A 55,957-nucleotide genomic window follows, 5' to 3' on the forward strand; every position below is an offset into this window, starting at 1 on the left:
TGGGCCACGTGCAGGCCTTGCGGACCGAATTCGCGCGCCATGCTCTGGGAGATCATCCGCAGGCCCGCCTTCGCCGCGGCGAACTGCGCGAAGCCCGCCTTGCCGCGCAGGCTGGCCGAAGCGCCGGTGAAGAGCACCGTGCCCCGGCCCAGCGGCACCAGCCTCCGGGCCGCTTCGCGTCCGACGAGGAACCCGCCGAAGCAGCCCACCCGCCAGAACTCCTCGAACAGCGCGGCGTCCACGTCCAGGAAGGGGATGTGGCGGTTGTTGCCAGCGTTGAACACGACCAGGTCCGTGGGCGCGAAGCCGTTTCCCGGCACCATGGCCCGGTCGAGCAGCCGCACGACGTCCGCTTCCTTCGTCGCATCCGTGACGACCGCCTCGCCACTGCCGCCGGACGCGACGAGCGCGTCCACCACCCGCGACAGCTTCGCCTGCGTGCGTCCGGCGACGAGGACGTGGTGCCCCTGCGAGGCGAACTTCCGGCAGAGCGCGGCACCCAGGCCCTGTTCGGCGCCGACGCCCACGACGACCGCGGTGGGCTTGAGGGAGGAGGTCATGAGGAGCTTTTCCTTCGTGAAAGGTGAAGCGGCCCCGGCATCGTGCCCGGGACCGCGCCGTGAATCCCTGCACTGAGCTCCGCACTCCGCCGCGATGTCCGGGGCCTGACGGGCCCCTCGCGACGCGGGGCCCGGGCCCTATCGGGAAGCGCGAAGCAAGGGCAACCCCGCCGGTGCGCCGTTGATGCCACCATCGACGAAGATGTCTTGCCCGTGCACGTAGGACGCGTCGTCGGAGGCGAGGAACAGCACCGTCTTCGCGATCTCCTCCGGCTCACCCATGCGGCCCAGGGGAATGGTGGACGAGAGCGCCTTGTCCAACTGCGCGTACGCCTCCGGGTTGGGGGCCTGCGCGTCCCAGATGGGCGTGCGCGTCGCGCCCGGGGACACGACGTTGACCCGGATGCCCAGGGGCGCGAACTCCGACGCCCACACACTGGCCATCGCCTTCAGCGCGCCCTTGCTCGCCGCGTAGGCGGAGTAGCCCGGCATCCCCAGCTCGCTGTGCACGGAACTGGTGAGGATGACCGACGCGCCCGCCTTCAGGTGCGCCGCCGCGGCCTGCACCGTGAAGAAGACGCCGGTGACATTGGTCCCGAGGATGGACTCGAACGTCTCCTGCGACGTCTTGCCCACGGGCGTCATCCCCGCGATGCCCGCGTTCGCGAACACGATGTCCAGGCCACCGAACCGCTCCACCGTCGCCGCCACCGCGCGCTCCAGCGCCGCCGGATCCGTGGCATCCGCCTGGACCGCCAGCACGTTCGCCCCCAGCTCCTTCGCCACCGCGTCCAGCGTCTCCCGGTTGCGCCCGGTGATGGCCACGCGAGCCCCCTCCGCCACGAACAGTCGCGCCGTCGCCAGCCCGATGCCGCTGTTGCCGCCCGTGATCAGCGCCGTCTTTCCCTTGAGCCGCATCGTCGTGCCTCCGGTGTAATTGGTTTCATGATGAAACCGAACGAGGAATGACTAAACGCGGTGGTTTCGTTATGCAACCAGAAGCACGCTCCCCTCTGGGGAACGGGGCCCGGCCGGGGGCCGGAAGGAGGCGAGGATGAAGCGGACGAGCATGGAGGGGGTGGCCTGCCCCGTGGCCCGGTCGCTGGACGTCATCGGCGACTGGTGGTCGATGCTGATTGTTCGTGACGCGCAGTTGGGGCTGCGCCGGTTTGGCGAGTTCCAGAAGAGCCTGGGCGTGGCGAAGAACATCCTGTCGCAGCGCCTTCGCCACCTGGTGGCGCACGGCATCCTGGAGGTTCAGCCCGCGTCGGATGGCAGCGCCTGGCAGGAGTACGTGCTGACGGAAAAGGGCCAACGCCTCTTTCCCATTCTGGTCGCCCTGGGCGAGTGGGGCCGGGAGCACTGCTTCCAGGAGGGCGAGGTGCGCACGGAGCTGCGCGACAAGGCGCACGGCCTGCCGTTGAAACCGCTGGAGGTGCGTGCGGCGGATGGGCGGCTGCTGACCTCCCAGGACACGCGGGCGGAGCGGGTTCCGTCAGAACGCTAGCGCCAGGTGGGGCTCGGGCTGGTTAGGGTGTGTCCATGACGCGCCCTGCACCGGAATCGTGGACGCTGCCCTGGATGGGGCTGGGACTGAGCAGCAACCTGAGCGCTTCGGACGTGCCGCATCCGTACCGGTTGCTCGACACGGCCCCCGGGCTCTTCGACTTCGTGGAGTACAGCGCGCCCATCGCGCTGGAAGAGGCGAGGGCCCAGGCCACGCTCTTCCCGGAGATGTGGCGACGGCGCGCGGACGTGCCGGTGCTCTTCCACCCGGTTCACCTGAACCTCTACGGGCCGGAGCTGGAGCCCGCGTCCGCGCTCGCCCAATTGGACGCGCACGCGAAGGCCGTGGGCAGTCCGTGGGTGGGCAATGACGTCGGCTGGTGGCACGCGGGCGGCCAGCCCTTCCCGGGCTATCTCTATGTGACGCCGCCGTTCAACGAAGCGGGCCTGCGGGACTGCGCGGCGCACGCGCTCCACATCCAGGCGGGCTTGAGCGTCCCGCTGGTGGTGGAGAACCCCGCGGTGCTCGCCACGCGCGGAGGGATGCACGCGCTGGACTTCATGGCGAAGCTGCACGCGCGCACGGGCCTGCCGCTGCTCCTGGACCTGGGCCACCTCTTCAGCCACCAGCTCTCCGCGGGCCTGCCGCTGCGCGCGGGGCTGGAGGGCTTCCCGTTGGATCAGGTCGTGGAGATCCACCTGGCGGGCGGTGTGGTGACGCGTCGGGGGCCCCGGTCCTTCTACGTGGATGACCACACGCAGCCCGTGCGCGAGGAGCTGTTCGAACTCCTGGCCGAGGTGCTTCCCCGCTGCAAGCGCCTGCGCGCCGTCACCTTCGAGGGCGATGGTCATCCGCTGGAGGTGGCGCTCGCGTCGCTGCGCCGCCTGCGCGCCCTGGTGCCGAAGGAGTCCCGGTCGCCCCTCGACATCCCCGCCTCGCGCGAACCCGTGCCCGCGCTCACCGGGGAGAGCCGGCCGTGGGCGCTGTTCGACGCGGGCCACGGCGTCACGCCCGCCACGGAGGATGAGGATCCGGAGGGCACGCGCGCGGACCGGGACTTCCGGCTCGCGGTGGTGGCGGAGCAACTGGACAAGGACTGGCCCCTGACGCGCCTGTTGCTCGCGGCAACGCCGGAGGGGCTGGAGTCCTTCACGCGCTCACGTGAGTACCGGGCGCTCTTCGACGGGCTGGGCAAATCGTTGTCCCACGCGTTCGCGTCCTGGGCCCGCAAGCGCGCGATGGCCTCCCAGTCGGACGGCTTCGCCGCGGCGCTGTCGCTGGAGATGATGCTGCCGCACGCCTTCCTCCAGACGCCGCCAGCCCCGGCGCCCGGACAGGTGGCCCTGGCCGAGGACGTCCGCCTGGGCTCCTTCCCGGCGGACCTCACGGAGCTGGTGTTCGCCACACGCGCATTGCGGCGGCACCTCACCGGCCGTGCGTGGGCGTGTGGCGCGATGGAGCTGTCCGGCCTGGAAGCCCTGGCGCAGGTAGCAGCCCGGCCAGGCCCAGGGCCGTGGCGCTTCGCCATCCGCCGCAGGGCGCAGGGCTTCGAGGTCGTGACGCTGTCGCCAGGGGTGGTGGAGGGGCTGTGGGCGCTGGGAGACGGCCCGCTTCCAGTGGGGGACGTGCCTCCGGGGGCGTTCGCGGAAGGGCAGGCGCGCGGGCTCTTGCGGCGGGCATAAGGCGGGCGAGTTGTCGGAGGGTCAACGGATCCTTGCGCCCACCTGTCTGGTGGGGTACTGCCCGCCGCATGTCGTCACCCCTCGTCGTTGGCATCGCGGGCGGCACCGCATCCGGTAAGACAACGGTGGCTCGCAAGGTGCGTGAGGCCCTCGCCGACTGCCGGGTCGCCTTCATTGATCAGGACTCGTACTACCGGGACCTGAAGGACATGTCCCTGGCGGACCGGCGGGAGGTGAACTTCGACCATCCCGACGCGTTCGACATCGAGCTGCTGGTCAGCCACCTGCGCGCGCTGAAGGCGGGGCAGGCCATCCAGAAGCCCGTCTACGACTTCGTCACGTCCGGCCGCCAGCCGCACACGCACCGCGTGGACCCCGGGGACATCATCCTCATCGAGGGCATCCTCGTGCTGCACATGAAGGAGGTCCGCGACGAGATGGACGTGAAGATCTACGTCGACGCGGACGACGACCTGCGCATCCTTCGCCGCCTCACGCGCGACATCAAGGATCGCGGCCGCGACTTCGACCACGTGGTGGGCCAGTACCTGCGCCACGTGCGCCCCATGCACATGGGCTTCGTGGAGCCGTCCAAGCACCACGCGGACATCATCATCCCGCACGGCGGCAACAACGACATCGCCATCGGGATGCTCGTGGGAGCGCTCCGGGCCCGGCTCGTCGCCCCGCAGCACCTGGCGCGCTAGGCCCTCAGCGCCAGCGAAGGAAGTCCTGCACCGGCCCTCGCAGCCGGTGCGCATCCGACAGCAGGGTGCCGTGATCGCCCGGCCCCTGCAGCTCCACGAACCGCGCCTGCACGCCCGCCGCCGTCAGCTGGTGGTACGTGTCACGCACGCGGCCCGCCGGCGCCAGCGCGTCCGTGGAGCCGGTGAGCATCAGCACCCGCGCGCGGATCTGCGTGAACGTGTCCGTCAGGTCGCAGCCCGCGTACGCCGAGCACAGCAGCGACCACGCCGTCGGATCGAACGTCTCCGCGAACGACGCGGCCTCCGCCTCCAGGGCCGCCTGCGCCGTGGTGCTGTCCGGATACGCGGAGCCCAGGTGGTCGCGTCCGTACAGCAGCCGCAGGTAGTCCATCCGCAGCCGCGACAGCGTCTTGTTGGGAACGCGCTCGCGAAGGGGTGGGGTGTCCTCGTTGTCGGGTGCCATGCGCAACACCTGCGACGTGAGGCCCAGCTTCTCTCGCAGCCCCTCCGGCAGGGCTCGCGCGGCGCCCAGCACCACCACGCTGTCCACCAGCTCCGGGAACAGCGCCGCCAACCGCAGCGCGACGACGCCGCCCAGGCCCACGCCCACCAGGGCCCGGATGTGCGTCAGCTCCTGGGCCCGCAGGAACGCGGACACGCCGCGCGCCATGTCCAGCACGGTGAGCGGGGGCAGGGCCTTGCCCCAGAGCGCGCCGGAGTTCGGTTCCACCGTGATGGGCGACGTGGAGCCGAACGGGCTGCCCAGCAGGTTGGGCACGAGCACCGGCGTCACCTCCGGATCCAACGCCTTGCCGGGACCGATGAGCTCATGCCCCCAACCGAAGGGCTGATACGGAGCGTCCGGCCCGGTGCCCAGCGCTTGATGAGAATGAGACAGGTCGTGCAGCACCACCACCGCTTTGCCATCCGACGGTTTTCCGTAGGCCTGCCAGGCAATCTGGGGGTTTCCCAGCAGCTCCCCCTCCTCGAGTGGAAGGGGAACGGTGAACGATTGGATTCCCCCGGCGTGGAGCACGATGATGCAGGCTCATATCATTGCCTGCCCGAACGCACAGGAGCCTGACGCGTGAAGCGCTACTTCGGATTCATTGTTCTCATCGCCTTGGTGATTCTCGCCGCGGTGACGAGCTACCGCACTTCCGCCGCACGGACGAAGGAGGCGGAGCGGGATGCCGACTTCCGCCGGATCCAGTCCGTCTACCTGGAGCGCGTGGGCTGGATGCGCACCAACCCCGACGAGGCCTCCTACCGGGATGAGCTCAAGCCCTTCTTCAAGACGTACTTCGAGGACATCGACGCGCACCTGACTCGCTTCGAAGGCAACACGAAGTTCGACAACTACCTCCAGGAACTGGAGCAGCGGGAGTCGTCCGGCGGCGAGAAGAAGGACGCTCGCGCGGGGGACCGCAAGGCGTTCTACGAGTACGCGCGCAAGCAGTTCGACAGCCTGCGTGAGGGCAAATATCGCCCGGTGTGGACCGCGAGCGACAAGGGCATGCGCCTGGACATCGTGAGCTCCGACGTCGTGATGGTGATGGGCAAGCCGCAGATCCGCCTGCAACTGGCGCTCTGGGGCGCGCAGCGCGTGGAGAAGGACGAGGGCAAGGTGAAGAAGATGGTCACCAGCGCCTCGTTCGACACGATGTGGAAGCTCACCGACGCGAAGGGCAAGTTGCTGGGCGAGATGCGTGGCGCGGATCCGTCGATGAAGATCGACTACCCCGAGCGCCTCATCGCCGAGTTCCCCCCGCAGATGGTGCTGGGCCACTACGACCTGGACCTGCTGCCCTCGGACGTGTCGAAGCTGGAGATGACCATCCTCGTCGGCTCGCACGCGGCGTCCGGCGGCCAGGCCAACTCCACCTACGTGTGGAAGCTGGACGTGCCGTCGGAGTGGAAGCTGGGAGCCAACGAGACGTGGGAAGGCGCCACGCAGGAGGAGCGGCCGGAGGAGGAGATCGACCCGGCCAAGGCCTCCGCCAAGAAGGGCGGATAGCCCTTCGGTTCCGGAGTCGGGCGGGTAGCCCTTCGGCTCTGGAGTCGTGAGCCCTTCGCCGTCGTTACTCGACGACGGCGAAGTGGGACCCCAGCCGGTACGCGGACAGCGTGCCGGCGTCGTCCAGGAAGTACAGGTTGAGGCGCACGTCGGCCTGGAGCGCGACCAGCCCCACCCCCGCGCGCACCTCCGCGAGCACCTGACCGCCGCGAGGATCCACCGCGCGCACCACCTCGCCCGCCACCAGCGTCACGTCCCGTGCGGTGCGCGCCGGCAGCGCCGCGATGAGCGGTTCCCCCGCGGCCCCCACGCGCCAGTCCACCTGTCCGGACAGGGACACGCGGGCCGCGGCTCCGGACGCGCTCGTCACCACCACCGCACGCGGCAGCGGCGCCAGCGCATAGGGCCCCGGGCCCAGGTGCAGCGCGCGCTCCCAGACCTTGCGCCCGCGCGAATCCAGGCACACCAGCAGCCCGTCCTCGTCACGCATCCCCGCGAGGAACACGCGCTGGCCCATGGGCAGCGGTGGGGAGGGCAGGGTGAGGTCCGGCTCGTGCGTCCACAGCGCTTCGCCGGTGTGCGCATCCGACAGCAGCAGCGCCCAATGCGAGCCGCGTCCCAGCACGGCCAGGAACCGCTTGCCCCACGCCACCGGAGGGCCATGGAAGGGCATGGGCGAGCGCAGCCGGTAGCGCACCTGCCCATCCTCCAGGTCCAGTCCGTAGAGGTAGCCCGAGTCCGTGGACAGGAGCGCCCGGTGGCCCTGCGTGGCCAGCCATCCGCGCTGCGTGCGCGGCGGGGCCAGGCGCCACACCTCGCGGCCCGTGGCCTCCGCGAAGGCCACCGCGGTGCGGTCCTCCGACAAGGTCAGCAGCAGCCCGTCCTGACGCAGGAGGAGGGGCCCCAGCGGGATGCCGTCATGGTCATGCAGCCAGCGCGCGCCCGAGCCCCGGCCGGTGAATCCGAACACGCGCGCCCCATCCGCCGCCACCGCGTGGCCATCCGCGGACGCCGCCACGCCCAGGGACGCGGACCTCCGCCAAAGCTCCGCGCCGTCCTTGCGTGAGAACGCGCACGCCAGTCCCGGCGCGCAGTACACCGGACCATGCCGGCCCACGAGCAGCCGCGCCTCTTCCGGCTCCTCCAGCCCGCGCTGCTCCCACAGCTTCTCGAAGCGCAGGCGCCGAAGCCGCCCCGGGACCTTCAGCGGCCGGGACTCGCCGCGAGCAGGTGCGCTCTTGCGCTCGCGCGCCTCGCCCTGCGCTTCGGGGGGCTTTCGGGCGCCCCTCAGGTGCGACATGCCCTCGCGGCAGCGCTCCGTCAGCTCGACGAGGTAGGGGTTGGAGACCTGGACCCGGTGGGCCTCCGCGAAGGCCAGCCCCAGCGCCTCGCCCAATTGGAAGAGCGCGGACAGGAGCGCTCCGGGCTCCAGCGGGAACCAGGTGCCGGTGGGGCCTGACTTCGCCCGTTGCCCCTTCAGGTCCAGCGTCAGCGTGGGGCGCACGCCCGCGGGCTCGAACTCGAAGCGGGCCTCGCCCATCTCCACGGCGCGCGCCAGCTCCACCGCCTGCCGGGACAGCTCCAGCACGGTGAGGAAAGGCGGCCCCTGGGCACGCCACGCCTGCGGCCGCCCGGGCAGCGCGAGCCACACCTCGCCCGCGCCCAGCAGCGGCGCCAGCGCCCCGGAGGAACCCTTCGCGGGGCCTTCGCGGGAGGCCGGGGACACGTCCTTCAATTCGAAGCCGAACCCCGGCACGGAGACGGGCTCGATGCGCAGCGGGGTGGGGGGGAGGGGAGGGTCCTCCTTGTGGGGGGCGGGCTTGCCCAGGCCCTTGAGCGCCTCGCCCAGCTTCCGGGCGACCGTGGGGGAGAGGGCCTTGGGGGCGACCTTCGCCACGTCCTGGAGGAAGCGCTGGCCACTTTCCCGGGTCGCTTTTGTCAACTCCTCGGTGTCAACCTTGATAGGGGGACGCAGGAGGTGAGCGGGCCGGGCAAGGCTCGCGACAGAAAGTTCGATGTCCGGCCCGACGCGCCGGAGCACCAGTTCCAGATGCGCATCCGTCAACGAAACCTGGGCCATCCGGCGGGCGCCGACGTGCAGGGCCGCCACGGCCTCCACCAGAGCGGGAATCACCTCCGCCAGGGGCTCTTCCACGGCCCCGGACAACAGGTTCACCCCGTCCAGTTCCAGCGCGATGGAATCGAGCGGGGAGGCTGACGGTTCGCGCTTCCAACGCTGTCCGATGCGTATCCGGGTCATTTACGTTCGTTGACAAGCCAGTTTAGCGGTGGCTAGCATCCGCCGCCCATACGGACCTACATTTTTGTAACCGTTCGGAATTCTTGGGGATTACTCGATGACATTTTACGAGGCCGCGCTCCGAGTGCTGGAGAGCGAAGGTCGCCCCCTGCATTTCCTTGAGATCACGGAGAAGTCCATCCAGCTGAGCCTGCTGTCCCACATCGGCAAGACACCAGAAGTGACGATGCTGTCGCGTCTGGCTGCCATGGCGCGGCGGACGCGGGATCGCAAGGTGATTGTCACGGCGAAGGATACCTTCGCACTGACGGATTGGTCACTCTCCGAGGATGCCGAGGCACTTGCACAGACGGGCGTGATGGAGCCGCATCCGGAGGAAGAACTTCCTCCCCTGCGGCCCGTGGAACGCCACCCGGAGCCGCGCACGGACAACGTGCGCGCGTCGGGGCGTGGCACGGAACGCAAGCGCCGCCGGGACGAGGGCGACGAGGAGCGGGGTCGCAGGAAGCGCTTCCCGCCGCTGCCAGAGGTGGTGTTCGAAATCCTCAGCGAGGCCGAAGTCGGCCTGCGCACGGATCAGCTCATCGAGCGCGCTCGCTCCAAGGAGCTGTGCGCCGAGGAGACGACGGTGGAGGCGGTGCTCACCGCCCTGCTGGAGGACAACCAGCGCCGCATCGACGCGGGCCGCCGGCCCCAGTACTCCTTCAACCAGGAGACCGGGGAGGTGTCGCTGGAGCGCGCGGGTGCGCCGAGCGAGGCGCCGCCCCTGGAACTCCAGGCGGCGTTCGCGCAGGCCCTGGGCATCCCGCTGGAGGAAGGCCGCCCGGTGCTGGGCAAGCCTGTCGCGGGGGTGGAACCCCTGGTGGACGAAGCCCTCATCACCACCGCGCGCACGGCCCTCAAGGACGCGCGTCGGGCGGTGGCGCGCGGGCTGCGCAAGCGCCTGGGCGACGCGGACGTGGGCACCTTCGAGAAGTCCGTGGTGAAGATGATGCACGGGCTGGGCTTCCGCGAGCTGAAGGTCGCGAAGCGCTCCAAGGAAGGCCCCCTGCTCACCGCGCGCAAGCGCGAGGGCAGCGTGGAGTTGCGCTACGCGGTGCGCATGCTCAAGGGCACGCCGGGCGTGGACCGCAAGACGGTGCAGGAGCTGCGGCGCGACCTGGGCCACTACTCGGCGCAGGTCGGCCTTCTGGTGAGCGCGGGCGAAGTGCGCGGCGACGCGCGCTCCGAGGCGCAGGCCACGGGCTCGCTGGTGATGCTGTGGTGCGGCGATGCGCTGGGTGAGAAGTTCCTGGAGGCCAAGACGGCCGTCAACGTCACCCAGGTGGAGCTGTACGACATCGACGAGCGCTTCTTCGAGGCTGCGAAGCTGGACGCCGAGGAGGCCCAGCGTCGCCGCGAGGAGCGCAAGAGCGAGAAGCAGGCCCGCGAGGAGGGCGGCGAGGTAGAGGTGTCCGCCTCCGCTCCCGCCGCGGACCGCCCGGAGCGTGAGGAGCGTCCCGAGCGGGGCGACCGGCAGGAGCGTGCCGAGCGCCGTCGCGACCGTCAGCGTGCGCGCAACGAGGCCCGCGACGCGGCCGCAGCGCAGGGTGGAGCCGAAACGCCCGAGCCCAAGGCAGCACCGGTGGCCGCCGCGCCGCCGGCCGCCGACGGGTTCACGCCCACTTCGTCGGAGGAAGACGACTCCGACGAGGGGGATGACGAGGACGGGGACGACGACCTGGAGGCCGCCAGCGCCTTCGTGGGTGGAGCCAAGGAGGGCGCCGAGGGTGGTGCTTCCGCCGACGCTTCCGAGCGCAAGCGCCGCCGCCGTCGCCGCCGGGGTCGTCGCGGCCGTGGCACGCGCGGAGCGGAGGGCACGCCCGCGGGCGAGGCCGGCGCTCCCTCGACAGGCGAGACGGTCGCCGCCTCGGGTGAGATCGCCGCGCCTTCCGTGGGTGGAAGTGTCGGAGGCGAAGGGCTGGTCGCGCTCGCGGGTGAGGCACTGCCCGTCGCCGCCGACGCGGCCCCTGGCTCGTCCCACGGGGAAGCAGCCGTCAGCGCGCCGAGCGAAGGCAACGCGTGGCATGCGGGCGAAGCCGTGAAGGCCGAGCCGACGCCGGAGTCCGCCGATGCGGCGCGGTCCCGTGCGGAAGCCGCGCAGGCCGCGTCCGATGCCGTGACGCCGGGCGCGAGCCCCGCGTTGTCGCCCTCGGATGAGGCTTCCGACGAGACGTCCGCGACGCCTGCCGCCGAAGCGGCTGCATCCCCGAGCGAGCCCGTGGAGATCCGCGAGGCCCGCGAGGTGCACGAGGCACCGGTGTCGTCCGAACCGGAGACTCCGCCCGAGGGCAAAGAGGGCTGAAGTCCCTCACGGAATCGGGTGCGGTGGACGCGGGAGTGTTAGCGTAAGGGGGCCATGAAGCCGGCCCTGCTGCTCACCTCCTGCGTGCTGTTACTCGGGGCCTGCCGCTCGCAGGCCCCGCGCCATCCGGTGGCGCCGGTGGAGCTGTCCGGTGACACCGTGCGGGACAACGCGCTCCTGGGCTTCGGTCCGGATGGGGTGCGGGAGCTGTTCTCCGACGCGCTGGAGGGCTCCGGCCGCTTCGAACTGGTGGCGGACGAGGATCCGAAGAAGGCCCGTCCCTGGCGGATGTCGTTGGACCTGCCCTTCACCCGCGAGGTGCTGAAGGACGGCAATCCCCACAGCTTCGCGGAGGTGGGCGCCAACCTGTCCCTGGAGCGCTTCGGCGGCGCCGTGCCCCAGCACTACGAGGTTGTGGGGCTGGGCGAGGCGCAGGTGAAGGAGGACTCGGAGGAGGGCCGCCGGGTCGCCATGCGCGCCGCGCTGGAGAGCGTGCTGCGGCAGGTGACGGAGTCGGCGCTGATGCAGCTCTCCGCGCTGGAGCGCACGGACGAAACGCTGGTGACGGACCTGCGCGCCGCCGACGCGCGCATCCGCGAGTTCGCCCTGCGCACCCTGGCCGAACGCAAGCACCCGGCCGCCGCGCCCCTGTTGATTGAACGCCTGAAGGACACCAGCGACGCGGACGCGGTGCGCCGCACCATTGGCGCGCTGGCGGAGATGAAGGCGAAGAGCGCGGTGCCGGCCCTCATCGACCTGGCGCGCGGCCGCGACTCCGGCTTCCTGCAGGAGATCGTCTTCGCGGTGGGCGAGATTGGCGGCCCGGAGGCGGAGGCGTACCTGTACACGGTGGCCCAGGGCCACGACACGCCGTCGGTGCAGGCCGCGGCGCAGCAGGCGCTCGACACACTCTACGCATCACGAAACCACGCAACGGTGGAGGCGCGTGGCCAGGGCCACGCGGACCCTTGAGTATGAGGCAATCGCTGTCGACGGTGGGGGGCATCGCCCTCCTGGCCACCACGCTCGTGGGCTCCGGATGCGCGAAGCGCGTCGAGTCGGACACGCGCCCCGCACCCGAATCCATCGCCGAGTACTACCCCCTGGCGGTGGGCAACCAGTGGACGTACCGGCTGGACAAGCGGGACGACAAGCCCGTCACCGTGGAGATCGTCAAGGATCAGGACGGGTACTTCCTGGACAACCAGGGCGGGCAGCTCACGGTGGACGCCTACGGCCTGCGCGACCCCAAGCGCTACCTGTTGCGCGGCCCGCTGGAGGCCGGGCGCGGGTGGAACAACGTGGTGTCCGTGTCGTCCACGGAGCGCTACCAGCTCGTGCAGGTGGGCTTCGCGTGCCAGGCGCCCGCGGGGTCGTTCCCCAACTGCGTGAGCGTGGAGGGGCGCAACCGGGTGGACGCGAAGACGACGCTCGTGAACACGATGACCTTCGCCGCGGGCGTGGGCCTCGTGCGCGTGGATGTGGCCACGGAGCAGGACGGCAAGCGCGTGCCGCAGACGGAGCTGGAGCTGGTGTCCTTCAAGGTGGGGCCCGCTGGCGCCGCCGCGACCCCGCCGCCCGCCGCGAACTGAAGCGCCCGCGCATGGCCGTGGAGACGAACGAGCTTTCGCAGGACGCGCGCATCCTGGGCTTCCTCTCCGAGGGTGGCGAGGGCTTCATCTCCGGGGAGGCCCTGTCGAACCGGCTGGGCCTGTCGCGCACCGCGGTGTGGAAGCACGTGGAGGCCCTGCGGCTGAAGGGCTACCGCATTGAAGCGGTGCCCGCGAAGGGCTACCGGCTGGTGGGCCGCCCGGACCGGCTCTCCTCGCTGGAGGTCCACCCGTTGCTCACCACCCGCGTCATGGGCCGCGTGCTGCACCACCACGAAACCATCGGCTCCACCAACGCCACGGCCTTCCGGCTGGCCCAGGACGGCGCTCCGCACGGCACGGTGGTGGTGGCCGAACAGCAGACGGCGGGCAAGGGGCGCCGGGGCCGAGCCTGGGTGTCCCCGCCCGGCCTCAACCTGTACTTCTCCGCCATCCTCCGCCCGGCGCTGGCCCCGCAGCACGCGCCGGAGCTCACGCTGGTGGCCGCCGTGGCCCTGGCGGAGGCCCTGCGCGAGGCCGGCTCCGACGCGGCCATCAAGTGGCCCAACGACGTGCAGTTGGGGGGCCAGAAGGTGGCGGGCATCCTCACGGAGCTGTCCGCCGAACCGGAGCGCGTGCACTTCGTCATCGTGGGCGTGGGCGTCAACCTCAACGCCGGCCCGGAGCACTTTCCGGAGGAGCTTCGGGATACCGCCACGTCGCTGTCCCAGGTCCTGGGGCGCTCGGTGGCCCGCGCGGCCTTCACGGCGGCCCTGTGGGCGCGGCTGGAAGCCTGGCTGGACACGTACCTGGCCACCGGCTTCGACGCGGTGCGCACCCGCTGGAAGGCCCTGTCGAGCACCCTGGGGCAGCAGGTCCGGGTGCGGACGGACCGGGGGGACTGGGAGGGGTTCGCGGAGGACATCGATCCCACGGGGGCGCTGATGGTGCGCACGGCGGACGGCCGGGTGGAGCGGGTGCTCGCGGGCGACGTGGAGCAACTGCGTCCCCAGGGACAGACGCGCCCTCAAGGACGCGGCTGATTCTCGGGCTTCGCGGTAGACTGGCGCACGTGATGCTCCTGGCCATCGACGTCGGCAACACCAACACCGTGCTCGGCGTGTACGAGGGCAAGCGGCTGTTGGATCACTGGCGCCTGGAGACGAGCGCGCGGCGCAGCGCGGACGAGTACGGCATCCTCGTGCGCCAGCTCTTCACCTGGAGCGGCATCGACGCCGCGCGGGTGTCCGCCGTCGCCGTGTCCAGCGTGGTGCCGCCGCTCCAGTTCAGCCTGGAGAAGATGAGCGAGCGCTACTTCAAGACGCGCCCCATGTTCGTCGGCCCGGGCGTGAAGACGGGCATGCCCATCCTCTACGACAACCCGCGCGAAGTGGGCGCGGACCGCATCGTCAACGCGGTGGCCGCCTACGAGAAGCACCACAAGGGCCTCATCGTGGTGGACTTCGGCACCGCGACGACGCTGGACGCGGTGACGCCCCGGGGCGAATACCTGGGCGGCTCCATCTGCCCCGGCATCAACATCTCCATGGAGGCCCTGTTCCAGAACGCCTCCAAGCTGCCGCGCGTGGAGTTCGCGCGGCCGCCGCACGTGGTGGGCCGCAACACCGTGCACTCCATGCAGTCCGGGCTCGTCTACGGCTACGTGAGCATGGTGGACGGCCTCTGCGCGCGGATGGAGGCGGAGATGGGTTTCACCGCGAAAGTGGTGGCCACCGGGGGCCTTGCCCCGCTGGTGGCCAGCGAATCCAAGGCCATCCAGGAAGTGGATGAGTTCCTCACCCTGGAGGGGCTGCGCATCATCTACGGAAGGAATCACGCCTCATGAGCCTCGCTCCGGATCCCACCATCCCGCCCCCGCCGCCGGGCTGCCCCTTCAACGCTGAATTCCTGCCGCCCAACCTGCGCAAGCACGTGGACCCCAACGCCCCCGTGCCGCTGCGCATGATGGCCGCCAAGTCGCTCGTGCCGCTGAACCCGGCGGACATGCTGGGCGCGCTGTTCATGCTCACGTTCGATCCGGAAGCGAACGTGCGTGAGACGGCCGCCAAGACGTGCGCCACGCTGCCGGACCGCATCCTTGGCTCCGCGCTGCGCGACGAAGGCGTTCCGCCGCCCGTGCTGGGCTACTTCCTGGGCCTCTTGAAGGACAAGGAAGCCTACGCGGAGATGCTCGTCCTCAACTCGGAGACGCCGGACGACGCCGTCGCGGGCGTGGCCTCCACATGCAGCCCGAAGGTGGCGGAGATCATCTCGCAGAACCAGCTGCGCCTGCTGCGCCACGAGGACATCGTCCGCAACCTGTGCCTCAACCCGGGCGCCCCGGCGTCGCTCGTGGACAGCATTTGCGACTTCGCGGTGCGAAGCGGGCTCATCCTCGCGGACGTGCCGGCGATGCAGGCTGCCCGGGTGCGCATCTACGGCCCGCAGGCCGCCGCGGCGCCTCCGGATCCGGGCCCCACGGCGGCGGAGGTCCTCCAGGAGCTGGGGCCGGCGGCGGAGAAGGACGACGAAGCCCCGATGGAGGAGGGCAAGCGTCAGACGCTCGCGCAGCGCATCATGAAGATGTCCATCGCGGAGAAGATCAAGCTGGCGACGCTGGGCAACAAGGAAGCGCGCACGACCCTCATCCGCGACACGAACAAGCTCGTCTGCGTGGCCGTCATCCGCAGCCCCCGCATCACCGACGGCGAGGTGCTCGCGAGCGCCGCCAACCGCGCCGTCAACGAGGACGTGCTGCGCGCCATCTACGGCAATCGCGAGTGGACGAAGATGCAGAAGGTGAAGCTCGCGCTGGTGAAGAACCCCAAGGTGCCGCTCACCGTCACCATGAAGTTCCTCAACACGCTGCGCGACGCGGAGCTGAAGGATCTGGCGCGCGACAAGAACGTGCCCGCCGCCGTGCAGTCCTTCGCCAAGAAGCTGCATGAGAAGAAGACCGCACCCAAGAGGGATGGCGGCGGTCACTGAGAGGGCGCTCCGAGCGGTGCCGGGCTTCCGTGCCCGGCTTCGCTCCAGGAACCGCGGCAGGCGGGCCGGAAGGGGGAGGGCGGTCGTCCCGCGCCGTCCCCCGCTCACGGGGCCCGACTCCAACCGACGCTAGGCCGCGGCTTCCTCGTCGGCGTCGTCGCCCACGGAGGTGCCGGGCTCGTCCAGCAACTGCTGGGCGATGGCGAGCGCCTTCTTCGTCTTCTCGCGCAGCTTCTCGTCACCCTTGATGCGCGCGTAGAGCTTCGTCACGCGCTCCTCGTTGCGCACCGCCGCCTGCTCCAACTCGGTGATGCGGGCGCGCAGCCCGTCGGCATCCGCGGCCGCCTGGGCGCTCTGGGCGGACAGGTCCGCCTGGCTCTGGTCCAACTGCGAGCGCAGGCCTTCCGCCTCCTGCTGCGCGGCTTCCACCTGGGAGCGCAGGCCTTCCGCCTCCTCGCGCGCCGCCTGGAGGTCCGCGTCCTGCTGGGCCGCCTGGGCCCGCAGCCCTTCCACTTCACCCTGGAGCGCCTGCGCCTGGGCCTGGTGCTGATCCAGCTCCGCCTGGAGCGTGCCCAGCTTCGCGGTGGCGCCGCGGGCCTCTTCCTTGGAGGTGGCCAACTGCTGATCCACGCGCTTGCGCTCGGTGGTGAGCTGCTCGGTGCGGCTGGTGAGCGTCTTGATCTGCCCGTCGCGGCGCGACAGCTCCTCGTCGGAGGTGCTGGCCTTCTGCTCCAGCTCCAGGTGCTGATCCTTCAGCTCGATGATCTCCTGGTCCTTCTGGTTCAGCTCCGACTTGAGGCGCAGGATCTCCTTGTCGCGCTTGTTGACGGTGTCGCGCAGCGCGAAGGTGTCCTTGTCGTTCTTGCCGACGTTGGAGCGGGAGGTCTCCAGCTCCGTCGTCTTCGCCTGGAGCTCGGACTCCAGCGACTGCACGCGCTCCTCGGCCTGCGTCGCCTGTCCGCGCGAGTCCTCCAGCGCGCTCTGCAGCTCCGCCACCTTCGCGCGCAGGTTGCGCAGCTCCGCGACCTCCGCCGCGGACGGGCCGGTCGCCGCCGCCGCCGTGGCCACCGGGACCGCGACAGGGCGTGGCGCGGGAGGCGTGGGCACCGCGCGCAGCGGCGCGGGAGTAGGGGCGGCGCGCACGGGCACGGGCGTCGGCGCGGGCTCCGGATCCACCGGGGGCATGAAGCCGATGACGGTCTTCTCCTCCGGCTCGTCGCCCAGGTCGCTCAGCACGTCCAGCGAGTCGTCGTTGTCGGAGCCCAGCGAGTCGAGCGCGGAGATCTCCTCCTCGGCGGACGGAGACTCCAGCTCCGGCGGCGCGAGCACGTCCTCTTCCTCGGGCGTGCCCGTCACGGGCTCGGACATGTCTCCGAAGGCCTCGTCCAGCATGTCCAGGTCTTCGCCGGCCACCGCGGGCTCCTCGCCCGTGTCCACGGCGATCTCCTCGCCGAAGTCCGGCGCGGCGTCTTCCTTGCCGAAGTCGTCGCCCAGCGAGTCCAGCGTGAGGCTGTCGTCCACCACCTCGTCACTGGCCGGCAACTCCGGAAAGCCGATCAGGCCGCCCACGCGGTCCACCAGCGTGTCGGTGTCCACGGGCTTGGCGACGTATTCGTCCGCGCGCGCCTTGAGCTTGCTGTGCGCCGCGAAGCCGTCCGGGCTGCCGATGATGACGATGGGCAACGCCTTGAGGTCGTCGTCCTTCTTCAGCTTTCCGCAGATGAGGTAGCCGTTCTGTCCGGCGGAGAGATCCACCGCGAGCACCACCAGCTCCGGGCGCTCGCGCCGGATCAGCTCCACGCTGCCCTTGCCGTCCCCCGTCGTCTGCGCCGAGAACCCCCGGGCTTCCAGGGCCTGCTGCAGGGTGGCGGAGAGGGTGGCGTCGCTTTCGACGATCAGGATTCGCTTGGACATGAAGGAACGGCCGTCCTGGGGGTGCGGCGCGCAGGTGAAACACCACGAACGAGCGGCGGCGCGCGAGAAGAGAGACTCAGTCGAGGCTATCGGCCATGCCTGGGACCGTCAATCTTCACACCGGGCGCAACGCCCGGTATTCAGTCGAGCAGGCGACCACTCGGGCCCCGCGCCGTCAGCCGTGTATCAGGGCTGTAGCGACACGGGCTGGAGCGACACGTTCTGCACGCTCACCGACGGCTTCACCTGCGCGGGGCGCGGGATGCCGTTGGAGCGCAGCTCCTGATCACGCAGCATCTGCAGGATGGCGGCGTCGTCCAGATCCGTCACCAGCTCGTACGTGATGTCGTGATCCCGCCACGTCACCACGTTGTAGGCCTGGCTCGAATCCACGGCCACGTTCTCCACCGTGGGGGACTCCTCCACCGTCACCCGCCGGCCCGTCGCCGGATACACGAACACGCCGATGTTCCGCTTGGCCTCATTCGTGCGCCGGGGCTGGGTCTCGTAGCTGACGTAGACGACTTCCTGGCCGTTGAGCGTGGAGAAGCGAGCGCCCACCGGCTGCGCCTGCTGCAGGCGGGGCAGGGTGATGCGGTGCTCCACCTTGTCGTTGAACCACGCCTCAATCTGCTCCGGCGTGCCCGCGACGAACTCCAGGGGCCGCTGGCGCGTGTGCCGCTGCACCGCCTCCAGGATGGTGGCCCGCTGCGCTTGTCCCGACTGGTACGTCATCCAGGCGCCGCCCACCGTCACCACCACCAGGGCCACGGCCCCGGCGCGGATCCACTGGCTCACCTGGGCCCGGCGCTGCTCACGGTGCAGGCCGGACTGGATGCCCGCGCGCAGCGAAGCCGGCGCGCGCGAGCCCTGGGCGGACACGGAGTGCTTCGCCGCGCGCCGGAGCGTCTGGCGAAGCTGCATCTCCTCGTCCACCCGGGCGATACAGGCCGGGCAGTCTTCGAGATGCGACTCCACGTCGTGGCGTTCCTCGGGCTGAAACTCGCCGTCGAGGTACGGGTACAGCAATCGCTCGAGTTCCTGGCAGGTCATGGGCGCTCGATGAATCCAACCACGAACTAGCCTGCCTTCTTCCGTCGACGGAACTCTTCCAGGTCCGCGGGCGCGGGCGCCGGCACCGGATCGCCGTCATGACGGAAGACACCCTGACCCTGGGCGTACTCGCGCAGCGTCTTCTGCAGCAGCTTGCGACCGCGGAACAGGCGGCTCATCACCGTGCCCACGGGGCACTCCAGAATCTCCGCGATCTCCTTGTAGGAGAACTCCTGGAGGTCCGCGAGGATGACCACCAGCCGGAAGTCGATGGGCAGCGAGTCGATGGACCGCAGCACGTCGTCCGACAGGAGCCGGTCGAAGAAGTACTGCTCGGGGTTGGCCGCGAAGTCCGTCGCGTCCCGGCTCACGAAGCGCTCATGCACTGCCTCGCGCTCCACGCCCTCCACCACCGTGCGCTCCTTCACCTTGCGCCGGTACCGGTTGATGAACGTGTTGGTGAGGATCTTGAAGAGCCAGGCCTTGATGTTGGTGCCGCGCTCGAACTTGTCGAAGAAGCGGTAGGCCCGCATGCAGGTGTCCTGCACCAGGTCCTCGGCATCGCGCTCGTTCTTGGTCAGCCGGAGGGCCGCTGAATAGAGCGGATCCAGGTGCGCCAGCGCCAGCTCTTCGAATTCCTGCTTCGTCCGGTTGGGTTGCCTGAAGTCCAGCATCATGCTCCCGCCTTCCAGGGGCCCGAAATGATTTGGGGAATGCGTCGCCTGCCTAACGGTCAATCTATGCACCGGAGCAGACGGGTCAACAACGCTTTCCCCTGCCGCGTCGCCCGCATGCCCGCTTCTGATGTGCGGAGACGCCCGACGGGATCATTTATTCCACAGGGTGGGAACCAGAGGGGACACCCGGACGGATTTCCCCCCTGGCAACCCGGCCAGAACATGTCTGGCCGGCTGCTGGGCAGGCAGGCCTACTTCTTGCCGCCAATCGCGTCCATCAGGGGCACGTAGTCGTAGCCCATGTCCTTGGCGACGGCCTCGTAGGTGATGTGGCCGTTGTAGGTGTTGATGGCACGCTGGAGGGCGCGGTCGGCCTTGATGGCCTCCACCAGGCCCAGGTCCGCGATCCTCCGCGAGTACGGGCGCGTGGTGTTGGTGAGCGCGAACGTGGACGTCTGCGGCACGGCGCCGGGCATGTTGGCCACGCAGTAGTGGACGACGTCGCTCACGGTGAACGTGGGGTTGTCGTGCGTGGTGGGCTTGCAGGTTTCGATGCAGCCGCCCTGGTCCACCGCCACGTCGACGACGACGGATCCGGGCTCCATCTCCGCGATGAGCTCACGGGAGACGAGCTTCGGGGCCTTGCCGCCGGGGATGAGCACGCCGCCGATGACGAGGTCCGACTCGCGCACGGTGCGCGCGATGGACTCCGTGTCCGACGCCAGCGTCTGCGCGCGGCCGAGGAACACGTCGTCCAGGTAGGTGAGGCGCTCCAGGTTCACGTCCAGGATGGTCACTTCCGCGCCCATGCCCACAGCGACCTTGGCGGCGCACAGGCCCACCACGCCGCCGCCGATGATGGCCACGCGGCCGCGGCGCACGCCGGGCACGCCGCCCAGCAGGATGCCCTTGCCACCGTGGGCCTTCTCCAGGCACGCGGCGCCCACCTGGATGGCCATCTTGCCGGCCACCTCGCTCATGGGCTTGAGCAGAGGCAGGCTGCCGTCGTCCAACTGGAGCGTCTCGTAGGCGACCGCGGTGACCTTCTTCTTCAGGAGCGTCTTGGTGAGCTCCGGGTCCACGCCGGCCAGGTGGAAGTACGTGTAGACGATCTGCCCGGGCTGCATGCGCTCGTACTCGGGCGCGATGGGCTCCTTCACCTTCACCACCATCTCCGCGCGCTTCCACACCTCATCCGCGTTGGAGATGATCTGCGCGCCGACGCGCTGGTACTCCGAATCAGGGATGCCGGAGCCGACGCCTGCGTTCGTCTCGACCAGCACCGTGTGCCCCGCGCTGGTCAGCGCGCGCACGCCCGCAGGCACCATGCCGACACGGTACTCGCGGGTTTTGATCTCCTTGGGAACTCCGACGATCACGACTGCCTCCGGATAGGGGACTGCGAAAACGTGGCGGACCCATAAACCAGGGCCCCAGCGCTTTCAAGGCGCGCTCCGGCACCGTGGGGTGGGCTTGCGTGATGGGGCTCATTCGCTCGCACACATGACGCGAGGCGTTGGACGCGTCACGGCCGGCTCGTGTTAGTTAGCGGGCCATGACGCACGCGCCGAAACTGCTCTTCGCGGACCCCAAGGGCCGGGTGATGGAGCATCCGTACCTCATCGCCACCCTGCGAAGCGGGGAGGAACTCGTGCCGCCGCAGGACAAGCCCATCGCCCTGCCGGCGGCGGGGCGCCTGGTGCACCTGCCCGGGCGGCTGCCGGTGGGCCTCAACCCGGACTCCGGCGAGCTGGAGCTGGTGCGCGAGATGAAGATGGGAGGAAAAACGTTCGTGCCCAACGCCGTGGGCGCGCTCCTGCCGCCCGGCTACACGCGCACGTTCCTCCCTGGTGAGGTGAAGGGCGACGGGCCGGTGCTGCCGCAGTGGGCGTACACGGCGGCGGCGTGGGGTGAGAAGGGTCCGCTCGCGTGGGCCATCCACACCGACCGACGCTCGCACTGGGAGCCGGAGTCGTACTCCACGCCGGAGCTGAAGGGGCTCGTCACCGCGCACATGGAGCGCTTCCCGGACAGCCGCGTGCTCAAGCAGTTGAAGACGTGCGCGCTGCTCTACCGGTGCTTCACGTCGCAGAACATCTTCTATGCCCGCGACGAGGGCGCCATCCCCGCGTCGGTGATGTGCAACGCGCGCTGCGTGGGCTGCATCTCGGATCAGCCCGCGGACGGCCCCCCGGCCTCGCACGAGCGCATGGACGACGGTCCCTCCGCGGAGGAGATGGCGGCCATCGGCCTGTACCACCTGGAGCACGCGCCGGGCCGCACCATGGTGAGCTTCGGCCAGGGGTGCGAAGGCGAGCCGCTCACGCGCTGGAAGTACATCGCGGAGTCCATCCGCATCATGCGCGCGAAGACGGACCGGGGCTCCATCAACATCAACACCAACGCGAGCCTCACGCACGGCCTGAAGGCGCTGCTGGATGCCGGGCTGGATGCCGTGCGCGTGTCGCTCAACGCCGCGTCCAAGGGCCTCTACGAGGCGTACTACAAGCCGGTGAAGTACGGCTGGGAGGACGTGGAGGCCTCCATCGCGCTGGCGCGGGAGCGCGGGGCGTACCTGGCGCTGAACCTGCTGCTGTTCCCCGGCGTCACCGACCGCGAGGGGGAAGTGCAGGCGCTGGAGAACCTGGTGCGCAAGTACCGCGTGGATCAGGTGCAGACGCGCTCGCTGTGCATCGACCCCTTGCAGTACCTGGACGTGGCGCGAGGGCAGGGCGCGGGCGGCGAACCGGTGGGCATCCGCACGCTGTTGAACCGACTGAAGGCGGCGCGGCCGGGGCTCATCATCGGCAACTTCGCGCGCGGCCTGGATGAGCGGGAGAACGCCGCGAGCGCTCCGGGCGACGTGTAGGCGTCACCCCACGTCAGGGGTTTGACCCTCCGGGGGCGGACGGCTACAGAGCCGGGCATGTCCGCCTCCTCCCGCATTCCGCTCCGCCTCGCCGTCCTCTGCCTCTCCTCCAGTGCCGTCGCCGTCCTCGGCGCGTGCAGCAAGGCGCCCGAGGAGCCGGAGTTCGACCACGGGTTGAAGAAGCCCATCGTGCGCAAGCTGCGCGCGGAGCTGAAGGAGACGCCGTGTGACAAGGCGAAGGCGCAGGAGTACGCGCAGCTCCTGATGACCACCGGCGACCTCAAGGGTGTGACGAAGGCGTCGGACGACTTCGCTGGCGCCGGCTGTGGCGCCAACGTCGTCCTGCTCCAGCATGCGTACACGGCGAACGCGCGCCTGGAGCAGAAGGAGGGGGCGTTGAAGGCCGCCACCGCCCTGGTGGAGGCGCAGCCGACCAACGCCAGCTACCGCGTGTGGCGGGGACTGTCTCAGGAAGCGATGGGCCAGACGGAAGGCGCCGCGGCGGACTACCAGAAGGCCTTCGAACTCCAGCCGGATCAGCGCCCCATCCTCAACGCGCTGCTCAAGGCCTACGAGACGCTCAACCGGCCCTGTGACGCGCTGGCCGCGTACCAGCGCTACGTGCAGGCGAAGCCCACGGAGGCGAACAAGTCCGACGTAAAGGAGGCGATGCAGGTGCTCGCCAGCAAGACGACCTGCCCGGTGGATGCCGAGCCGACGGATGCCGGGGCGTCCGAGGCGGCGACGGCGCCCTGAAGAGGGCGGGGCAAGGGGACTACTCGGCGCCGGGGGGCATCAGCTCCTTGGCGACGAGGTTGCCCATCACGGCGTCCTTCGGGATGTAGCCGTCGGCACCGGCCTCGCGGCAGATGCGCTGCAGCTCCTCCACGTTCTCACCGGAGCACAGCAGCACCTTGATGCCCTTGAAGAGGCTGTTGCTCTTGATGAAGCGGCAGAACTGCTCGCCGTTCACGTTGGGCATGCGCACGTCCAGGAGCACCAGGTCCGGGCGCGTCTGCTTCTTCAGGATGATCTTCGTGGCCTTGTCCGCGGAGTCCGCGATGTGGACCTCGAAGCCCTTGGACACCAGGTCCGCTTCAATGATCCGCGCGGTCATCTCACTGTCGTCCACGATGAGGATGCGCGGCTTGCGCGCCCCGGGGGCCAGCGTCTTGGGCGCGGCGAGGCCGGCGGGCGCGGCTGGAGCAGCAGCGGGGGTCGCGGCCGGCACGGCAGCAGGGACAGGAGTGGGGGCCGCAGCGGGGATGTTCAGGGCCGGGGCGCCGATGAGGCCCATCACGCCTCCGAGCACGCCTTCCAGGCCGCCGCTCTTGAGGATGTAGCCGTCCGCGCCGGAGTTCTTCGCCTTCGCGGCCAGCTCCGCCTCCGAGATGTCGGAGTAGAGGATGAGCTTGGAGGAGACGTTCTTCACCTGCCGCAAGAATTCGACGACGTCGTCGCCGAACATCTCCGGCATGTTGACGTCCACGAGAATGAGCGCGAACGGACCCGTCGCGAGCTTCTGGTCGAGCGTGGTCAGATCGGGCGCTCCGCTGGCCTCATAGCCGGCGGCCGTCAGGGCGCGGACGGTGAGTTCCAGCAGCATCGGGCTGTCGTCAATGACCAGAACGCGGGACATCTTCCTCCTCAGGGGCTCCCGGCCCACAACCCTACACCTTTGGTTCCCGCCGAACCATCGAAACGGCGACCAAGCGGACATACCTGGCTGGACCCTTGACCCTTTTTCACTCTGTCCGGGATACTTCACTGCCTTGACCCCGACCTCCACTCCCCTCCAACGCGCGCTCCGACAGGCGCCGGACCGCACGCTGGCCGCCCAGGCCCGACCCGAGCAGGAGTTCTTCTGCTTCAAGGTGGGCGAGCTGCGCTTCGGCGTGCCCAGCGAGAACGTCACCGAGGTGCTGCGCGCCGGGCTGCTCACGCCCCTGCCGCGCACCCCCTCGTTCATCATGGGCGTCACCGGCCACCGAGGCCAGGTGCTGCCCGTGGTGGACCTCTTGCGCTTCCTCAGCAAGGGCGAGGCGCGCATCGGTCCGCGCACGCGCATCTTCGTGGGCGTCAGCGGCAACTACGTCTCCGGCGTGGTGGCGGACACCGTGCTGGGCCTGCGCCGCGTGCCCGTGTCGGAGATCCTCCCGCCGCCCCTGGGCGGTGACGCCGCCGCCGAACACCTGCTGGGCGTCGTGCACGGCGGCACCCCCCATGACGGGCTGAACCTGCTCAACTTCTCCAAGCTGTTGCAGACGGCCCGTCAGCGCGCGGTGGTTCGATGATGCGGCACGGCACGGTGAACGGGGTCGCGGACGATCGCTCCGCGGAGGAGCTGGGAGAGGTGGACATCCTCTTCTTCCAGATCGGCGACTCCGAATACGGCACCGACGCCTCGCAGGTGCTGCGAATCGACCGGGCCCTGCCGGACGACCTCACCGTGCGCGAGCTGGGTGTGCCGCACCGCGGCCTGCGCGCGCTGGTGTTCGACAGCCCGGAAGGCGAAGGCCACCTGAAGGTGGATGCCGTCAACGGGGTGCGCCCCGTGGCGCTCGCCGTGCTACGCCGCATGCCCGCCGCCGTGGTTGCGGCTCCCTATGCCGTGGGCATCTGCCTGGATGAAGAGTCCAAGCGGCCCGTGTTGCTGATTGATCTGGCGGAAACCTTGAAGACGCAAGGAAGGCACTGACACACATGTCCCTGGAGAGCCCCAACGACAAGCCCGCGGCCAAGTCCCGCGGTGCGAAGAAGTCCCCAGGCGCGAAGGCGGGAGCCCCCGAGGCCAACGCGGTGGATCCGCTCAAGCCCTTCACCGACACGCTGATGTCGGTGCTGTCCGGCAACCTGAACGCGCGCGTGCCCCACGACCGCGTCCTGGCGGATTCCACGGGCTTCGGCCACCTGCTCAACCAGGTGCTGGAGCAGTTCTCCTCCGCGGAGCACCGCAAGCTGGTGGCGGCGCAGGAGATTGATCAGGCGCTCGACTCGCTCATCATCCTGGTGCGCGAAGGCGACCTGTCGCGCTGGAACACGTCCACGGAAGACCCCCAGCTCGGGCCCCTCCTGGAGGGTTTTGGCAAGGTCATTGAGACGCTGCGCATCTTCGTGCGGGAGATCAACGAGGCCGCGCTGCGGCTGTCGTCCTCCGCCAACCAGGTGCTGGCGGCGTCCACGCAGCATGAGACGTCCTCCACCGAGCAGGCCGCGGCCATCCACGAGACGACCGCGACGATGGAGGAGTTGAAGCACGCCTCCGCGCAGATCGCGGAGAACGCGGGCAGCGTGGCGCGCGTGGCGGAAGAGACGCTGGGCGCGGCGCGCGCGGGTCGCGGCGCGATTGGCGAGTTCATCCAGGCCATGCAGCAGATCCGCAGCGACGGCGTCGCGGTGGCGGACTCCATCTCCAAGCTGTCCAAGCGCGTGGAGCGCATTGGCACGGTGGTGGAAGTCATCGACGAGATCGCGGACCGCTCCGACCTCCTGGCCCTCAACGCGGCGCTGGAAGGCAGCCGAGCGGGTGAGGCGGGCAAGGGCTTCTCCATCGTCGCGGCGGAGATGCGCCGGCTGGCGGAGAACGTCCTGGAGTCCACCAAGGAGATCAAGAACCTCATCACGGAGATCCGCGAGGCCACGGCCGCGGCGGCGGGCGCGGCGGACGCGTCCAAGCACGCCACGGAGTCCGGCGAGAAGCTGGGCGCGGTGGCGGCGCAGGCCGTGGAAGGCATCCTCGCCGGTGTGCAGGAGACGAGCGACGCGGCCCGGGTCATCAACCTGGCCACGCAGCAGCAGCGCACGGCCACCGAACAGGTGGTGGCGTCCATGGCGGAGATCGAGGACGTGACCCGTCAGACGACGCAGGCGTCGAAGCAGGCCACCGGGGCCGCCGCCGAGCTCACCCAGCTTGCGGGCCGGCTCGCCGAGCTCATCAAGCGCTTCAAGGCCGACTAGGCGTTCTCCTGAAGGGGAGAGAAGGGCTTCCGGGGGCGTGCTGAACCGCGCCCCCGGGCCTGTCACCCATGGACACCGAGGCCCTCAAAAAGTCCCTCCTGAAGAAGTTCCAGGAGGTCACGGCCGACCGACTCCAGAAGATCCAACTGGGAGTCATCGACCTGGAGAAGGAGACCGCGGATCAGGCCGCGGACGACGTCGCGCGCGAACTGCACACGATGAAGGGCGAGGCCCGCATGCTGGGCCTGGCCGCCATCGGTCAGCTCGCGCACGCCGCCGAGGACGTCCTGCGCGCCGAGCGCGAAGGCAAGACGGCCACCGAGACCGCCACCGACGTCATGCTCCGCGCATGCGACGTGCTGTCGGACCTCATCGAGGATCTGGACGCCGCGCACACCGGCTCCTCGGCCACCGAGGAGATGGTGAAGGCCCTGTCGGAGGTGTCCGGTCATCCGGTGCCCGCCCTGGGCCCGGTGCGCAGGCCCGCCGCGCCCGCGCCGCCGAAGCCCGCCGCCCCGCCGCAGGCCCCCGTCACCGCGGCCCCCGCCGCCGTGGCCACGCCGCGCGCCCCCGAGCCGAACGTGGTGCCGGCGCCTCCGCCCGCGCGCGAGGAGGAGGCCCCGAACACCGCGAAGGGCAACACCATCGCGGACCGCAGCATCCGCGTGAACGTGGAGGTGCTGGACTCGTTGGGCCTGCTCGCTGGCGACCTGCTGGTGGAGAGCGCCCGGGGCCGGCTGCGCAGCACGGAGACGGCGGCGCTCTTCGAGCGCTTCAGCCGCCTGGGTGACCGCTTCCTGCGCATGTCCGAGGAAGTGGATGTGCCGGACGCGATCCGCGTGGAGCTGGAGCGCGCGGAGGCCGACCTGCACATGCTGCGCGACGACGCGTTCCGCTTCGTGCGTCGCAACGGCGACGGCATCGAAACGCTGCACGGCAACCTGGCCCAGCTGGCGGACCACGTGGCCGAGGCGCGCCTCGTGCCGCTGGCCACCGTGTTCGATGCGTTCCCGCGTGCCGTCCGCGACATCGCGAAGACGCAGGAAAAGGACGTGGACCTGGTCATCGAGAACGCCGACATCGGCGTGGACCGGTCCATGCTGGCCGACGTGCGCGACGCGCTGGTGCACCTGTTGCGCAACGCGGTGGACCACGGCCTGGAGTCCCCGGACCTCCGCCAGCAGATGGGCAAGCCCGCCACGGGCCGCATCCGCATCCGGGTGCGCGTGGACGGTGACATGCTCCACATCGAGGTGGAGGACGACGGCCGGGGCATGGACACCGACCGGCTCAAGCAGGTGGCCGTGAACAAGCGGCTCCTGTCACCGGTGCAGGCCGCCGCGCTGTCAGAGCGCGAGGCCATCGAGCTCATCTTCCGCCCCGGCTTCTCCACCCGCGAACAGGTCAGCGAATTGTCCGGCCGCGGCGTGGGCATGGACGTGGTGAAGCGCAAGGTGGAGACGCTGGGCGGCTCCGTGGGCGTCTCCAGCCGCCAGGGCCGAGGCACCACCGTCACGCTGCGCCTGCCGCAGTCGCTGGCCCTGATGAAGGTGCTGCTGGTGCGCCTGGGCGACGACGTCTACGGCATGCCCGCCGCGGACGTGGTGGCCGTCATGCGCATCAAGCCCGATGACCGCATGGAGGTGTTCGGCACGCTGGCGGTGCGGCACCGGGGCAAGCCCACGGCGCTCGTGGCGTTGGGGCCGCTGTTGGGCCTCAACGGTGGCAACCGCTTCGACAAGCCTCCCGCGGTGGTCGTGCGCCACGGCGACGACTACGCCGCGCTGGTGGTGGACGGCTTCGTGGACGAGCGCGAGGTGGCCGTGAAGCCCTGCGGCGGCGAGTTCCTCAAGGGCGCGCCGTTCATCGCGGGCACGGCGGCGCTGGAGGACGGGCGCATCGCGGTGCTCCTGCACGTGCCGGACATCATGACCGAGGTGCGCCGCATGGCGCGTCCCGTCACCCAGGCGCCCGCCAGCCGACGGCTGCGGGTGCTGCTGGTGGACGACTCGCCCATCGCCCGCGCGACGGAAGGTGCGCTCGTCAAGGCGCTGGGCCACAACGTGGAGGAGGCACAGGACGGCGAGGAGGCGTACGCGAAGGTGCAGACGAACACGTACGATCTCATCCTCACCGACGTGCAGATGCCCAAGCTGGACGGCTTCTCCCTCACGCGGAGGCTGAAGGCCACGCCTTCGGTGGCGCGCATCCCGGTCATCATCCTGTCGTCGCTCGCGTCGCCGGAGGACAAGCGGCGCGGACTGGATGCGGGCGCGGATGCGTACCTGGTCAAGGGGGAGCTGGGCGTGGAGAGTCTGGCCCAGTCCATCGATCGGCTGACCTGAGGAGCCTCTGGTGGGCGGCGGCACGGCGGTGATGGGGATGGCGTTCCGGGTACTCCTGGTGGGGCGGGGCCTGCGCTCGTTGGTGCGCGGGCTCTTCGATGGGGAGTCCCTGGTGGCCGTGGGCCCACCCGAAGCGGAGTTCATGAACGCCGAGGAGGTCGTGCGGCGGCACTTCCCGGACATCGTCCTGGTGGACCTGAGCTCGTCCCAGGCCCTGGGCGCCATCGAGCGCATCATGGCCACCCGGCCGCTGCCCATCCTCGCGCTGCACCCGGGGGTGCTTACCGGGCAGCAGGCGTTCCAGGCGCTGGCCATGGGCGCGCTGGACGTGATGGACCGGCCCATGAGCCCGACCCAGGACTTCTGGTCCGCGGTGGGCCGCAAGCTGGTGATGCTGGCGCAGGTGAAGGGCGTGCGCTCGTCGCCTTCGGTGCGCAAGCGGCCCCAGGAGGGGCCGACGGCGCCGTTCCCCCTGGTGGCCCTGGCTGCGTCCCTGGGCGGGCCCAAGGCCGTGGCGCAGGTGCTGCGGATGATTCCGCGCGGTTTCCCGGCACCCATCGCCTACTGTCAGCACATCAGCCAGGGCTTCACGGAGGGGCTGGCGCACTGGCTGTCCACGGAGACAGCGCTGCGTGTCGTCGAGGCGACGCACGATGCGGGGATGGAACCGGGCACGGTGTACATCGCGCCCTCGGGAGGACATCTGCTGGTGAAGCCGGATGGCCGTCTGGAATTGGACTCGGGCCCTGCCCTGCGGGGCTTCCGCCCTTCGTGTGACATGCTGCTAACTTCAGCGGGGGAGGCATTCGGCCGGCGCTGCATTGGCGTCATCCTGACGGGCATGGGCCGCGATGGCGCCAGGGGTTTGAAGGAGATTCGCGAACGGGGTGGACGCACCATCGCGCAGGACGAGGCCTCGTGCGTCGTCTACGGCATGCCGCGTGAGGCGGTGCTGCTGGGCGCGGCGGAGCAGGTGCTGTCGTTGGAGCTCATTGGCCCGACGCTGGTGCAGTGGGTGGACGCGTGCTGACGGTCGGCAACAAGGTCCTCCAGCAGCTCGCCGCGCTCCTCCTGGAGCGCGCAGGGCTGAAGATCACCCCGGATGGCTACCACAGCCTCCGGCTGGCGCTGTCCACGCGCATGCCCGTGCTGGGCCTGAGCGATCCGGACAAGTACATGCAGCGGCTCATGAGCACCCACGGCGAGGAGGAGCTGCGCGCGCTCCTGCCGCTGGTGACGGTGGGCCACACGGAGTTCTTCCGCGACGCGAAGCAGTTCCGCGCGCTGGAGCAGAGCGTGCTGCCGGAGCTGCTCGCGCGGGCGCGGCGCGAGATGCGCAAGGTGACCATCTGGTCCGCGGGCTGCGCCACCGGCGAAGAGCCCTACAGCCTGGCGCTGGTGATGGCGGAGCTGGGCGCGCTCGCGGTGGAGGTGGACCTGTGGGCCACCGACCTGAACCTGGCCGCGGTGGAGGCCGCGCGGCAGGGGCGCTTCACCAACCGTCGAGCGATGGCCATTGGCCCGGACCGCCTGTCGCGCTTCTTCAAGCCGGTGGAGGAGGGGTACGAGGCGTCGCCCGTGCTGCGCGAGTACATCCGCTTCGACGGACAGAACCTGGCCGTGCCGGTGTTCGACAAGGTGGCGCCCGCGTCGTTGGATCTCATCCTGTGCCGCAACGTCATCATCTACTTCGACCTGCCCACCATCCGCGCGCTGATGGACCGGTTCCTCACCGCGCTGCGCCCGGGCGGGCTGTTGTTCCTGGGGTATTCGGAGAGCCTGTTCAAGGTCTACGATCGCTTCGAGATGATCGAAGTGGACGGCGCATTCGTGTACCGCCGGCCCCTCGGGGAGGATCCCCGGCCGCCGCCCCCGCGTGTGTCCAGCCCGTCGGATCCGCCGCTGCGTCCTGGCAGCCCGGAGTCCTTCGCGGTGAACCTGCGCCAGCGGCTCCAGGCCAACGCGGAGACCGCCGCGAAGCTGCGCAGCCCGGGGGGCGCGGATGCGCTTTTGTCCCGGAGCGGGGAGGCTCCGCGCCGGCCCACCACCGAGCTTCCCGCCATGGGCAATCTCACCGGGCGGCGCACCGGGGAGTTCCCGGCCATCCGGGTGGAGCCGTCGCGCACGCCCCCCACGCCACCGCCTGCCGTGGCGGCACGTCCCTCGGGTTCGTTCCCCGTGGTGCGCATGGAGACCCCTCGGGCCCCGCCTTCTCCAGACGGGAGCACCGCTCCGCGTCCGGGAAGCTCATGGCCGCAGCTGTTGCCGCCCGCGGAGCGCCCCAACATGGCGGTGCGCAAGATGACGGCGGGGGACTTCCCCGGCGCCATCGCGGGCGTGGAGCGGCTGCTGGTGGACGAGCCCAGTGACCTGGACGCGCTCCTGACGCTGGGCAACCTGTATTCGCTCACCGGCCGCAGCGCCAACGCGCGCGACACCTTCGCGCAGGCGCTCCAGCGCGAGCCCTTGTGCGTGGAGGCGCGCGTCTTCGCGGGCGTGGCGGCGATGCAGTCAGGAAGCCTGGCCGAGGCGCGCTCCGAACTGGCGAAGGCGCTCTTCCTGGAGCCCACGCTGGCCATCGGCCACTACCTGCTGGCGCAGGTGCAGGAGCGCACCCAGGACTTCGATGCGGCCCGACGCAGCTACCGCAACGCCGTCGCGCAGCTCAAGCATCCGCAGCGCCCGCTGGCGGGGCACTACCCGGAGATGCTCGATTCGGCGGAGGCCATCTCCCGCGCGGCCCGCTATGCGCTGGCCGCGCTGGAGGAGCAGCCGGGCTGAGGTTGAAGCCCGGCCGCGGTGCGGCTCAGTCCAGGTTGCCCTTGACCTGATCCAGGCTCTTGGACGGATCCAGCACGGCGCCGAACTTCTTCTGCAGGTACGTCTTGGCCTGACCGCGCAGCAGCATGCCGGGGTCGGTGCCTTCACCCACCACGCCCTTGTCGGTGATGACGAAGCTGGCGTCCAGGTTGATGCCCATCACCTTGCCGGCGATCTTCGCGCCCTCTTCACCCGTCCAGTCGGATTTCACGCCGTACTTGGAGCCCCAGTAGCTGAGGAGCTGCTCGACGCGCTTCTTGACCTCGTCCTTGGGAAGGTTGTGGGGGACCTCGAATTTCAACATGCCCATGGCGGTGACTCCTGTTCAGAAGGTGGCTGGTCCCTGCGGTTTAGTGACACCGGGCCGGAAATGGAACCGCCGTGTGGTGTTTGCCGGCGGGCGATGTCCACCGGTGGCCTACCGGGCGGCCTTGCGCTGGGGGCGGCGTGGCTTCTTCGGGGCCGCCTTCGCCGCCTGCTTCGGCTCCTCGCCCGGTGCCGTCGTCGGTTCGCCCCAGCGCTCCAGGTAGGGGCCCAGGTCGAACTTCTCCGCGGTGCGCAGGGAACTCATGGGCCGCACCTTTCCAATCACCGCGCGCTCCTGGAAGGGCCGGTCGTGCAGGCCCAGGATCCACATGAAGTTGGACACGCTCGCCGGATCGCGTCCGTCCACCGCGTAGGTGTCGTTGAGCCGGTGGATGCGGTCCAGGGCCTCCTGTGGCGTGGGGCTCCATTCGAGGATCTTCTTTCCCCAGAGCATGCGCAGGTAGTTGTGGATCCGCCCGCGCTCGCGCAGTTCCTTCTGGGACGCGTTCCAGAGCGCATCCTCCGTGCGGCCCTGGGCCAGCTGCTCGTAGGAGTACAGGTGCGGGCGCGGATCCTTCGCGTGGCGGGAGAGCGTCTCGCGCGCCCAGGGGGGCAGGGAGTCCACGGTGAGCTGTCGGGGCCCGGGCGTGTGGAAGCAGAAGTTGAAGCCCAGCTCGCGGCGCACGAGCAGCTCCTCCAGGAACGACTGCACGGCGGGATGTTCCTTCCCCTTCGCCGCGATGGCCGCGCGCGCGGCCTCGCCCGCGAAGAGGTTTCCCCAGTGCCAGTAGGGCGACAGGTTGGACTGCTGGCCCAGGCCCGGATCATTGCGGCCCTCCTCGTAGCCCTCCAGCCGCTCGTCGAGGAACGCGCGCAGCGCCTTCAGGCCCGCCTTACGACCTCCCATTTCGTCCAGGGGTTTCACGGAGTGATCCACCGCGAACGTGTGCAGCGCGGCCCGCGCCTTCACCGGGTCGGCGAGCTCGAAGTCCGGTTGCAGGTGCGCGCCCGACGCCTTCACCTTGCGTGGGGGCAGGGTTTGCTCCAGGTACTCCGGCCACAGCTTGCGCAGCTTGGGGCGCAGCGCGTACGCGCCCACCTGGGCCGCGGGGATGCGCTGCATGGGCACCACGCACGAGGCATCCACGGCGAAGAGCGGGACGTGGAGCGCCTTCGCCGCGCCTTGCAGGTGGCCCGGGATGATGTACGTGGGGAACAGGTCCGACACGATGGCCGCCGCGCGCTTGCCCAGCTTCGCGATCCGGGGCTTGTGCTCCTTCGCGGTGCGCGGCAGCTCCAGCCAGTACGGCAGCCCGCGCGCGGCGCAGCCTCTGGCCATGTCCGCCATGCCTTCCAGCGCCCACGCGTGGAGCCGCTCCGACGCGAAGGGGTAGTCCGGACGGAGGGCCTGGTAGACGACGACGGGCAGGCCCAGGTGGTTGCCCAGCGCGATGGCGGCATCGAGCGCGTGGTTCTCCTCCCACCGGTGGTTCACCATGCACCAGTAGAGGACGAAGTCCCGCTGGCCGGAAGGGAAGGGGGCGTCGTTCACCTCCTGGACGCGAGCGGAGTCGACAGCGAGTTCGGACCACGAGATGCCTTCGGGCATGGGACGGCGAAGATGCCGCATCCCGCGTGCGTGTCGCGGTGGGATTTTCGCTGCGTTGTGCGGTGGACCTCCTGTCCGCGCGAATGTTTCGTACGCGGCGGAAATCCAACACGTGCTCACGGGTTGTGGTTTTCTGCCGGCCGGCCGGACCCAAGGAGCCCCCTGCGTGGCACACCGTCGAACCTGGAACCTCCCTGTCACCGTCCTCGCTGTCGCGCTGATGTCGGCGGGCCTCGCCCACGCGCAGGCGGGAGGCACGTCTGTGTATCCGGCGCCCCAGCCGCCGCCGCCGCCCGCGCCGGGAATGTACGCCGCCCCGTCGTCGCAGGCTGAAACGCCTCCGTCCAACGACGCGTATCCGCCGTCGCAGTCCGCGCCTCCGTCCAACGACGGCTATCCTCCGTCGCAGGGCGCCCCGTCGAACGGGGGCTACGCGCAGCCGGGCTCGGCGAATCCGAACGACACGTATCCTCCCCCGAGCGACGCGCCCGTGCTCCCGCCGGATCCGGACCGCCTGCGCACCGAACCGCAGGCCCCGCTGACGGAGGGCCCTTCGGGCGTGCGGCAGGAGTCCACGTCCGCGTCGGAGCCCGCGACCGCGTCCAACTACATCCGCCCGCCCCCGGAGGACAACGGCGTGTGGCTGGATGGCCAGCGGCGCCGGGGGCCCTTCCTGTCCGGCCCCGGCAGCATGAAGTTCATCGCGCACCACACGACGATGGGCGCGCTGGGAGGCTTCTTCACGCAGGCGTTCTCGAAGGACTTCAGCATCGATCGCAGCTCGCGCGAGGCGATGCTCGCGGGCACGCTCATCGGCGCGGGCCTGGGCTTCGGCGCTTCCGCGTGGTGGCAGTTCAACAACTGGGTGGCGGAGCCCATGGCCAACTTCAGCGTGGGCAATTCGCTGGTGGGCTCCATGTTCTTCGCGGGCTTCATGGACCTCATCACCCAGGACCCCGGCGTGCTCACCTGGTCCGCGTTCCTGGGCGCGGAGCTGGGCGCGTGGCTGACGGCGGGCATCGGCGGCGGACAGCTTCCCCTCAACGACGGCCTGCTGGTGGCCTCCGGCGCGGGCTGGGCGGCGGCGTACAGCGCGCTGCTGCTCGCCATCGTCCACTTCTCCGGCACGTCCATCTCCGGCAAGACGTGGAAGGACATGCTGCTCATCGCCCCGGGCGTGGGCGCGGGCGTGCTGGCGCTGGCGACCATGCGCTACAACCCGACGCCGTCTCAAATCCTGCGCGCGGACCTCTTCGGCGGCGGCGTGGGCGCGGCGGTGCTGCTCATCTCCGGGCTGGTGCTGGGCGGCTTCAACCAGTCCACGCCCTACGTGCTGTCCTTCCTCGGTTCCGCGGGCGCCATCACCACCGTGAGCCTGCTGTGGGAGGAGAGCGTGGACCGCTCCGCGACGACGGTGCGAAGCGGGCATTCCTCCAAGGATCGGCCCTACAAGAACGTCTGGTGGTAGACGGCCCGGAGGGCGGGCGAGCAGGCGTCATGGCACGGAGGGAAGGCCAGCATCACCTTCCCACCATCCATGGCGCGCGTCCTTCCCTTCTCGGCCCTCCTGGCTTCGCTGGATCGCTCACTGGAGCCCGGCGAAAGCTCTTCCCGCGGTAACGCGGCCCCCTGGCCGGCGCATCTGCGGCCCCTCCTGGAGGCCGCGAATCCCAGCGCGGAGCTGCGCCGCATGCGCGACGCGGGCACGCTGCTGAAGGACACCCGCCCGTCGCTCTACGTCGTGGAGCTGTATGGTTCGGCGGGGAAGTTCTCCGGCCCGCCCCTGCGCTACCTCTTGTGCGCGCTGACGCCGGACGCGGTGGCGCCGCTGGAGCATGACCCGTACCGGCCGCGCGCGTGGGAGGTGGAGCCCGCCGTCACGCTGGTGGCGGACGACCATGGCGCCCTGCGCGCGCTCCTGGCGGAAGCCGCCGAGCGCGGCATCTCCGTCTGGAAGGGGGAATACGACGGCGCACCGGTGTCGCTCTTGCGCATCGAACCGTCACCGGTGTCCAAGCGCCTGCAGGCGGTGCTGGACGAGGCGCCCATGCGGCCGCTGGCGGCGCTGAGCGAGCAACGCCAGACGCTGGCGGCGGTGGTGCCCCTGTCCGAGCCGGGCCTGGAGCTGTGCCCCATCCACCGCGCCCTCAAGGGCGTGACGACGTTCCAGGAGGAGACCTTCCTCACCCTGGTGGCCGCCTACGCGCGCGTGACGGACGTGGACGCGCCGCTCACCACGCCGCAGGGCATGGCGGCGGCTCGCGAGCGGCTGGCGACGCTGGTGCCTGGACAGCACGCGGTGCTGCTGGTGCTGCCGGGAGGGCGGGGGAAGATCCTCCGCTTCCGGCAGGGGCTGGACCTGGCGCACCTGAAGGGCGCGCCGCGCAGTCCCACGTTGAGGAGCCTGGACCTGGCGCTGCTCAACGCGCTGGTGCTGCGCACGGTGTTGGGCATCCAGGATCCGGAGGCGTCGGGGCATCCCCAGGTCTATCCGGTGCATGGCCTGGAGGCGCTGGTGCAGGGCGTGGAGACCGGCACGTTCCAGGCGGGGTTCGCGCTCAACCCGCCGCCCGTGTGGGAGGTGCGCGCTGTGATGGAGGCCCAGGCCACGCTTCCGCCGCGCACCCTTCGCGTGGAGCCGCGCGTGCCCGCCGGCCTGCTCTTCCTGGACCCGGGAGCCTGACGCTTCCGTGCGGGCGCTGACCGGAACCCCTCAGGACTGGCGCTGCAACCGGGCCTGTTCTCCCTGGCGGAGCGCAACGTGTATCTCAACCGCTGCGAGGGCGCGGTGACGCTGGTGCAGGGCGACCTGCGGCAGGTGACGGAGATGTTTCCCGCGGGCAGCTTCGGCCACGTGCTGTGCAATCCGCCGTACCGCGCACGCGCCGCGGGCCAGCGCAACCTGTCGACGGAGAAGGCGCTGGCGCGGCATGAGATCGCCTGCGAGCTGCCGGACGTGGTGTGCATGGTGCATCCGCGCGCGGACCGGCCCGCGAAGCTGGTGCTGCTGCACGCGGTGAAGGGCGGCCGGGCGGACCTCACGGTGCTTCCCTCGCTCGTCGTCCACGCGGACGATGAACACGCCTTCACTGATGAGGTGAACGCGATGGTGGGCTGAACAGACAGTCCAGGGGCTCGGACGCCCAATCCGTTGCGTCGGACGGGTGAGGTCTGACGCGTCTGTGATTCGCCGGCCGGGCGTTGACTCGTCAAGCAAGGCAATGGCAGAACTGCCCAGCCGCCCATTGGGGAGGGCAGCTGTTGTGTCTATTCCCGGAACGCAGGGATTCAATTGAAACGTGCTACAAGTCTTGTCCTGGCCGTGAGCCTGACGGCGTCGACGTCTGCCTTCGCCACGGACCCCTTTCAAACGTCCTCCCACTCCATCACCAGCCCGGCCAATGAGTTCTGGAACATCTATGGGTTGGGCTGGCACCTGACCGGAACGACGCTCTCTGGGACGCGGAGCAACTCGTCGTATGGGGCGAACACGGCCTGGAATGAGTGGGATGCGCTGAAGTTCGCCTGGACCAACGATTACAATGCTCGCAACACGGTGGTGGGGTTCGTCCAGGGCTCGCTCGTCAACGGGGTGACGACCCCGGCGAACCCGAGCCCGTCGCTCGACCAGCCGACAGGGTACGTGTGGTCCTGGCAGCCGACCGGGGACGTGTTGTCCTGGAAGGAGCGCTGGCCGGATGACTGCGTGACGCCGCAGAATCCCACTCCATCGCCCCGGTGCAAGCGGGCCCACGAGCGGGTGGGATCCTTCCACTACGATCAGGTGCCGGCCTACATCAATGGCATCCACCTGCTCTACCTCTGGACCCGTGACGCGACCTTCCTGACGACCATGCTCCCGCGCGCGGAGATCGTCATGGACCAGTACCTGCTGGGGACCATGCAGGGAGCTTCGGGCCTGCTCATCACTCCGGGGCTCGAAAACCAGGGTGACGCCTTCGGGCGGCCGAGCACCTACATGGATCAGATCCGCTCGGGCCATAAGGACGGCCTCGTGAATGCGTCCTTCTATTCGGCGTTGTTGGCCATGGGAGACCTGGAGGAGGCGGCGGGTAATGCCACCAAGGCCCTGACCTACCGCAACCGCGCCGCGACCTTCCCCGCGCAGTACCGCGCCGAGCTCTGGACGGGCAACCGCTACGCGGGCTGGCGCGACGTGAACGACGTGCGGCACGATGCGGGATACACCTACGTCAACCTGCCGGCATTGGTCCGCGGCCTGCCCACTCCCGCGGATGCGGAGCGCGTCCTGGCCTGGCTGGATGCTCCCGTCAGTCCGACCGAGCGCGGTGCCCACATCGGGAGCACCTCCGCGTACCAGAGTGTCTTCGCGCCGCGGGCCAACACGTCTCCCGTGGTGACGACGGAGTGGGATTTCTGGTCCAACCCGGATCCGGATCCGCTGACTCCGGAATACACGGAGATTGACCCCCGCCGCTTCGGTTCGCACTTCCAGAACGGCGGAACGTTCCTGTGGGTGGCCTATTACGACATCATGGCGCGGCTGCGTTACCGCCATGCCGATGATGCGTTGACGAAGTACCAGCGCATGCTCACGCGGATGACGCGGGACCCGAACTCGCTGGCGTTCTGCGACGGCTTCCTCTGGTGCAGTGGCCCGCTCTGGCATCAGAACAGCTTCGGTGAGCTCAACGGGGAAGTGGGGGTCAACGGTGAGTTTTCCGAGTCAGGCCTGGCCGTCCTTCCGCTGCTGTATGGCTTCATGGGCGTCAGCGCGGACCTCCAGGGGCTGCACGTCGCGCCGGAGTTGCCGACGGCGCTCATCTCCGCCTCGACGGCGGGCGTGGACTACCGGGGCTCGTCGCGCACCATCCGGGTAAGCCGGGGCCAGCTCGTTGAACACCAGTCCGAAGTCATCGAGGCGACGAACGTGGGCACCTCGCTCTTGATGCAGACCTTCCTGGGCGTAGGGCCCTTCAATGAAGTGGGAGTCCAGGTGGGCACCTACGGCGTGGATGGCAAGGCGTTCACGCTGTCGCTGGAGTCGTCCTCCAACAACGGGCTGGCCTGGTCGCCCGTGGTGACCCGGCGTCTGACGGACGTGCAGGACAATGCCTGGGTCTACATGGCCGTGCCGCCCCAGGGGACGGGGCTGATGTACCAGCTGACGGTTCGAGACCCCTCGGGCAGCCTGGCGTGGTGGCGCGATCCTTCCTCCACCGTGTGGGGTTCGGCCTCCCAGGGGGGCACCTCGTTGACGGGTGACTTCGCGTTCCGCGTGGTGGACGCGCCGCAGAGCGTGCTGCTCAGCCAGGGAATGGGAGACGTGGCGGACGCGCTGAACGGAACGCTGGGACAGGTCTTCGACACCACCCAGCCGTTCGACCGGGCGACGCTGCACATCGGCACCTATGTCTCCAGCACTTCGGGCTTCACCGCGAAGCTGCTCCGCGACAACGGAGAGGGGTGGAAGCTCATGGCCCAGCAGACCTTCAAGAACGTGGTGGACAACTCGGACGTGCCGATGAACTTCGCCTCGATGAAGCCCGGCCGCTACTACCTGGAGATCACCGACGAGGTCGGCAGCATCGCCTGGTACCGCGGCACCACGAGCAACCTGGGGGCGCTTTCCTGGGCGACCCAGAATGGCATTTCGCAGCCGGGCAACCGGATGTTCCAACTGTTCCGCGGGCAGTACCGCGTCGAGGTGCCGGAGAAGGGCGTGGACACCACCGTCCTCGCGGGTGACCGGTACACCATGACGAACTGACGGGAAGGTTCCGCAGGGAGCGGAAGGCGCTGTCCTGGCGCATCCCGCTCCTTGCGCGGAACGGTCCTGGCGTAGAGTGCCCGCCCTGGGGCTCGGACCGGGAGTCCCCTGTCTCATCCGAAAGCAGGACGTGATGCGCGTGGGCTCACGACGAATGGCCTTGTCCTGGATGGACGGGTTGGCGCTTGCCCTGGTGCTCTTCAGCGCCCCGGCCCTGGCCCAGACGCAGTCGGACCGGCTCTATGTGGCGTACGGCGAGTCAGGGGGCGGCACGCTGGACGCAGGTGGCCTCCAGCTCCAACGGCGACGGCAGCTGGACCTGCGCGTTCCACTGCCCCCCATCGTGCTGGGCCGCACGTACCTGCTGCCTTCGCTGGGCTACGAGATGAGGTGGCTGGGCGTGCAGGCACCGCCCCAGGGATTCGCCGGGTCGGGCGACGATGACGTGGGGCGCAGCTTCCACCGCATCCAACTGGGCCTGACGCTCATCCGTCCCGTGGTGCCGCGCTGGCTGCTGATCGCCGGGGTGATGGGCAGCACCCGCACGGACTTCAAGTCGTCCTTCGACCTGGGCCTGGACACCACCTGGGTGGCCTTCGCCATGGCCAACCACCAACTGGGGGAAGAGCCCGGCTTCTCGGTGACGTTCGGCCTGGTGGCGCTGTTTCCCTTCGACCTGTTTCCCGTGCTGCCCATGGCCAGCCTGAACTACCGCCGGGGCCCCTGGATTCTCGAGGTGGGCCTGCCCAAGCTCACGCTGCTGCATAAGCTGGGCGACACGGTGGAGCTGGGACTCGTGGGCGGCTTCGAACAGCAGGTGCTCCGCACCCGCTTCGAGCCGGAGGCCCAGGGTCTGGGCGCGTCCTACCTGCGCGAGACGACCGTGCGGGTCGCGCCCACCGTCAACGTCCACCTGGGCCAGGACCTGTGGCTGAGCTCCGCGGTGGGACTGTCGCTCATCAATGACCTCGCGCTGCTCGACCGCCAGCGCGACAACCTGAACATCCAGGGGTTGGGAGCAGGGCCCACGCCGTATGCCCGCGTGGTGCTCGGCTGGCGTCCGCAGCTGGGCCGTCCGAAGGCCCGCGAGACGCGCTCCGTCCGCTGAAAGCGCGCTCGGGGACCTGTCCGCTACGGCGTGGGCTGCGCGTTCTCCGCCGTCTTGCGCTCCTCGCGGCACCAGGCGAGCTGCTCCTGGATGGCCTCCAGGGGCACCGCCAGCTCCAGCTTGAAGGACGTGCCGTCTGGCCGCACCTTCGCGAAGTCCAGCAGCTGCGCCAGGTCCGTGTTGCCCTCCGACTGGGCCTTCATCCGCGCCATGGACAGCATGCCGCCCAGCGACTTGCCCAGGTCGGTCATCTTGTCCGCGTCCAGGCCGCTCACGTTGGCCACCATGGCGACATCGCCGCTGGTGTCCAGGTGCAGCTCCACGTTCTGCGCCACGTCCATCAGGCGCTGCGCCAGCTCCTGCTGCCCCGGGCCCAGCAGCTTCGCGATCTGCGAGACCGCGAGCACGCCGTACATCTCTCCGTAGGTGCTGTTCTCGTCGAGCAGCGGCGGCCCTTCCTCCGTCCCGCGCCCGTCCATGCGGTCCAGCACCGTCTTCACCTCGTCCGGGTTGCGGCCCACCACCAGCATCTGGTTGTTCCAGGTGCCCACCGCGTTGTCCATCCGTCCGCGCCGCGTGCCGCCGTCCGGCAGGGGCATGGCCGTGTCGCCCGCTTCGTACACGCGCGCTCCCGGCCCGTGGTCCGACGACACGCGTTCGCCCAGGAGCTCCTGATAGTGCGCCTTGCTGAAGTCGCCGGAGAGGATGAGGCCCTCGTCGGTGATGACCATGCGGTCCAGGTCCTGGAACGGATCCACGCCGCTCAGGGCCTTGAACTGCTCCAGGTTCTTGCCGCCGTCGCGCATCAGGCAGTCCATCAGCAGCTCACCCAGGGGCGAGTGCCGCAGGGCGTTCGCCTCGATGACCACCGCCGTGCGTCCGGGGCCGCGTGGCAGGGCCGCGAGCAGCGGGTCGCGCGGCTTCGCGGGGGCCTGCGCCACGCCCGCGTCCAGCGTGGGCATCACCCAGGTGCGGCGTTTCTCCGCGCGCTCGAAGTCCGGGCCGCGCATCCGCGAGGGGAAGTTCACCTCCGGGGCCGGGGGCGGGCCGGAGTCTCCCTGTCCCCAGAACATCATCACCGCGGCCACCGCGAACAGCAGCAAGGCCCCGCCCAGCCACACCTTCCTGCGCCTGCGCGAATCCATGCTCAGCAGTCCTTTCCTTCGAAGTGCCAGAAGCCCACCGCGAGCGCTCCCAGTCCGAACACCAGCACGCCGCCCAGCAACATCCCCAATGAACCCGGCAGGAGCGGGGTGTTGCTCGCGAGGTCCGCCGCTCCGACGGCCAGCGCCGACAGCCGGGGCAGCACCAGCGTCACCGCGTCGAAGGACGCGCGGCCGACCCCCGCCTCCAGGTACCGCGACACGTCCGCGCGGAACCCCGCCAGGATGCCGCCCACCAGCAGCACGAAGCCCGCCGCCGAACACAGCGCCGCGCTGCGCACCAGCGTGGCCGTGGTCAACATCACCGCGTACACCGCCGCGAACCCCACGCACGCCAGGCCCCCCGCGACGAGCGGCCCCACCGTCCAGTACCCCGTCTTCACCCCGAAGATGAGCGTCAGCCCACCCGCCGCGTACACCGTGCCGCCCACGGCCAGCGTCATCACGCCCAGGAAGGTGCCCGCCAACAGGTGCCAGCGCTGCAAGGGCAGGGCGAGCAGGTGTTCGATGCGGCCGGGCGACAACAGGCCCGGCGCGAAGTCCGAACACGCCACGATGCCGAAGAGGATGCCGCCGTAGAACACCAGGTAGGCCGCCGCGCGGAAGATGGGCCGCAGCGCCACGTCCACGGACACGATGTTGGCGCGCACCACGTTGCCGAAGAGCCGCGTCGCCGCGAGCGCTCCGTCCACGACCTCCAGCTTGAGGCTGAGCGCCACGGTGGCCAGCACCAGCGTGAGCCCCACCATGAACGCCAGGATGAACTTGCGCGACGCCGCCTCGCGCAGCACGTACCCCGCGATGACGAAGACGGGATTCATGCCGCCACCCCCGGGCTGCCCACCGCGCCCAGCAACACCGCTTCCAGATCCGCGCCCTCGCGCCGCAGGTCCACCAGCAGCGCGCCGGAAGCCCGCGCCCGGTCCAACGCCACGTTGAGCACCGTCACATCCGCCGCGTCCACCACGTAAACCCCTTCCGCCTGGGCGCCTTCAACCAGAAGGCCCGGCGCTCCTGCCGACTCCGAAGCGGGACCACCCACCAGCACGAAGCCCGCGGCCTCCAGGGCGGAGGCCGGTGCACCGGGCGCGAAGCGCACGCGCCACCGGGCCCCGCCGCGCGCCAGGTCCTCCAGCCGGCCTTCGCGCAGCACGCGCCCGTCCGCGAGGATGGCCACCCGGTCGCACACCCGTTCGGTCTCCGCCAGCAGGTGCGAGTTGAGGAACAGCGTCACGCCCCGGCGCACCTCCTCCTGGAGGATGCGGCGCACCTCCAGCCGGCCCATGGGATCGATGCCGTCCGTGGGCTCGTCCAGCACCAGCAGCGCCGGGTCTCCCAAGAGCGCCGCCGCCAGCCCCAGCCGCTGCCGCATGCCCTTCGAATACCCGCCGATGCGCCGGTCCACCGCGTCCGACAGCCCCACGCGCTCCAGCAGGCGCAGCAGCCCTGGCGCATCCGGCTTCAGCCCCTTGAGCCGCGACACGGTGGCCAGGAACGCAGGCGACTTCCACGTGCCGGGCAGGTGCAGCCGCTCCGGCAGATACCCGATGCGCGCGCGGATGGCCGGATCCTCCGGGGAGCCGCCCAGCACCCGCACCGTGCCCGCGGTGGGCCTCACGATGCCGAGCACGCTCTTGATGAAGGTCGTCTTGCCCGCGCCGTTGGGGCCAATCAGCCCGAAGGCACTGCCCGCCGGGACGACCAGATCCATGCCCCGGAGGGCCTCGTGGCCGCCGCGGCCGAACGCGCGGTGATAGGTCTTTCGCAGGCCCTGCACTTCGAGGGCGGGAGGGGGAGTCGTCACGGTTGCGACTGTAGACGACCCACGAGGGCGACGATTGCCTCCAACTCGTACGCGGGGGAGGGGCGAGCGGGCCTGAAACTTTCCATCCGCCCGCGTCCGCCTATTCGCGTCGCTGGGAAACACCTTGCGCACCCTCCCAGGCCGTGGCGCGCCGCGACACCCCGTCGTTCCAGGGCGTTGCGTTTCTGGGGGCTCCAACGGTGTCCTTGGTCCGCGCCCTGCAAGCCTTCAGGGGGACACGCGGCAATCACGCGGCACACCTTCAGGGAGTCACTGGCATGACGTGGACGAACGGAACCGAGCAGCAGCTTCAGGACGCACGCCGCGAACTGGAGGCGGCCGAGCAGGATTTGGCCAGCGGGACCGAGGCGGCTCGGGTGCGCTATGCGCGGGCGCTGTACGAGGCGGACCTCGCCCACCGGCGGGCCGACCGCATGGCGCGCGACAGCCGCCGCCAGCAGCAGAGCTGGCGCCCCGTCGCTGGCTGAGCAGGCAGGTGGATGCGAGGGAAGGGGTGAAGCGCGCGGCCGGGCGGTTTATACCGGCGACCCATGGCCCACCCCGTCCACCGCCCCCGCCGGCTGCGCCGCTCCGCGGCCCTCCGTGACATGGTGAGAGAGACGCGTCTCTCTCCCACGGACTTCATCTACCCGCTGTTCGTCGTCGAAGGCCGGGACATCCGCCGCCCCGTGTCCTCCATGCCGGGGGTCTTCAACCTGTCGGTGGAGCACGCCGTCCAGGAGGCGAAGCACGCGAAGTCGCTGGGCGTGCCGTCCGTCATCCTCTTCGGCATCCCGGACCACAAGGACGCGGAAGGCACGCAGGCCTACGCGCGCGACGGCATCGTCCAGCGCGCCATCCAGGAGATCAAGGCGGCGGTGCCGGACCTCCAGGTCATCGCGGACGTGTGCCTGTGCGAATACACCGACCATGGCCACTGCGGCGTCCTGGATGGTCAGCATGTGGCCAACGACGCCACCCTGCCACTGCTCGCGCAGATGGCCGTCACGTGCGCGCAGGCGGGCGCGGACATCGTCGCCCCGTCGGACATGATGGACGGCCGCATCGGCGCCATCCGCAAGGCCCTGGACGAGGTGAAGCTCACCGACACGCCCATCATGGCGTACTCGGCCAAGTACGCCTCTGGCTTCTACGGTCCGTTCCGTGAGGCCGCGCAGAGCACGATGAAGTTCGGCGACCGGCGCGGCTACCAGATGGACCCGGGCAACGTGCGCGAAGCCATCCGCGAGACGGCGCTGGACGTGGAGGAGGGCGCCGACTTCATCATGGTGAAGCCCGCCCTGTCGTACCTGGACGTCATCCGCGCGCTGCGCGAGAACTTCGACCTGCCGCTCGCCGCGTACAACGTCTCCGGCGAGTACGCGATGCTCAAGGCCGCCGGCCAGAACGGGTGGCTGGACTACGAGCGCGTGATGATGGAGGTCCTCACGTCCATCAAGCGCGCCGGGGCCGACCTGGTCATCACCTACCACGCCCTGGAAGCGGCCAAACTCCTCTAGGCAACACGCCGGGCGCGACATCGTGGCGGAGAGCTTGATTGGCTCCGCCGCTTGCGCCCAAATGGTCCCCACACGATGCCCACCCAGAAGAAGCGGCCCGGACGCAGAACCGCGAAGCCTCCGCCTCGACGCGCCCCCGCCACCCGCAAGGGTTCGCGCGCGGGCAAACGCCCGGGCCAAGGCCGCACCCCCGTGGTGCGGGCTCCCGGTCCGTTGCAGTACAAAGTGGTGGAGCTGTCCACGGTGGACGAGGGAGCGCTGGAGCGCACCTTGAACGAGTGGACCGGCAAGGGCTGGAACCTGGACGGCGTGCAGTTCGCGATGCGCGAATCCTCCAAGCGCCCGGCCATGGCCTTCATCTTCTTCACCCGCGAAGGAGAGGCCGCGCAGCACGACGAGGCGGGCGCGCGCGAACGGCTGCAGCGGTTGTCCGAAACGGGCAGCCCCACCGCGCGACTCGCGGCCGGATACGCAAGCCACGCCGACGAGCAATCCCAGACGGTGGTGCCCTTCGTCCACCCGCTGTCCGCGCACGAGCGGCTGGCGCGCCTGGCCGGGCTGGATGAACCGGAAGCCCGCGAAGAGGGCCTCACGCTGGAGCCGGAAGAGTGAGCGCCGCTCCCGAACGCAGCTTGATGGCCACGGACCGGGGCACGGGCCGCGTGCTGCGGCTGGTGCAGGAGGACGCGCAGCCGGACTCGCCGTATCCGAAGGCGTCCCTGCTATTGCGCCTGGGCGCGCGCGTGGTGGACTGCCTGACGGCCTGGGGACTGTACGTCGTCTGCGGCGCGGCGGGCGCGGTGGTGGCGCTGCTGTTCCTGCTGCTCGCGGACGGGATGCTCCAGGGGCAGAGCGTGGGCAAGCGCATCTTCGGCGTGAAGGTGATGCACCTGCCCACGCGGTCGGCCGCGCGGCACCGGGACAGCACGCTGCGAAACGCGCCGCTCGCGCTGGTGGTGCTGCTGGGGATGATGCCCGCGCCGCACGGTCTGGTGGCCGCGGCGGCGGGCTTCGTGGTGATTGGCGGCGTGGAGGCGTGGCGGGTGCTGAGAGATCCGCTGGGCCTGCGACTGGGTGACACGTGGGCGCAGACGCAGGTGGTGGACGGGAAGGTTGTGGCGGGCGCGACGGTTGCAGCCCGCACGCCGGTGGCGGCGGCACGCGCTCCGGGCCGTTTGATGTCCGCGGCGAAGGTGCGCCGCGCCAAGGCATTCAGGAAAGGGATACGGAGTAAGCCATGCGCATCGCGCTGACCTACAACCTGCGTCTGTCGGACACGGAAGAAGAGGCGGAGTTCGACACGCAGGAGACGGTGAACACGCTGGCGGGAGCCATCGAGCGACTCGGGCACCGCCTGGAGCGCTTCGAGGTGAGCGGTCCCGCGTCGCGCACCGTGGCCCGCCTGGAGGCCTACAGCCCCGACCTCATCTTCAACACGGCCGAGGGCCGCCGGGGCCGCTTCCGCGAGGCGTTCTACCCCGCGCTCTTCGACGAGCTGGGGTTCGCGTACACGGGCTCGGATGCGTACGCGCTGGCGCTGACGCTGGACAAGCAGCTCACCAAGCTCATCCTCTCCAAGCACGGCATCCGCACGCCGGGCTGGCAGTACGTGGAGAAGCTCAGTGAGCTGGCGGTGGAGGGCCTGCACTTCCCCGTCATCGTGAAGCCCAACTTCGAAGGCTCCTCCAAGGGCATCACCCAGGACTCCGTCGCGGAGACGCTGGAGCAGGCGCGCGAGAAGGTGGCCAGGGCGCTGGAGAAGTATCCGGCGGGCGTGCTGGTGGAGGAGTACATCCGCGGCCGCGACCTCACCGTTCCGTTCCTGGCCGCGGTGGACAACGACTACGACGGCGTGCTGGCGCCGGTGGAGTACGTCATCGACCCGGAGGTCTCCGCCGGGCGCAAGTACGCCATCTACGACTACGACCTGAAGACGCGGCGCGAGAAGGCCGTGACGGTGCGTGCCCCGGCGGACATCCCGCCGAAGATGGCGGAGGACGTGCGCAAGATGGCGCAGAAGATCCTCCAGGTGCTGGACTGCCGCGACCTGGGACGCCTGGACTTCCGCCTCTCCGACGCGGGCGTGCCGTACTTCCTGGAGATCAACGCGCTGCCCAGCCTGGAGCCGGGCGCGGGCATCTACTCCGCGGCGGAGCTGGAGGGGCTGCACCTGGACGGGGTGATCAACTCCATCATCCAGAGCGCGGCCAAGCGCTACAAGATCCGCGACTCCTCGCGGCGCCAGGGCAAGCCCGCGCGCAAGTCGGGGCCGCTGCGGGTGGGCTTCGCCTTCAACGTGAAGCGCGTGAAGCCCAGCGCCACGGCCACGGGCGAGACGGTGGAGGACAGCGAGGCGGAGTACGACTCGCCCAACACGCTCCAGGCCATCCGCGAGGCCATCGCGTCGTGGGGCCACGAGGTCATCGACCTGGAGGCCACGGCGGAGTTGCCCACGGTGCTTTCCAGCACGCCGTTGGACATCGTCTTCAACATCGCCGAAGGGTTCAAGGGCCGCAATCGCGAGAGCCAGGTGCCCGCGATGCTGGAGCTGTTGGACATCCCGTACACGGGCTCTGATCCGGCGACGCTGTCGCTGGCGTTGGACAAGGCGCTGGCGAAGAAGATCGTCCGTCAGGCGGGCATCCTCACGCCCAACTTCCAGTTGATGGTCACGGGCAAGGAGCGGCTGAACAAGGAGTTCACCGGCTTTCCGCTCATCGTGAAGCCGGTGGCGGAAGGCAGCTCCAAGGGCGTCGTCACCAAGAGCGTCTGCTACTCCGAAGCGGAGCTGCGCGACGTGGTGAAGGAGATCGCCGGCAAGTACCAGCAGCCCGCGCTGATTGAAGAGTACATCGGTGGGCGCGAGTTCACGGTGGGCCTGCTCGGCGAGCGGCGTCCGCGCGTGCTGCCGCCCATGGAGATCGTCTTCCTGGACAAGGCGGAGAAGAACCCCGTCTACAGCTTCCAGCACAAGCTGGATTGGACGGACCGCATCCGCTACGACGCGCCCGCGAAGCTGGAGCCGTCGCTGCTGGAGAAGCTGCGCACGGCGGCGCGCAATTCGTTCATGGCGCTGGGATGCCGCGACGTGGCGCGCATCGACTTCCGCATGGATGACAAGGGGCGCATCTACTTCATCGAGTGCAACCCGCTGCCCGGCCTCACGCCCGGCTGGAGCGACCTGGTGCTCATCGCGCAGGGCTCTGGCATGGACTACCGGACGCTGATTGGCGAAATCATGGCGCCGGCCATCCGCCGCTACAAGGAGCGCGAGGCGCGCCGGGCCCAGACGGAGCACCCGCCCGGTCCCACGCCGCCGCTCAACAAGGTGGTGCAGCGCATCGAGGAGCAGACGGCGCAGGCCAACGCCGCCGCGGCAGCGTCCGCCGCAGCAGCAGCGTCCTCCCAGGCCCATGGCAATGGCAACCCGGCCCCCGGGGAGCAGCCCGTGCGCCCTGATCTGAAGTCCTAGCGCCGCTGAAGGCAGACGAGGGCAGGGGGCCTGCTTCCCCTGCCTTCTCCAGGGCCTCGCTCAGCCGTCGCTGAGCGCCTGCGTCCAGCCCTTCTCGAAGTTGTCGTGGAAGGCCTGCCACAGCGTGTCGGAGTAGTACTTCACGAAGTTCTCGTCGTTGTAGCGCAGCGAGTTCTTCGACAGGTTGTGCGAACCCGTCAGCACCATCTTGCGCACCGTCCCGTTGAAGTTCCCCGAATAGACGAAGTGCTTGCTGTGGGTGAGCACCTCCCGGGGCGTACCGTCGCCCGTCTTCACGTTGTTGGCGGAGACGTCATAGAGCTGGCGCACGGTGATGTTGGACGAGCCGCCCAGCTTGGAGCGGACGCCCGCGTCCATGTCCGTGTAGAGCACGCGCACCTTGCAGCCCAGCTTCGCGATGCGCAGCAGCTCCGTGGCCACGATGATGCGGCTGTCGTTGAAGTGGTTCTGGTTCACGTCCAGCGTGCAGCCCGGCGACGCTGACTTCACGTAGTCCGTGAAGTTGTTCGTCACGGTGTCGGACGACAGCTCGTTGTCATTGCCCGTGCGAGGGAAGAAGTAGGCCGTCCACGGGGCGTTGGGGGAGCTGTAGTAGCCCTGGCCCGACGTGGGGTTGTAGTAGTCCGTCGTCTTCGTCCCGCCACGCAGGTCGTTGTGGTAGCCGACCCAGGAGTCGTACCAGTCCCAGTCCTCGTAGCCGACGACCATGTCGTTCCAGTAGTTGTTCTGGGAGTAGGTGTTGTTCCACGAGCCCTGCACCACGACGCGCTGGATGCGATTGCCCTGGGGATCCGTGGTGGTGGAGAAGGTGAAGATCTTGTCGTGCATGATGGTGCCTTCACGGTCGAAGCCCGCGATGCACGCGCTGCCCGCCCCCGTGCCGTTGCACCGGGTCAGCTCCAGCCGCGTCGCGTCCGGGCACGTCGCCGCCGGAGGGACGTGGCTGCTGATGTCGTGGATGACGCCGCCGGAGGCGAACTCGGAGGCCGCGCCGCCGTTCTGCTCGTCCACCACCAGCCGCACGATGACGCCCCGGCACAGCGCGGCCTTGATGGCCGCGTTCAGGTGGTCCGTCGTCCACAAGAACATCGCGATGCGGATGTAGGAACCCTTCGGGCTGTTGTCGATGAGCCGGACGAGCTCATCCTTGATGCGGTAGTCGCGCGTGGCCGTGTTGTCCGGCTGGTTGAACACGACGTAGAGCCCGGGCACGTTCGTCGCGTCCTGCCGCAGCGACGCCAGGTTCGGGTCCGTCTGCGCCGGGGGCTGACACCCCACGAGCGCCACCGCGAGTCCCACCACCGCCAGGAGCCCTGCACGCGCACTGCGTCGCTGCTGTTTCATGGCCTGCCTCCGCGTCTTCAAGTCTCGCCATTTAGTATGAAATGGCGAGGAAAACAGGGAGGGCCGGACTACGTCTGGATGAAAGCCATTCTCATGGATATGGAAAATTCAAGGACCGGGGCGGTCGCGGGGCAGGGCGCTCAGGCGGGCGCGAAGCCGCCGTGGAACGTGGGCGGCAGGGCGTGGTCGAAGTGGCACCGCGCCACGGGTCCATCCTCCAGCCGCTGCGCGTCCAGCACCGCGACGTGGGACGCATCCGCCTTCGCGTCGTAGACCTGCGCGATCAGCCACCCGTCGTCCTCCGCGCTGCCTCCGGAGCGGGGGACGAAGACGGGCTCGGAGGGGTACTGGCTCTCGCCCAGCGCGGCCTGCGTCATGCGGCCCGTCGCCACGTCGTAGCGCATGACCGCGTCGAACGCGCCCTTCCGGGCCTCCAGGGAGGAGTGCCCGCCCAGGTACACCGTCTGGTGCGCCCGGCCCACCACGCCAGGGGCCACGCGGGGGAACTCGCAGCTCACGTCCGAGCGTTGCTCCGTGCGGAAGGTGCCTGCCTTCACGTCCACCACCGCCCGGTGCAGCATGCCCTGGGCCGGGGTGCCGTTGCCGCCGCGCAGCAGGTCCCCCAGCCACTGGTTCGTCGTGAAGTCGGGGTAGTGCACGTAGTCCACCACCAGCGTGTCGCCCTGCTCGTACGCGTTGGCGAAATGCCACAGGTAGAACGCCTCCGCGGGGATGCGCACCGGGTGCGCCACGTCGTCGATGGGCACCACCAACACCTCCGCGCCCGCGTCCGGCCGCCACCGCAGGTTCTCCGAGTACGAACCCATCCGCAGCAGCATGCGGAAGATGTTGAGCCGCAGCGGCGCCAGGAAGAAGACGAGGTAGCGGTCCGTGGCGATGAAGTCGTGCACCATCGTCGCGCCCGGCAGCGTCACCTCTCCCATCCGCCGCGCCTTGCCCCCGTCCGGCAGCGCGTACAACTCCGCCTTCGTCTCCCGGCCGTAGCTGATGCCGAAGTTGTAGGACGTCTTGCGCGACGGCACGCGGTGCGGGTGCGCGGAGAAGCTACCCGCCACCACGCCCTCCAGGTCCGATTCGCGCACGGTGGACAGGTCCTCCATCGACACCTCCACCGGCTTGTCGGCCTCGAAGAGCGCGTACAGCTTGCCGTTCCACGCCATCACCGACGTGTTGGCCGAGTTCTTCTGGGCGTTGCGCAGCTTGTGCCACAGCGGCGTGGGCGTGCCGTAGGCGCCGTAGCGCTGCGTGCTCGCCTGGCGCTCGGCCAGCATGGAGGGCGTCTCCAGGAGCCGCGCCGCGCCCTTCACGCCGTCCGGTCCGAAGCGCACGCCCAGCATCCCACCGTCCCCGTCGAACCAGTGCTGGTACGGCCGGCCGTGCACTTCGAACGTCCAGGGCCCCACCCGGTACAGCGAGCCCCGCAGCCCTTCAGGCACCTGACCCTCCACCCGCAGCGGTTCGAAGCCGTGCTGGCGGGGAAGCGTGCGGAAGCCCCGGAGCCAGCCCGGTGCCGTCGAGGACGTCGTCTGCTTCATCGCGGTCGTCATGGCGCAAAACCCTTCTTCCTGATGCGTGTGGAAGGCCGGGGACACCCCCGTGTCCCTTCAGGATGTAGACACAGTAAACATCGCATGTTGTCGCTGTCAACATGGATGTTGACGCTGGTAACTTCGTGCCCTGGATGGTTAGGTCGTGAACGCGAAACGGTGAGGAGGCACGGACGGTGGCGACCCGGAGCAAGCGGACCCTGAAGCAGACGCCGAAGGAGCCGCCGGCGGAGAAGGCGCGCTACCACCATGGGGATCTGCGCCAGGCGCTGGTGGACGCGGCGGTGGCGCTCATCTCCGAGGAGGGCTTCGGCGCGTTGACGCTCCGGGAGGTGGCCCGGCGGGCAGGCGTCACGCACGCGGCGCCCTACCGGCACTTCACCGACAAGGAGGCGTTGCTGGAGGCGGTGGCGATTGAAGGCTTCCGCACCATGGCGCGCGAGATGCGCGAGCGCATGGCCACGGCACCCCCGGGGCCCCTGGATCAACTGAGCGCGGCGGGCGTGGCCTACGTCCTCTTCGCGGTGCGCCACCCGCCGCACTTCCGGGTGATGTTCGGGCCGCACTTCCGGCACCCGCTGAAGCCGGAGAGCCCGCCAGGGGAGGAGGACGCCTTCGCCCTGCTGGTGCGTGGCATCGCCTCCGGGCAGGCGGCGGGGCTGCTGCGGGCTGGCGATCCACGGGCCCTGACGCTCACCGCGTGGTCGCTGGTGCATGGGCTCGCGTCGCTGTTCGTGGACCGGCAGTTGGATGAAGCCGTGAAGGGCCTGGAGGCCGCGGAGGCGCTCGCCGTCGTGCAGACGCGGCTGCTGATCTCAGGGCTCGCGCACCCGGGAGCGGGCGGAAACAGCGACAGTCGGTAGGGAAGCGGGGTTGACCGTCGGAGATTGTCGGGTACGGTCGGTTCCATGGTGCGGATACCGGAAGAAACGGGGCCGAGGGTCCGGGCGCGGGAGCTGGGACTCCCGCTGGGGCGCTTCAAGACGGGCAAGTACAACGCCATCACCGACGTGGAAGGCGTGCTCGTAGGGCACTCCACCATCATCCAGGGTGCGGGCCCGTTGAAACCCGGCCACGGTCCGGTGCGCACGGGCGTCACGGCCATCCTGCCCAACCTGGGCAACATCTTCATGGACCGCATGAGCGGGGGCGGCTTCGTGCTCAACGGCGCGGGCGAAGTCTCCGGCATGACGCAACTCATGGAGTGGGGGCTCATCGAAACGCCCATCCTGCTCACCAACACCATGGCCGTGGGCGCGGTGTCCGACGGCGTGGCCCGCTACCTCGTGCAGCGCTACCCGGGCATCGGCGACGAGCACGACGTCATCATCCCCGTGGTGGGCGAGTGCGACGATTCGTGGCTCAACGACATCTCCGGCCGCCACGTGCGGCAGGAGCACGTCCTGGAGGCCATCAACAACGCGGCCACCGGCCCGGTGCGCGAGGGCAACGTCGGCGGCGGCACTGGCATGGTGACGTGCGACTTCAAGGGCGGCATCGGCACGTCGTCGCGCAAGCTGCCGGAGGTGCTGGGTGGCTACACGTTGGGCGTGCTCGTCATGTCCAACTTCGGCAAGATGCACAACCTGCGCGTGGGCGGCCTGCCGGTGGGCGAGGTGCTGGCGGAGAAGTTCAAGAACACCCCCCACCGCGGCAAGTCCTACGGCTCCATCATCGCCGTGGTCGCCACCGACGCGCCCCTGTTGAGCCATCAGATCAACCGCCTCTGCAAGCGCGTGGGCCTGGGCATCGGGCGGGTGGGCAGCTACGCGGCGCACGGCTCCGGAGAGATCGTCGTGGGCTTCTCCACCGCGAACATCATCCCCAGGCGCACGCAGAAGATGGTCTACAAGATGAAGATCCTCCTGGATCAGCGTCTGGACCCCCTCTACGAGGCGGTGATGGAGGCCACCGAAGAGGCCATCCTCAACGCCATGTGCATGGCCACGCCGATGACGGGCGTGAACGACAACTACTCCCCCGCGCTGCCCCTGGACGAGGTCCGCCGCTTCGTGGACGCCTGCCGGCCCATCTTCGCCTCGGTGAAGAAGCGCCCCCACCAGACGAGCGCGCCGGCCTCCAAGGAGCGCCCCAGCGACGAGGACCGGGAGGGGGAGGTGACGGTGTCGTCCGCCCTGCCCACCAACGTGCGCGGCGCGGAGGGCATCCCATTCCCCACCCGTCCCGCCCCGAACGAGCCCGACGGCGACCCGGAAGGCCCTTCCGGACCGGAATCCGGAGGAAATGTCCCCCCGGGCACCGCCGACCCCGAGGGTTCCTCTTCCGGGGGCCGGTAGGCTTCTGATAGGTAAGACCCCCTTTACTCCATTCCGGAGCCCCAGGAGCCACCCACATGGCCAACAGCAAGAGCAAGCACCGCCGCGTGCAGATGAAGATCCGTCAGCATCACAAGAAGCGGGTCAAGAAGCAGAAGGCCGCCGCCAAGGTCGCCGCCGCCGAAGGCAAGAAGAAGTAGTCATCGCCCTGGGCGCCGCTCCCGGCGGCCCTGGCTCACCGCCGGGTCGCCGTGAAGGGGCGTGTCACAGTGCAACGCTGGCTGAGGTTGCCCTGGATGCGTGAGTAGTTGCCGGTGAAGTTCCCCGTCAGGCTTCCTGCGGCTCCGCTTTCCGCCGTCCCTCCGGTGAAGGACGCGTTGAGGCTCAGGAAGGTCGTCAGCCCGCCATCGCTGCTGGGCGGCGGCGTCCCCGTCAGGCTCAGGCTCCCTGTCGCCTGCACCTTCCCCTTGAGGGCCAGCCCGTCCAATGAGCCGGTGAGGGTGCCTCCGTCGCGGTTGAGCACCAGGTCCTTGCCGTTCGGCAGGGGGGGCACGTTCAGGCTGACGCACTCGGGCGGAAGGCCTGCGTCATTCGGGAAGGCCAGGGGGTAGCTGCCCTCCACCGGGGCGCAGTTCTCCGCGCAGTCCAGCGGGGTGCCTTCGTCGCCGCAGGCGGGCGCGAGCATGAGGAGGGTGCTGCTCACCAGGGCCGTCGTGACGGCCGCCAGGGGGAGGAAACGTCCAGTAGTCATGGGTGGGAATCTCCGGAGGGGTGGGGCGGGCTTCCAGGTGGGAAATGCCGTTCCTACGTTGCGTGCAGTGGTTCTGGGGGACGGGGTGGGGCGGTGACGGCGGGCGATACGAAGCGGTGGTCCAATTTCATCTTCGCGGGGCTCTTCGCCGTCGCGTTGATTCTGTTTTCACGCATCCTGCTGCCGTTCATGATGCCGGTGCTGCTGGGCGGCTTCCTGGTGGTGCTCTTCATGCCCATCCAGGACTCCTTGAGCCAACGGCTCCGGGGCCGCAAGTCCCTGGTGGCCGGTCTGTCCACCCTCACGGTGTTCCTGCTCATCCTGGCCCCGCTGGCGCTGGTGGGCTGGATGGTGGCCCGGGAAGTCCTCCAGTTCGTCGGCCAGGCGCAGGACCTGTTGGATCAGGTGGACCTGCGCCACCACCTGCTCGCGTCGCTGCCCCGGGGCCTGAGCCGCTACGTACGCTTCGACCCGGAGAGCTCGGAGACGGAGCGCCTGCTGATGACGGTGGTGTCGGGCGGCGCGGGGCTGCTCGCGGACGTGGTGGGCGCCGGCACGGAGCTCATCGTCAACATGTTCCTGATGACGGTGGCCATGTACTACTTCTTCCTGGACGGCCGTCGTCTGGTGAACGAGGTGGCGAAGCTGCTGCCGCTGGAGCGCCGCTACTTCGACGCCTTCTCGCACGAGTTCACCGACGTCGCGTACGCCATCATCTACGGCAACACCCTCACCGCGCTGGTGCAGGGCGCGGTGGGCTTCCTGGGCCTGCTCATCGCCGGGGTGCCGCACGCCGGGGTGTGGGGCGCGGCGATGGTGCTGGTGGCGCTGGTGCCGGTGGGTGGCACGGCGCTCGTCTGGGGCCCCATTGGCGTCATCCTCATCGCGGCGAACCGGGTGAGCGAGGGCGTGTTCCTGCTCGCCTGGGGCACCTTCCTGGTGGGCAGCATCGACAACGTCATCCGGCCCCGGCTGTGCGGCTCGCGCATGGCGCTGCACCCGCTGCTCGTCTTCCTGTCGATGTTCGGTGGGCTGGCGGTGTTCGGGATGATGGGCCTGCTGGTGGGCCCGCTCATCGCGTCCATCTTCATGGCCATGGTGCGCATCTACCGGCGCGACTTCCTGGGTCGGGCGCAGGAGGCGCAGCCGTCCCCCAACGTGCAGGAGGACTCCTCGCCTTCCCTGAACCTGGAGCCTTCCCACGTGCCCACGTCCGCGAACGTGGGGCACGCGATGAACGCTTGAGCGCCGAGCCTGGACTTCGCATCCGGCCTGGGTGAACCTGACCGGGCATGACGACCACCGGAAGCGCGAGGGTCCCTTCGGGGCTGCTGTGGACCCTGGCCCTCGTCGGAGCCCTGGCGGCTCCGACCGCGGCGGCCTCTGGACCGCTGGACCCGACTGCCTTCCGACCCGCTTCCCAGCGGACTCCGGCGTCGCTGTCGCTGAAGCTGGACGCCGGGAAGGGCTCGGCCGTGGAGCCGGAGGTGGGGGCACCCACCTGGCTGCGGTTGAACCTGGCGCTGACCGCGACGTGGCGGCGCTACTGCGCGCGGCCGGGCGTGGACGGCTGCGGCGCGTTCGAGCGGCTTCCGGAAGATGAGCAGGTCGGGGACACGTCCGACTTCTCCTCGTCGCAGCCGTACCTGGGGCTGGCGTTGGAGCTGGAGTTGCTGCCCCTGGCGCGGAGTGATTCGTCGGTGTTGCGCGGGCTGGGCCTGCAACTGGGCGCGCAGCGCGGCTTCTCCTCGTCGGACGTGACGCTCACCGGAGACGGGGGCCAGACGCCGGTGCGCGAGGTGACGGCCACCGACACCGCCTTCACAGCGCAGGCGCTGTACCGCTTCTACTTCCGCTTCGGCACCACGCGGCCCCAGCAGGGCTACGTGGGCGCGCGCGCGGGGCTGCAGACGCGCGCGTTCGACGTGGAGGAGGCCGTGGACAACCCGCTGTCCGGCACGCACCGAGTGTTCT

The 55,957-nt window shown here is 69.7% G+C and carries 50 protein-coding genes (1 of these 50 cut by a window edge); 33 read left to right on the forward strand and 17 right to left on the reverse strand.

What is annotated here, in order from left to right:
* A protein-coding gene (locus OV208_RS38945) for an SDR family NAD(P)-dependent oxidoreductase (protein ID WP_267579034.1) crosses the window boundary here: on the reverse strand, nucleotides 1–560 show its 5' portion. 190 nt of this gene lie to the left of the window's left edge; the window shows 560 of its 750 coding nt (coding positions 1–560); it begins with the start codon at nucleotides 558–560; its stop codon lies beyond the left edge, outside the window.
* 138 nt (nucleotides 561–698) lie between these two features.
* Nucleotides 699–1,478, reverse strand: coding sequence for an SDR family NAD(P)-dependent oxidoreductase (locus OV208_RS38950; RefSeq protein WP_267579035.1), 780 nt, complete (start codon nucleotides 1,476–1,478; stop codon nucleotides 699–701).
* Nucleotides 1,479–1,614: 136 nt separating this feature from the next.
* Between OV208_RS38950 and OV208_RS38955 the strand changes: the two genes are divergently transcribed.
* From OV208_RS38955 to udk, 3 genes are all read left to right on the forward strand, one after another.
* Nucleotides 1,615–2,067 carry a winged helix-turn-helix transcriptional regulator gene (locus tag OV208_RS38955; RefSeq protein ID WP_267579036.1) on the forward strand — a complete coding sequence of 151 codons (453 nt, stop codon included), beginning with the start codon at nucleotides 1,615–1,617 and terminating at the stop codon, nucleotides 2,065–2,067.
* Between the two features lie 35 nt (nucleotides 2,068–2,102).
* Complete coding sequence (locus OV208_RS38960) at nucleotides 2,103–3,749, forward strand: DUF692 domain-containing protein (RefSeq protein WP_267579037.1); 1,647 nt, start codon at nucleotides 2,103–2,105, stop codon at nucleotides 3,747–3,749.
* 68 nt (nucleotides 3,750–3,817) lie between these two features.
* Nucleotides 3,818–4,456 (forward strand): uridine kinase, encoded by a 639-nt coding sequence (udk, locus tag OV208_RS38965; protein ID WP_120534103.1) that lies wholly within the window; start codon nucleotides 3,818–3,820, stop codon nucleotides 4,454–4,456.
* Between the two features lie 4 nt (nucleotides 4,457–4,460).
* On the opposite strand, the gene OV208_RS38970 is transcribed toward udk, so the two are convergent.
* A complete protein-coding gene (locus tag OV208_RS38970) occupies nucleotides 4,461–5,492 on the reverse strand; it encodes an alpha/beta fold hydrolase (protein WP_267579038.1) in 1,032 nt (343 codons plus the stop codon).
* A gap of 51 nt (nucleotides 5,493–5,543) precedes the next feature.
* Here OV208_RS38970 and OV208_RS38975 point away from each other — a divergent pair, with 51 nt between their 5' ends.
* Nucleotides 5,544–6,473 (forward strand): hypothetical protein, encoded by a 930-nt coding sequence (locus tag OV208_RS38975; protein WP_267579039.1) that lies wholly within the window; start codon nucleotides 5,544–5,546, stop codon nucleotides 6,471–6,473.
* 64 nt (nucleotides 6,474–6,537) lie between these two features.
* Here OV208_RS38975 and OV208_RS38980 read toward each other — a convergent pair whose 3' ends face one another.
* On the reverse strand, nucleotides 6,538–8,733 hold the full coding sequence (locus OV208_RS38980; RefSeq protein WP_267579040.1) for a PQQ-binding-like beta-propeller repeat protein: 2,196 nt from the start codon (nucleotides 8,731–8,733) through the stop codon (nucleotides 6,538–6,540).
* A 97-nt stretch (nucleotides 8,734–8,830) separates the two neighbouring features.
* Between OV208_RS38980 and OV208_RS38985 the strand changes: the two genes are divergently transcribed.
* Genes OV208_RS38985 through OV208_RS39010 form a run of 6 tightly spaced genes read left to right on the forward strand, consistent with a single transcriptional unit; the run spans nucleotide 8,831 to nucleotide 15,654 of the window.
* Nucleotides 8,831–11,077 (forward strand): HTH domain-containing protein, encoded by a 2,247-nt coding sequence (locus OV208_RS38985; RefSeq protein WP_267579041.1) that lies wholly within the window; start codon nucleotides 8,831–8,833, stop codon nucleotides 11,075–11,077.
* Nucleotides 11,078–11,131: 54 nt separating this feature from the next.
* The gene (locus OV208_RS38990) at nucleotides 11,132–12,049 is read left to right on the forward strand and encodes a HEAT repeat domain-containing protein (RefSeq protein ID WP_267579042.1); all 918 of its coding nucleotides are present in this window, start codon (nucleotides 11,132–11,134) and stop codon (nucleotides 12,047–12,049) included.
* Nucleotides 12,050–12,051: 2 nt separating this feature from the next.
* Nucleotides 12,052–12,669, forward strand: coding sequence for a hypothetical protein (locus OV208_RS38995; protein ID WP_267579043.1), 618 nt, complete (start codon nucleotides 12,052–12,054; stop codon nucleotides 12,667–12,669).
* 11 nt (nucleotides 12,670–12,680) lie between these two features.
* Nucleotides 12,681–13,709, forward strand: coding sequence for a biotin--[acetyl-CoA-carboxylase] ligase (locus OV208_RS39000; protein WP_267579044.1), 1,029 nt, complete (start codon nucleotides 12,681–12,683; stop codon nucleotides 13,707–13,709).
* Between the two features lie 32 nt (nucleotides 13,710–13,741).
* Nucleotides 13,742–14,512: a type III pantothenate kinase gene (locus OV208_RS39005; RefSeq protein ID WP_267579084.1), complete on the forward strand. Its 771-nt coding sequence runs from the start codon at nucleotides 13,742–13,744 to the stop codon at nucleotides 14,510–14,512.
* A complete protein-coding gene (locus OV208_RS39010) occupies nucleotides 14,509–15,654 on the forward strand; it encodes a hypothetical protein (RefSeq protein WP_267579045.1) in 1,146 nt (381 codons plus the stop codon). Before OV208_RS39005 ends, OV208_RS39010 begins: the two co-directional genes overlap by 4 nt.
* 129 nt (nucleotides 15,655–15,783) lie before the next feature.
* Here the strand turns inward: OV208_RS39010 and OV208_RS39015 are convergent, their stop codons facing one another.
* The 4 genes from OV208_RS39015 to ald all read right to left on the reverse strand — a co-directional run bounded on the left by OV208_RS39015 (nucleotide 15,784) and on the right by ald (nucleotide 20,677).
* Nucleotides 15,784–17,568, reverse strand: a complete 1,785-nt coding sequence (locus OV208_RS39015; RefSeq protein WP_267579046.1) for a response regulator — start codon at nucleotides 17,566–17,568, stop codon at nucleotides 15,784–15,786.
* A 186-nt stretch (nucleotides 17,569–17,754) separates the two neighbouring features.
* Nucleotides 17,755–18,621, reverse strand: a complete 867-nt coding sequence (locus OV208_RS39020) for an anti-sigma factor family protein (RefSeq protein ID WP_267579047.1) — start codon at nucleotides 18,619–18,621, stop codon at nucleotides 17,755–17,757.
* A gap of 26 nt (nucleotides 18,622–18,647) precedes the next feature.
* Nucleotides 18,648–19,295 carry a sigma-70 family RNA polymerase sigma factor gene (locus tag OV208_RS39025; RefSeq protein WP_120543893.1) on the reverse strand — a complete coding sequence of 216 codons (648 nt, stop codon included), beginning with the start codon at nucleotides 19,293–19,295 and terminating at the stop codon, nucleotides 18,648–18,650.
* Nucleotides 19,296–19,549: 254 nt separating this feature from the next.
* On the reverse strand, nucleotides 19,550–20,677 hold the full coding sequence (gene ald / locus OV208_RS39030; protein WP_267579048.1) for an alanine dehydrogenase: 1,128 nt from the start codon (nucleotides 20,675–20,677) through the stop codon (nucleotides 19,550–19,552).
* 176 nt (nucleotides 20,678–20,853) lie between these two features.
* On the opposite strand from ald, the gene OV208_RS39035 reads away from it, so the two are divergent.
* Nucleotides 20,854–22,167 (forward strand): radical SAM protein, encoded by a 1,314-nt coding sequence (locus OV208_RS39035; RefSeq protein WP_267579049.1) that lies wholly within the window; start codon nucleotides 20,854–20,856, stop codon nucleotides 22,165–22,167.
* A gap of 57 nt (nucleotides 22,168–22,224) precedes the next feature.
* Nucleotides 22,225–22,923 (forward strand): hypothetical protein, encoded by a 699-nt coding sequence (locus OV208_RS39040; protein ID WP_267579050.1) that lies wholly within the window; start codon nucleotides 22,225–22,227, stop codon nucleotides 22,921–22,923.
* A 19-nt stretch (nucleotides 22,924–22,942) separates the two neighbouring features.
* On the opposite strand, the gene OV208_RS39045 is transcribed toward OV208_RS39040, so the two are convergent.
* On the reverse strand, nucleotides 22,943–23,806 hold the full coding sequence (locus OV208_RS39045; protein ID WP_267579051.1) for a response regulator: 864 nt from the start codon (nucleotides 23,804–23,806) through the stop codon (nucleotides 22,943–22,945).
* A 133-nt stretch (nucleotides 23,807–23,939) separates the two neighbouring features.
* On the opposite strand from OV208_RS39045, the gene OV208_RS39050 reads away from it, so the two are divergent.
* The 6 genes from OV208_RS39050 to OV208_RS39075 all read left to right on the forward strand — a co-directional run bounded on the left by OV208_RS39050 (nucleotide 23,940) and on the right by OV208_RS39075 (nucleotide 31,250).
* Nucleotides 23,940–24,461, forward strand: a complete 522-nt coding sequence (locus tag OV208_RS39050; RefSeq protein WP_120545767.1) for a chemotaxis protein CheW — start codon at nucleotides 23,940–23,942, stop codon at nucleotides 24,459–24,461.
* Nucleotides 24,461–24,865 carry a Frizzy aggregation protein FrzB gene (locus tag OV208_RS39055; RefSeq protein WP_267579085.1) on the forward strand — a complete coding sequence of 135 codons (405 nt, stop codon included), beginning with the start codon at nucleotides 24,461–24,463 and terminating at the stop codon, nucleotides 24,863–24,865. Before OV208_RS39050 ends, OV208_RS39055 begins: the two co-directional genes overlap by 1 nt.
* Before the next feature lie 5 nt (nucleotides 24,866–24,870).
* Complete coding sequence (locus OV208_RS39060; protein ID WP_267579052.1) at nucleotides 24,871–26,124, forward strand: methyl-accepting chemotaxis protein; 1,254 nt, start codon at nucleotides 24,871–24,873, stop codon at nucleotides 26,122–26,124.
* A gap of 68 nt (nucleotides 26,125–26,192) precedes the next feature.
* The gene (locus OV208_RS39065) at nucleotides 26,193–28,469 is read left to right on the forward strand and encodes a hybrid sensor histidine kinase/response regulator (RefSeq protein WP_267579053.1); all 2,277 of its coding nucleotides are present in this window, start codon (nucleotides 26,193–26,195) and stop codon (nucleotides 28,467–28,469) included.
* Between the two features lie 37 nt (nucleotides 28,470–28,506).
* The gene (locus OV208_RS39070) at nucleotides 28,507–29,499 is read left to right on the forward strand and encodes a chemotaxis protein CheB (protein WP_267579086.1); all 993 of its coding nucleotides are present in this window, start codon (nucleotides 28,507–28,509) and stop codon (nucleotides 29,497–29,499) included.
* A complete protein-coding gene (locus OV208_RS39075) occupies nucleotides 29,493–31,250 on the forward strand; it encodes a CheR family methyltransferase (protein ID WP_267579054.1) in 1,758 nt (585 codons plus the stop codon). The genes OV208_RS39070 and OV208_RS39075 overlap by 7 nt, the downstream gene beginning before the upstream one ends.
* Nucleotides 31,251–31,275: 25 nt before the next feature.
* Here the strand turns inward: OV208_RS39075 and OV208_RS39080 are convergent, their stop codons facing one another.
* Nucleotides 31,276–31,599: a polyhydroxyalkanoic acid system family protein gene (locus OV208_RS39080; protein ID WP_267579055.1), complete on the reverse strand. Its 324-nt coding sequence runs from the start codon at nucleotides 31,597–31,599 to the stop codon at nucleotides 31,276–31,278.
* 108 nt (nucleotides 31,600–31,707) lie between these two features.
* Nucleotides 31,708–33,204 carry a deoxyribodipyrimidine photo-lyase gene (locus OV208_RS39085; protein ID WP_267579056.1) on the reverse strand — a complete coding sequence of 499 codons (1,497 nt, stop codon included), beginning with the start codon at nucleotides 33,202–33,204 and terminating at the stop codon, nucleotides 31,708–31,710.
* Between the two features lie 166 nt (nucleotides 33,205–33,370).
* On the opposite strand from OV208_RS39085, the gene OV208_RS39090 reads away from it, so the two are divergent.
* The 5 genes from OV208_RS39090 to OV208_RS39110 all read left to right on the forward strand — a co-directional run bounded on the left by OV208_RS39090 (nucleotide 33,371) and on the right by OV208_RS39110 (nucleotide 40,064).
* On the forward strand, nucleotides 33,371–34,672 hold the full coding sequence (locus OV208_RS39090; RefSeq protein WP_267579057.1) for a hypothetical protein: 1,302 nt from the start codon (nucleotides 33,371–33,373) through the stop codon (nucleotides 34,670–34,672).
* A 69-nt stretch (nucleotides 34,673–34,741) separates the two neighbouring features.
* Complete coding sequence (locus OV208_RS39095) at nucleotides 34,742–35,887, forward strand: DUF1015 family protein (RefSeq protein WP_267579058.1); 1,146 nt, start codon at nucleotides 34,742–34,744, stop codon at nucleotides 35,885–35,887.
* A gap of 78 nt (nucleotides 35,888–35,965) precedes the next feature.
* Nucleotides 35,966–36,322, forward strand: coding sequence for a hypothetical protein (locus tag OV208_RS39100; protein WP_267579059.1), 357 nt, complete (start codon nucleotides 35,966–35,968; stop codon nucleotides 36,320–36,322).
* A 204-nt stretch (nucleotides 36,323–36,526) separates the two neighbouring features.
* Nucleotides 36,527–38,956 (forward strand): hypothetical protein, encoded by a 2,430-nt coding sequence (locus OV208_RS39105; RefSeq protein WP_267579060.1) that lies wholly within the window; start codon nucleotides 36,527–36,529, stop codon nucleotides 38,954–38,956.
* Between the two features lie 154 nt (nucleotides 38,957–39,110).
* Nucleotides 39,111–40,064 carry a DUF6268 family outer membrane beta-barrel protein gene (locus OV208_RS39110; protein WP_267579061.1) on the forward strand — a complete coding sequence of 318 codons (954 nt, stop codon included), beginning with the start codon at nucleotides 39,111–39,113 and terminating at the stop codon, nucleotides 40,062–40,064.
* Nucleotides 40,065–40,087: 23 nt separating this feature from the next.
* On the opposite strand, the gene OV208_RS39115 is transcribed toward OV208_RS39110, so the two are convergent.
* The 3 genes from OV208_RS39115 to OV208_RS39125 are packed head-to-tail and all read right to left on the reverse strand — an operon-like array spanning nucleotide 40,088 to nucleotide 43,031.
* A complete protein-coding gene (locus tag OV208_RS39115; RefSeq protein ID WP_267579062.1) occupies nucleotides 40,088–41,209 on the reverse strand; it encodes a hypothetical protein in 1,122 nt (373 codons plus the stop codon).
* A 2-nt stretch (nucleotides 41,210–41,211) separates the two neighbouring features.
* Complete coding sequence (locus tag OV208_RS39120) at nucleotides 41,212–42,048, reverse strand: hypothetical protein (RefSeq protein ID WP_267579063.1); 837 nt, start codon at nucleotides 42,046–42,048, stop codon at nucleotides 41,212–41,214.
* Nucleotides 42,045–43,031: an ABC transporter ATP-binding protein gene (locus OV208_RS39125; protein ID WP_267579064.1), complete on the reverse strand. Its 987-nt coding sequence runs from the start codon at nucleotides 43,029–43,031 to the stop codon at nucleotides 42,045–42,047. Before OV208_RS39125 ends, OV208_RS39120 begins: the two co-directional genes overlap by 4 nt.
* A 278-nt stretch (nucleotides 43,032–43,309) precedes the next feature.
* Here OV208_RS39125 and OV208_RS39130 point away from each other — a divergent pair, with 278 nt between their 5' ends.
* From OV208_RS39130 to OV208_RS39150, 5 genes are all read left to right on the forward strand, one after another.
* Nucleotides 43,310–43,519, forward strand: coding sequence for a hypothetical protein (locus OV208_RS39130; RefSeq protein WP_267579065.1), 210 nt, complete (start codon nucleotides 43,310–43,312; stop codon nucleotides 43,517–43,519).
* A 63-nt stretch (nucleotides 43,520–43,582) separates the two neighbouring features.
* Nucleotides 43,583–44,551 (forward strand): porphobilinogen synthase, encoded by a 969-nt coding sequence (hemB, locus tag OV208_RS39135; protein ID WP_267579066.1) that lies wholly within the window; start codon nucleotides 43,583–43,585, stop codon nucleotides 44,549–44,551.
* A gap of 192 nt (nucleotides 44,552–44,743) precedes the next feature.
* A complete protein-coding gene (locus OV208_RS39140) occupies nucleotides 44,744–45,163 on the forward strand; it encodes a hypothetical protein (protein WP_267579067.1) in 420 nt (139 codons plus the stop codon).
* A 23-nt stretch (nucleotides 45,164–45,186) separates the two neighbouring features.
* The gene (locus OV208_RS39145) at nucleotides 45,187–45,804 is read left to right on the forward strand and encodes an RDD family protein (RefSeq protein WP_267579087.1); all 618 of its coding nucleotides are present in this window, start codon (nucleotides 45,187–45,189) and stop codon (nucleotides 45,802–45,804) included.
* Nucleotides 45,789–48,023, forward strand: coding sequence for a D-alanine--D-alanine ligase family protein (locus tag OV208_RS39150; protein ID WP_267579068.1), 2,235 nt, complete (start codon nucleotides 45,789–45,791; stop codon nucleotides 48,021–48,023). Before OV208_RS39145 ends, OV208_RS39150 begins: the two co-directional genes overlap by 16 nt.
* 60 nt (nucleotides 48,024–48,083) lie before the next feature.
* Here OV208_RS39150 and OV208_RS39155 read toward each other — a convergent pair whose 3' ends face one another.
* Together OV208_RS39155 and OV208_RS39160 are read right to left on the reverse strand one after the other, a co-directional pair.
* Nucleotides 48,084–49,388: a phospholipase D-like domain-containing protein gene (locus OV208_RS39155; protein WP_267579069.1), complete on the reverse strand. Its 1,305-nt coding sequence runs from the start codon at nucleotides 49,386–49,388 to the stop codon at nucleotides 48,084–48,086.
* Nucleotides 49,389–49,528: 140 nt separating this feature from the next.
* A complete protein-coding gene (locus OV208_RS39160; RefSeq protein WP_267579070.1) occupies nucleotides 49,529–50,956 on the reverse strand; it encodes a carotenoid oxygenase family protein in 1,428 nt (475 codons plus the stop codon).
* 176 nt (nucleotides 50,957–51,132) lie between these two features.
* Between OV208_RS39160 and OV208_RS39165 the strand changes: the two genes are divergently transcribed.
* Genes OV208_RS39165 through OV208_RS39175 form a run of 3 tightly spaced genes read left to right on the forward strand, consistent with a single transcriptional unit; the run spans nucleotide 51,133 to nucleotide 53,432 of the window.
* On the forward strand, nucleotides 51,133–51,819 hold the full coding sequence (locus OV208_RS39165) for a TetR/AcrR family transcriptional regulator (protein WP_267579071.1): 687 nt from the start codon (nucleotides 51,133–51,135) through the stop codon (nucleotides 51,817–51,819).
* 45 nt (nucleotides 51,820–51,864) lie between these two features.
* On the forward strand, nucleotides 51,865–53,253 hold the full coding sequence (locus OV208_RS39170; protein WP_267579072.1) for a P1 family peptidase: 1,389 nt from the start codon (nucleotides 51,865–51,867) through the stop codon (nucleotides 53,251–53,253).
* A 56-nt stretch (nucleotides 53,254–53,309) separates the two neighbouring features.
* On the forward strand, nucleotides 53,310–53,432 hold the full coding sequence (locus OV208_RS39175; RefSeq protein ID WP_267579073.1) for an aminopeptidase: 123 nt from the start codon (nucleotides 53,310–53,312) through the stop codon (nucleotides 53,430–53,432).
* A 35-nt stretch (nucleotides 53,433–53,467) separates the two neighbouring features.
* Here the strand turns inward: OV208_RS39175 and OV208_RS39180 are convergent, their stop codons facing one another.
* Nucleotides 53,468–53,983, reverse strand: a complete 516-nt coding sequence (locus tag OV208_RS39180; RefSeq protein WP_267579074.1) for a hypothetical protein — start codon at nucleotides 53,981–53,983, stop codon at nucleotides 53,468–53,470.
* Between the two features lie 93 nt (nucleotides 53,984–54,076).
* Between OV208_RS39180 and OV208_RS39185 the strand changes: the two genes are divergently transcribed.
* Complete coding sequence (locus OV208_RS39185) at nucleotides 54,077–55,228, forward strand: AI-2E family transporter (RefSeq protein ID WP_267579075.1); 1,152 nt, start codon at nucleotides 54,077–54,079, stop codon at nucleotides 55,226–55,228.
* A 47-nt stretch (nucleotides 55,229–55,275) separates the two neighbouring features.
* Nucleotides 55,276–55,957: hypothetical protein (locus tag OV208_RS39190; RefSeq protein WP_267579076.1), on the forward strand; the 682-nt coding region annotated here is incomplete at its 3' end.

The sequence above is a fragment of the Corallococcus sp. bb12-1 genome, from assembly GCF_026626765.1.
In the GTDB taxonomy this organism is placed as follows: domain Bacteria; phylum Myxococcota; class Myxococcia; order Myxococcales; family Myxococcaceae; genus Corallococcus; species Corallococcus terminator.

Excerpts from the sequence above, each read along its gene's own strand:
- OV208_RS38950 (WP_267579035.1), bottom strand. The coding sequence starts at position 1,478 with ATGCGGCTCAAGGGAAAGACGGCGCTGATCACGGGCGGCAACAGCGGC.
- OV208_RS38955 (WP_267579036.1), top strand. The coding sequence starts at position 1,615 with ATGAAGCGGACGAGCATGGAGGGGGTGGCCTGCCCCGTGGCCCGGTCG.
- OV208_RS38960 (WP_267579037.1), top strand. The coding sequence starts at position 2,103 with ATGACGCGCCCTGCACCGGAATCGTGGACGCTGCCCTGGATGGGGCTG.
- udk (WP_120534103.1), top strand. The coding sequence starts at position 3,818 with ATGTCGTCACCCCTCGTCGTTGGCATCGCGGGCGGCACCGCATCCGGT.
- OV208_RS38980 (WP_267579040.1), bottom strand. The coding sequence starts at position 8,733 with ATGACCCGGATACGCATCGGACAGCGTTGGAAGCGCGAACCGTCAGCC.
- OV208_RS38985 (WP_267579041.1), top strand. The coding sequence starts at position 8,831 with ATGACATTTTACGAGGCCGCGCTCCGAGTGCTGGAGAGCGAAGGTCGC.
- OV208_RS38990 (WP_267579042.1), top strand. The coding sequence starts at position 11,132 with ATGAAGCCGGCCCTGCTGCTCACCTCCTGCGTGCTGTTACTCGGGGCC.
- OV208_RS38995 (WP_267579043.1), top strand. The coding sequence starts at position 12,052 with ATGAGGCAATCGCTGTCGACGGTGGGGGGCATCGCCCTCCTGGCCACC.
- OV208_RS39000 (WP_267579044.1), top strand. The coding sequence starts at position 12,681 with ATGGCCGTGGAGACGAACGAGCTTTCGCAGGACGCGCGCATCCTGGGC.
- OV208_RS39005 (WP_267579084.1), top strand. The coding sequence starts at position 13,742 with ATGCTCCTGGCCATCGACGTCGGCAACACCAACACCGTGCTCGGCGTG.
- OV208_RS39010 (WP_267579045.1), top strand. The coding sequence starts at position 14,509 with ATGAGCCTCGCTCCGGATCCCACCATCCCGCCCCCGCCGCCGGGCTGC.
- OV208_RS39015 (WP_267579046.1), bottom strand. The coding sequence starts at position 17,568 with ATGTCCAAGCGAATCCTGATCGTCGAAAGCGACGCCACCCTCTCCGCC.
- OV208_RS39020 (WP_267579047.1), bottom strand. The coding sequence starts at position 18,621 with ATGACCTGCCAGGAACTCGAGCGATTGCTGTACCCGTACCTCGACGGC.
- OV208_RS39025 (WP_120543893.1), bottom strand. The coding sequence starts at position 19,295 with ATGCTGGACTTCAGGCAACCCAACCGGACGAAGCAGGAATTCGAAGAG.
- OV208_RS39035 (WP_267579049.1), top strand. The coding sequence starts at position 20,854 with ATGACGCACGCGCCGAAACTGCTCTTCGCGGACCCCAAGGGCCGGGTG.
- OV208_RS39040 (WP_267579050.1), top strand. The coding sequence starts at position 22,225 with ATGTCCGCCTCCTCCCGCATTCCGCTCCGCCTCGCCGTCCTCTGCCTC.
- OV208_RS39045 (WP_267579051.1), bottom strand. The coding sequence starts at position 23,806 with ATGTCCCGCGTTCTGGTCATTGACGACAGCCCGATGCTGCTGGAACTC.
- OV208_RS39055 (WP_267579085.1), top strand. The coding sequence starts at position 24,461 with ATGCGGCACGGCACGGTGAACGGGGTCGCGGACGATCGCTCCGCGGAG.
- OV208_RS39060 (WP_267579052.1), top strand. The coding sequence starts at position 24,871 with ATGTCCCTGGAGAGCCCCAACGACAAGCCCGCGGCCAAGTCCCGCGGT.
- OV208_RS39065 (WP_267579053.1), top strand. The coding sequence starts at position 26,193 with ATGGACACCGAGGCCCTCAAAAAGTCCCTCCTGAAGAAGTTCCAGGAG.
- OV208_RS39070 (WP_267579086.1), top strand. The coding sequence starts at position 28,507 with ATGGCGTTCCGGGTACTCCTGGTGGGGCGGGGCCTGCGCTCGTTGGTG.
- OV208_RS39080 (WP_267579055.1), bottom strand. The coding sequence starts at position 31,599 with ATGGGCATGTTGAAATTCGAGGTCCCCCACAACCTTCCCAAGGACGAG.
- OV208_RS39085 (WP_267579056.1), bottom strand. The coding sequence starts at position 33,204 with ATGCCCGAAGGCATCTCGTGGTCCGAACTCGCTGTCGACTCCGCTCGC.
- OV208_RS39095 (WP_267579058.1), top strand. The coding sequence starts at position 34,742 with ATGGCGCGCGTCCTTCCCTTCTCGGCCCTCCTGGCTTCGCTGGATCGC.
- OV208_RS39110 (WP_267579061.1), top strand. The coding sequence starts at position 39,111 with ATGGCCTTGTCCTGGATGGACGGGTTGGCGCTTGCCCTGGTGCTCTTC.
- OV208_RS39115 (WP_267579062.1), bottom strand. The coding sequence starts at position 41,209 with ATGGATTCGCGCAGGCGCAGGAAGGTGTGGCTGGGCGGGGCCTTGCTG.
- OV208_RS39120 (WP_267579063.1), bottom strand. The coding sequence starts at position 42,048 with ATGAATCCCGTCTTCGTCATCGCGGGGTACGTGCTGCGCGAGGCGGCG.
- OV208_RS39130 (WP_267579065.1), top strand. The coding sequence starts at position 43,310 with ATGACGTGGACGAACGGAACCGAGCAGCAGCTTCAGGACGCACGCCGC.
- hemB (WP_267579066.1), top strand. The coding sequence starts at position 43,583 with ATGGCCCACCCCGTCCACCGCCCCCGCCGGCTGCGCCGCTCCGCGGCC.
- OV208_RS39145 (WP_267579087.1), top strand. The coding sequence starts at position 45,187 with ATGGCCACGGACCGGGGCACGGGCCGCGTGCTGCGGCTGGTGCAGGAG.
- OV208_RS39150 (WP_267579068.1), top strand. The coding sequence starts at position 45,789 with ATGCGCATCGCGCTGACCTACAACCTGCGTCTGTCGGACACGGAAGAA.
- OV208_RS39155 (WP_267579069.1), bottom strand. The coding sequence starts at position 49,388 with ATGAAACAGCAGCGACGCAGTGCGCGTGCAGGGCTCCTGGCGGTGGTG.
- OV208_RS39160 (WP_267579070.1), bottom strand. The coding sequence starts at position 50,956 with ATGACGACCGCGATGAAGCAGACGACGTCCTCGACGGCACCGGGCTGG.
- OV208_RS39170 (WP_267579072.1), top strand. The coding sequence starts at position 51,865 with ATGGTGCGGATACCGGAAGAAACGGGGCCGAGGGTCCGGGCGCGGGAG.
- OV208_RS39175 (WP_267579073.1), top strand. The coding sequence starts at position 53,310 with ATGGCCAACAGCAAGAGCAAGCACCGCCGCGTGCAGATGAAGATCCGT.
- OV208_RS39180 (WP_267579074.1), bottom strand. The coding sequence starts at position 53,983 with ATGACTACTGGACGTTTCCTCCCCCTGGCGGCCGTCACGACGGCCCTG.